The organism is Shewanella sp. KT0246 (assembly GCF_019654955.1).
Taxonomy (GTDB): domain Bacteria; phylum Pseudomonadota; class Gammaproteobacteria; order Enterobacterales; family Shewanellaceae; genus Shewanella; species Shewanella goraebulensis.
Genome location: NZ_BPEV01000020.1, coordinates 1 through 57,671, shown reverse-complemented (window position 1 = coordinate 57,671; position 57,671 = coordinate 1). Strand labels below are relative to the sequence as shown.

General features: G+C 41.2%; 45 protein-coding genes (1 of these 45 running past the window's edge). 9 read left to right on the top strand and 36 right to left on the bottom strand.

Annotation, left to right across the window (positions count from 1 at the left end):
• Together K5Q58_RS11635 and K5Q58_RS11630 are read left to right on the top strand one after the other, a co-directional pair.
• Positions 1 to 388 carry the 3' portion of a TonB-dependent siderophore receptor gene (locus K5Q58_RS11635; RefSeq protein WP_220754099.1) on the top strand. 1,760 nt of this gene lie to the left of the window's left edge, so the window shows 388 of its 2,148 coding nt (coding positions 1,761-2,148); its start codon lies off the left edge, out of view; its stop codon occupies positions 386 to 388.
• Between the two features lie 61 nt (positions 389 to 449).
• On the top strand, positions 450 to 1,568 hold the full coding sequence (locus K5Q58_RS11630) for a PepSY domain-containing protein (RefSeq protein WP_220754098.1): 1,119 nt from the start codon (positions 450 to 452) through the stop codon (positions 1,566 to 1,568).
• Between the two features lie 71 nt (positions 1,569 to 1,639).
• Here K5Q58_RS11630 and K5Q58_RS11625 read toward each other — a convergent pair whose 3' ends face one another.
• Both K5Q58_RS11625 and K5Q58_RS11620 read right to left on the bottom strand, forming a co-directional pair.
• The gene (locus K5Q58_RS11625; RefSeq protein WP_220754097.1) at positions 1,640 to 3,820 is read right to left on the bottom strand and encodes an ExeM/NucH family extracellular endonuclease; all 2,181 of its coding nucleotides are present in this window, start codon (positions 3,818 to 3,820) and stop codon (positions 1,640 to 1,642) included.
• A gap of 166 nt (positions 3,821 to 3,986) precedes the next feature.
• A complete protein-coding gene (locus K5Q58_RS11620) occupies positions 3,987 to 5,546 on the bottom strand; it encodes a S10 family peptidase (protein WP_220754096.1) in 1,560 nt (519 codons plus the stop codon).
• A 243-nt stretch (positions 5,547 to 5,789) separates the two neighbouring features.
• Between K5Q58_RS11620 and K5Q58_RS11615 the strand changes: the two genes are divergently transcribed.
• Both K5Q58_RS11615 and K5Q58_RS11610 read left to right on the top strand, forming a co-directional pair.
• The gene (locus tag K5Q58_RS11615; protein ID WP_220754095.1) at positions 5,790 to 6,809 is read left to right on the top strand and encodes a hypothetical protein; all 1,020 of its coding nucleotides are present in this window, start codon (positions 5,790 to 5,792) and stop codon (positions 6,807 to 6,809) included.
• 191 nt (positions 6,810 to 7,000) lie between these two features.
• On the top strand, positions 7,001 to 8,443 hold the full coding sequence (locus tag K5Q58_RS11610; protein WP_220754094.1) for a methyl-accepting chemotaxis protein: 1,443 nt from the start codon (positions 7,001 to 7,003) through the stop codon (positions 8,441 to 8,443).
• A gap of 124 nt (positions 8,444 to 8,567) precedes the next feature.
• Here K5Q58_RS11610 and K5Q58_RS11605 read toward each other — a convergent pair whose 3' ends face one another.
• Positions 8,568 to 9,932 carry a hypothetical protein gene (locus K5Q58_RS11605; protein WP_220754093.1) on the bottom strand — a complete coding sequence of 455 codons (1,365 nt, stop codon included), beginning with the start codon at positions 9,930 to 9,932 and terminating at the stop codon, positions 8,568 to 8,570.
• 177 nt (positions 9,933 to 10,109) lie between these two features.
• Positions 10,110 to 11,453: a metalloprotease PmbA gene (pmbA, locus tag K5Q58_RS11600; RefSeq protein WP_220754092.1), complete on the bottom strand. Its 1,344-nt coding sequence runs from the start codon at positions 11,451 to 11,453 to the stop codon at positions 10,110 to 10,112.
• A 248-nt stretch (positions 11,454 to 11,701) separates the two neighbouring features.
• Between pmbA and yjgA the strand changes: the two genes are divergently transcribed.
• From yjgA to K5Q58_RS11575, 5 genes are all read left to right on the top strand, one after another.
• Positions 11,702 to 12,241: a ribosome biogenesis factor YjgA gene (gene yjgA, locus K5Q58_RS11595; protein ID WP_220754091.1), complete on the top strand. Its 540-nt coding sequence runs from the start codon at positions 11,702 to 11,704 to the stop codon at positions 12,239 to 12,241.
• A 25-nt stretch (positions 12,242 to 12,266) separates the two neighbouring features.
• The gene (locus tag K5Q58_RS11590; protein ID WP_259651326.1) at positions 12,267 to 14,801 is read left to right on the top strand and encodes an Ig-like domain-containing protein; all 2,535 of its coding nucleotides are present in this window, start codon (positions 12,267 to 12,269) and stop codon (positions 14,799 to 14,801) included.
• A 193-nt stretch (positions 14,802 to 14,994) separates the two neighbouring features.
• A complete protein-coding gene (locus K5Q58_RS11585) occupies positions 14,995 to 15,393 on the top strand; it encodes a hypothetical protein (RefSeq protein WP_220754089.1) in 399 nt (132 codons plus the stop codon).
• Between the two features lie 231 nt (positions 15,394 to 15,624).
• Positions 15,625 to 16,518 (top strand): LysR family transcriptional regulator, encoded by an 894-nt coding sequence (locus tag K5Q58_RS11580; RefSeq protein WP_220754088.1) that lies wholly within the window; start codon positions 15,625 to 15,627, stop codon positions 16,516 to 16,518.
• Positions 16,519 to 16,642: 124 nt separating this feature from the next.
• On the top strand, positions 16,643 to 17,143 hold the full coding sequence (locus tag K5Q58_RS11575) for a hypothetical protein (protein ID WP_220754087.1): 501 nt from the start codon (positions 16,643 to 16,645) through the stop codon (positions 17,141 to 17,143).
• Positions 17,144 to 17,432: 289 nt separating this feature from the next.
• Here the strand turns inward: K5Q58_RS11575 and K5Q58_RS11570 are convergent, their stop codons facing one another.
• From K5Q58_RS11570 to K5Q58_RS11415, 32 genes are all read right to left on the bottom strand, one after another.
• Entirely contained in the window at positions 17,433 to 18,566 is a 1,134-nt protein-coding gene (locus K5Q58_RS11570; protein ID WP_220754086.1) for an ABC transporter permease, read from the bottom strand.
• On the bottom strand, positions 18,563 to 19,765 hold the full coding sequence (locus tag K5Q58_RS11565; protein ID WP_220754085.1) for an ABC transporter permease: 1,203 nt from the start codon (positions 19,763 to 19,765) through the stop codon (positions 18,563 to 18,565). The genes K5Q58_RS11570 and K5Q58_RS11565 overlap by 4 nt, the downstream gene beginning before the upstream one ends.
• A 34-nt stretch (positions 19,766 to 19,799) precedes the next feature.
• Positions 19,800 to 20,774 carry an HlyD family secretion protein gene (locus K5Q58_RS11560; protein WP_220754084.1) on the bottom strand — a complete coding sequence of 325 codons (975 nt, stop codon included), beginning with the start codon at positions 20,772 to 20,774 and terminating at the stop codon, positions 19,800 to 19,802.
• A complete protein-coding gene (locus K5Q58_RS11555; RefSeq protein ID WP_220754083.1) occupies positions 20,764 to 22,263 on the bottom strand; it encodes a TolC family protein in 1,500 nt (499 codons plus the stop codon). Before K5Q58_RS11555 ends, K5Q58_RS11560 begins: the two co-directional genes overlap by 11 nt.
• 136 nt (positions 22,264 to 22,399) lie before the next feature.
• Positions 22,400 to 23,848: a metalloprotease TldD gene (gene tldD / locus K5Q58_RS11550; RefSeq protein WP_220754082.1), complete on the bottom strand. Its 1,449-nt coding sequence runs from the start codon at positions 23,846 to 23,848 to the stop codon at positions 22,400 to 22,402.
• Positions 23,849 to 23,963: 115 nt separating this feature from the next.
• Positions 23,964 to 24,797 carry a carbon-nitrogen hydrolase family protein gene (locus K5Q58_RS11545; RefSeq protein WP_220754081.1) on the bottom strand — a complete coding sequence of 278 codons (834 nt, stop codon included), beginning with the start codon at positions 24,795 to 24,797 and terminating at the stop codon, positions 23,964 to 23,966.
• Positions 24,721 to 29,193, bottom strand: coding sequence for a YhdP family protein (locus K5Q58_RS21155; RefSeq protein WP_259651325.1), 4,473 nt, complete (start codon positions 29,191 to 29,193; stop codon positions 24,721 to 24,723). The genes K5Q58_RS11545 and K5Q58_RS21155 overlap by 77 nt, the downstream gene beginning before the upstream one ends.
• A complete protein-coding gene (rng, locus tag K5Q58_RS11535) occupies positions 29,193 to 30,683 on the bottom strand; it encodes a ribonuclease G (RefSeq protein ID WP_220754080.1) in 1,491 nt (496 codons plus the stop codon). The genes K5Q58_RS21155 and rng overlap by 1 nt, the downstream gene beginning before the upstream one ends.
• A 100-nt stretch (positions 30,684 to 30,783) precedes the next feature.
• Positions 30,784 to 31,377: a nucleoside triphosphate pyrophosphatase gene (locus tag K5Q58_RS11530; protein WP_220754079.1), complete on the bottom strand. Its 594-nt coding sequence runs from the start codon at positions 31,375 to 31,377 to the stop codon at positions 30,784 to 30,786.
• A 2-nt stretch (positions 31,378 to 31,379) separates the two neighbouring features.
• Positions 31,380 to 31,868, bottom strand: a complete 489-nt coding sequence (gene mreD, locus K5Q58_RS11525; protein WP_220754078.1) for a rod shape-determining protein MreD — start codon at positions 31,866 to 31,868, stop codon at positions 31,380 to 31,382.
• Positions 31,865 to 32,770, bottom strand: a complete 906-nt coding sequence (gene mreC / locus K5Q58_RS11520) for a rod shape-determining protein MreC (protein ID WP_220754077.1) — start codon at positions 32,768 to 32,770, stop codon at positions 31,865 to 31,867. Before mreC ends, mreD begins: the two co-directional genes overlap by 4 nt.
• Before the next feature lie 88 nt (positions 32,771 to 32,858).
• Positions 32,859 to 33,908: a rod shape-determining protein gene (locus K5Q58_RS11515; RefSeq protein ID WP_055022908.1), complete on the bottom strand. Its 1,050-nt coding sequence runs from the start codon at positions 33,906 to 33,908 to the stop codon at positions 32,859 to 32,861.
• Positions 33,909 to 34,197: 289 nt separating this feature from the next.
• On the bottom strand, positions 34,198 to 38,847 hold the full coding sequence (locus K5Q58_RS11510; RefSeq protein WP_220754076.1) for a DUF6701 domain-containing protein: 4,650 nt from the start codon (positions 38,845 to 38,847) through the stop codon (positions 34,198 to 34,200).
• The gene (locus K5Q58_RS11505; RefSeq protein ID WP_220754075.1) at positions 38,837 to 39,313 is read right to left on the bottom strand and encodes an MSHA biogenesis protein MshP; all 477 of its coding nucleotides are present in this window, start codon (positions 39,311 to 39,313) and stop codon (positions 38,837 to 38,839) included. The genes K5Q58_RS11510 and K5Q58_RS11505 overlap by 11 nt, the downstream gene beginning before the upstream one ends.
• Positions 39,303 to 40,148, bottom strand: coding sequence for a PilW family protein (locus tag K5Q58_RS11500; protein WP_374758501.1), 846 nt, complete (start codon positions 40,146 to 40,148; stop codon positions 39,303 to 39,305). Before K5Q58_RS11500 ends, K5Q58_RS11505 begins: the two co-directional genes overlap by 11 nt.
• Positions 40,148 to 40,705 (bottom strand): prepilin-type N-terminal cleavage/methylation domain-containing protein, encoded by a 558-nt coding sequence (locus K5Q58_RS11495; RefSeq protein ID WP_220754074.1) that lies wholly within the window; start codon positions 40,703 to 40,705, stop codon positions 40,148 to 40,150. Before K5Q58_RS11495 ends, K5Q58_RS11500 begins: the two co-directional genes overlap by 1 nt.
• Positions 40,695 to 41,192, bottom strand: coding sequence for a type II secretion system protein (locus tag K5Q58_RS11490; RefSeq protein ID WP_220754073.1), 498 nt, complete (start codon positions 41,190 to 41,192; stop codon positions 40,695 to 40,697). The genes K5Q58_RS11495 and K5Q58_RS11490 overlap by 11 nt, the downstream gene beginning before the upstream one ends.
• A 193-nt stretch (positions 41,193 to 41,385) precedes the next feature.
• On the bottom strand, positions 41,386 to 41,883 hold the full coding sequence (locus K5Q58_RS11485; RefSeq protein ID WP_220754072.1) for a prepilin-type N-terminal cleavage/methylation domain-containing protein: 498 nt from the start codon (positions 41,881 to 41,883) through the stop codon (positions 41,386 to 41,388).
• A gap of 191 nt (positions 41,884 to 42,074) precedes the next feature.
• Positions 42,075 to 42,581 (bottom strand): prepilin-type N-terminal cleavage/methylation domain-containing protein, encoded by a 507-nt coding sequence (locus K5Q58_RS11480; protein WP_220754071.1) that lies wholly within the window; start codon positions 42,579 to 42,581, stop codon positions 42,075 to 42,077.
• A gap of 141 nt (positions 42,582 to 42,722) precedes the next feature.
• Positions 42,723 to 43,328 (bottom strand): prepilin-type N-terminal cleavage/methylation domain-containing protein, encoded by a 606-nt coding sequence (locus K5Q58_RS11475; protein WP_220754070.1) that lies wholly within the window; start codon positions 43,326 to 43,328, stop codon positions 42,723 to 42,725.
• 136 nt (positions 43,329 to 43,464) lie between these two features.
• Complete coding sequence (locus K5Q58_RS11470) at positions 43,465 to 43,989, bottom strand: MSHA biogenesis protein MshF (protein ID WP_220754069.1); 525 nt, start codon at positions 43,987 to 43,989, stop codon at positions 43,465 to 43,467.
• A 78-nt stretch (positions 43,990 to 44,067) separates the two neighbouring features.
• The gene (locus K5Q58_RS11465) at positions 44,068 to 45,282 is read right to left on the bottom strand and encodes a type II secretion system F family protein (RefSeq protein WP_220754068.1); all 1,215 of its coding nucleotides are present in this window, start codon (positions 45,280 to 45,282) and stop codon (positions 44,068 to 44,070) included.
• Between the two features lie 2 nt (positions 45,283 to 45,284).
• Entirely contained in the window at positions 45,285 to 47,039 is a 1,755-nt protein-coding gene (locus K5Q58_RS11460; RefSeq protein ID WP_220754067.1) for a GspE/PulE family protein, read from the bottom strand.
• The gene (locus tag K5Q58_RS11455) at positions 47,036 to 48,472 is read right to left on the bottom strand and encodes a lipopolysaccharide assembly protein LapB (protein ID WP_220754066.1); all 1,437 of its coding nucleotides are present in this window, start codon (positions 48,470 to 48,472) and stop codon (positions 47,036 to 47,038) included. The genes K5Q58_RS11460 and K5Q58_RS11455 overlap by 4 nt, the downstream gene beginning before the upstream one ends.
• Positions 48,469 to 49,401, bottom strand: coding sequence for an ExeA family protein (locus K5Q58_RS11450; protein WP_220754065.1), 933 nt, complete (start codon positions 49,399 to 49,401; stop codon positions 48,469 to 48,471). Before K5Q58_RS11450 ends, K5Q58_RS11455 begins: the two co-directional genes overlap by 4 nt.
• 24 nt (positions 49,402 to 49,425) lie before the next feature.
• Positions 49,426 to 51,102 carry a pilus (MSHA type) biogenesis protein MshL gene (gene mshL / locus K5Q58_RS11445; protein ID WP_220754064.1) on the bottom strand — a complete coding sequence of 559 codons (1,677 nt, stop codon included), beginning with the start codon at positions 51,100 to 51,102 and terminating at the stop codon, positions 49,426 to 49,428.
• A gap of 13 nt (positions 51,103 to 51,115) precedes the next feature.
• Positions 51,116 to 51,436, bottom strand: coding sequence for an MSHA biogenesis protein MshK (locus K5Q58_RS11440; protein WP_374758499.1), 321 nt, complete (start codon positions 51,434 to 51,436; stop codon positions 51,116 to 51,118).
• Complete coding sequence (locus K5Q58_RS11435; RefSeq protein ID WP_220754063.1) at positions 51,423 to 52,073, bottom strand: MSHA biogenesis protein MshJ; 651 nt, start codon at positions 52,071 to 52,073, stop codon at positions 51,423 to 51,425. The genes K5Q58_RS11440 and K5Q58_RS11435 overlap by 14 nt, the downstream gene beginning before the upstream one ends.
• Positions 52,070 to 52,672, bottom strand: coding sequence for a fimbrial assembly protein (locus K5Q58_RS11430; RefSeq protein ID WP_220754062.1), 603 nt, complete (start codon positions 52,670 to 52,672; stop codon positions 52,070 to 52,072). Before K5Q58_RS11430 ends, K5Q58_RS11435 begins: the two co-directional genes overlap by 4 nt.
• Complete coding sequence (locus K5Q58_RS11425) at positions 52,669 to 53,598, bottom strand: biogenesis protein MshI (RefSeq protein WP_220754061.1); 930 nt, start codon at positions 53,596 to 53,598, stop codon at positions 52,669 to 52,671. Before K5Q58_RS11425 ends, K5Q58_RS11430 begins: the two co-directional genes overlap by 4 nt.
• Before the next feature lie 410 nt (positions 53,599 to 54,008).
• On the bottom strand, positions 54,009 to 55,895 hold the full coding sequence (gene csrD / locus K5Q58_RS11420) for an RNase E specificity factor CsrD (protein ID WP_220754060.1): 1,887 nt from the start codon (positions 55,893 to 55,895) through the stop codon (positions 54,009 to 54,011).
• A gap of 202 nt (positions 55,896 to 56,097) precedes the next feature.
• On the bottom strand, positions 56,098 to 57,345 hold the full coding sequence (locus K5Q58_RS11415; protein WP_220754059.1) for a malic enzyme-like NAD(P)-binding protein: 1,248 nt from the start codon (positions 57,343 to 57,345) through the stop codon (positions 56,098 to 56,100).
• Positions 57,346 to 57,671 lie beyond the last annotated feature (326 nt).

Genomic DNA, 57,671 nt, shown 5'->3' with positions numbered 1-57,671 from the left:
TATTGGTTACACAGATTTTGAAATTAAAGGCGATGATGTTGTTGCTGATTACACTCCAGAAAAACTATTAAAGCTAGCTGCAACTTACGAGTTTCAAAATATCGAAGGGCTATTCTTTGGTGTAAACATGCGCTGGCAAGATGATACTTCTCGTAAACAAGGCATCGTCGCAGATGGTTTCGATAATGCAGGACAAGAAATTATCACTGAACAAGAAGCCTATGCCATCGTTGATTTAATGGCTAAATATCAATTTACTGATGATATTCAATTAACTGTTAACGCCAACAATATAACCGATGAAAAATACATCACCAGCTTGTATTGGGCTCAAGGCTTTTATGGCGCTCCAGCAAATTACAGTGCAACATTAACCTGGAAACTTTAAGTTTCATTAAAGGCTTCTTGTCTCAAGGCAAGAAGCCTTTTTGTATTAATTAGAGTCAATTATGAGAAAAACATTATTTAAGTGGCACTCTTATGGAGCGCTAATTGCTATGCTGCCGTTATTGATCATTTCAATAACCGGCAGCATTTTGGTTTTTAAAGTCGAAATAGATAGCCTGTTGCGTCCTGCCCACATGGTGGTTGAGGCAGACAATACAACCGAACGTGTCAGCCTAGATACACTGATGCAAACCACACTCGATGCTAATCCAGAGTACGAACTGGGAGGTTGGGAACTATTTGATGATAAGCAGCGTTCTGATGCGGGTTATTTAATAAAGCGCGGTACAGAAGATTGGGAAAAGATTTACATTAACCAGTACACAGGAGAGCTATTGTCTCAATCTCAACCTATGGGACATTACATCACCGATTGGTTATTAGAGCTGCATTATACGTTTTTGCTTGAAGTTAAAGGGGCTTGGGTTGGTTTTGCTGCAGCGTTAATTATGCTGTTTTTAGGTATTAGTGGCATTATTTTATATCGACGCTTTTGGGCTAAATTATTCACCATGCGCATCAAAGCTGTGAGGCGTATTTTATTTAGTGATATCCATAAGTTTATCGGTATTTTAAGCTCGCCAATTTTACTTATCATGGCGTTCACTGGTGGTTATTGGAATATCGCTGGCATATTGCATGAAATCAATGAGCATGGCGACAGCGGACACGTCTATATTACCGCCCCACTTCATAGCCCAGATATTTCGTTTGAAACCTTAAGAATACAAAGCTCAAAAGAGATCCCCACCTATCAAGCAGGGTATCTTGCAATGCCCCATGAGCCTGACCGAAATATTACTTTCTATGGTGCTGTAGAGACCAACAACCCTCTCAATAGCGAATACTCAAGTATTGTCAGCTTTGATAAAACCAGTGGTGAATTAGTCCAAAAACAAGATATACGTGATGCGGGCTTTCTGATGGTATTTCTAGATAGCTTTCGTAAACTACATTTTGGTTACTTTGGCGGGCTGATTACTCGCATAATCTGGTGTTTTGTAGGCCTAATGCCTGTTATTTTAGGCTTCACCGGTCTGTATTTATATTGGAGTCGTCGCCAACAAAAAGTCATAGCCAAACGCACCAGAGTGGCCATAGACTCCCAGTCAGCGGCTTGAATCGATTCCCCCGAAAAAAGGAGCCTTAGGCTCCTTTTTTATTACTTTATTGCAATTAGTAATTTAGTAATTTAGTAATTAGTGATAAGTTGATTCACTCGCAGCGTAAACTTGCGACCAAGGCATAAGGCCAATAAAAGTAACAAGCCTAAATAACCTAAACTGCCACCAGCTTTTTCTTTAATTTCACCGTCTTTAGTCTCTGACGCTTGAGGGTATGCTAGGGCAATGAGTACTGGATCGTGATCAGATGAAGAGTAAACATTGTCAGACTTAGCTAGCTCTCCAGTATATTTACTGCTGTATTCGAACAAGTTAGATTCAACTGAATTGATATGCCAATCTTCAATAGCCACCAAACGTGCTGCTAAGCTACTATTACCTAAGGCATGATCTAAATTACCTAGCTCACCATTATAGCTATATGAGTACGTCGCTGCGCCATGTGCTTGAGCATTTAAATTAATCAGTCCAAACCCTTTATCAATCACCATGCCTTTTGGCTCATGAGCAAGTCCATTTAAGCGGGTGTGTGAGGCAGTTTTAATAACACGCTCGTTAAGATTTGCATCATAATCTGTTAGCACTGCTAATGGATCTTCTTTGCCATAGGCATTCAAATCACCTATAACCAGCACATCACCTTCTAAGTCTGTTATCGACTCACCGATAACCTTAGCGGCAGAGACTCGAAACGCATTACACTTGCCCTGTAAGTCCTCGGGTTCAGAATCTTCATTAAAGCTTAACCAGTCCTCTAAGCAACCTGAGCCTTTAGATTTAAAGTGATTCACCACAACTGTCAGTTTTTGAGCATTTACCAAAAAGCCTTGCATTAAGCTGTGACGTTGATATTTATGATAAGCAGGGTTGGTTTCCTTCACGCCATCATTGATACGTGTCACCACTCCCTCTTCGATGTGTTGTTCAGGCGTAACAATAACCTTTGCTATACCGTCTAAAGTGACAACTTCGGGTCTATATAACAGACCGACAGCAATGGCATCTGAGCCAACAAAGCCACCATTGTCAGTGACTTCAACAAATTGATAAGCAAGTTCAGCTGGCAGCTTTGCATTAAGTGCCTCAACTAAGTTCTGGATGGCACTTAACTCACCAAAGCCATTATTTTCAACTTCCATTATGCCAATAATGTCTGCATTCATTGCCGCCATTGCATTAACGATTTTTGTTCGCTGCAACAGCATTTCTGACTCAATCTTTGCACCTCGATTGTGACCTAATGGATTAGGATCACCGCCAAATTCACTATTAAAGAAATTCAGCACATTAAAACTGGCTACACGCAAGTCACCTTGATTAGTGATCGCTGGCTCCACGCTGCGGTCGTTATTACGAACAAAATCGCTGGCGCCAATCTCATTGATTGGCATAAAGCGATATTTATCATAGCTATAGCCAATAACACCCTCAATATTGGTCAAGGTATCACCAATACGAATATAACCATTATCGGCATTAAAGTTTGGAAAATACGGCACTTCGCCATGCTCAGCTTTATAATCAGATTCAACAACAAGCTGATTCGCTATATTGGCACTATGCAATGCGATTGCGTCGGTGGATAACGGTGAATAAACCTGAGTAGCTTTAATCAATGGCGCTTGATGTGACAACACCATGTTATTACGGTATGAGTCATAATCGAGGCTAAATGAACGCGTAACTTTCATTTCGCTCGCTGTTGTTAACACAACTTTCATGCCTTCAAGTCGCTCAAGAGCTTGCACTAAACTTTGGCCTTCTTGAACCTGTAAAGGCGTGGCAGCAAGCTCACCTAGATGGTTGCCGAGTGTAAATTTTTGCTGCTGTTCAATATTGATTTGAGTAAAGCCTGAATACTCTTGTACTTTACCTGTGACACAGATTTCCATCCCTGGGACGATTTTTGCTGGTGCTGAGTCTCCCCAATGCACAAAAATACCATCAGATGTCAAAGGTGAGCCGTCTCCTTGTGGGTCTTGGATAAAGAAACCTTTATACAACCTATCGGCTCGAGCTGTAACCACCCCTGTGGTGGTTACTTCATGTATGGATTCATTGCCACCCTCAGCACCTAATGGACTAGTAGAACCTGCTCCTTGGATCTCATAAATCGGCGTAATGGTTTTGCCTTCACACAAAACCTTCCCCGCAGTTGGCGCATTTGTTGTAACAACTTTGGCTAGTACCTGCATCGGCACAACCAGAATAGTAGCCAACGACATTACTGATAATATGCTCACTCTCATTTTTCATTCCAATTTTATTTTTATGCACATTGAAGCAATTTATTAACAGAATTTTTAAGCACTAATTCATTAAGCCAATACATTAAAAAGGAGCCGAAGCTCCTTTATAATTTATCATTCAATTACTATTGAATTATTACTGAATTCTAATAACAGACGTTAGCAATTAATATTTTGCAGCCTCATTTTCTTTTGGCATCGTCGCTTCAATAAACTCACGTAAATCTTGATTCGATTGCTTTAGATCTTCTGAACGCAAGTACATCATATGGCCACTACGGTAACCTTTAAAGCTTAAGCGGTCTTTCATTTTGCTACTTGGATCCAATTGCCACATGCTGTATTTAGCATCAAAGTAATTAGTTGCACCGTCATAATAACCCGCTTGTACCATGACATTTAAATAGGGATTTTGTGCCATTGCCTGACGTAGGTTTTCACCAGTTTTATTGTTCGTGCGATCCCAAGGGTGCACATTACCCAACATGTAATACTTGATGTCAGTTTTATAATTGAGTTCTTCACGCATGTATGCATTAATCGCAGGCGTGAATGAATGTAACCATGAGGTTAACTCTGCATTGTAATCAGGGCTATCGCCGACATCTTGTTTATCAATACCAAGATAACGAGAGTCTAAACGGCCAATAGTTTGCCCACGTTCACGCAATAACTCTTTCCAAAAAAATCGCGTTGATACATCAAGGTTTGACTTAAGTACCGCATCGACGCTCAAACCTGAGAAGTGAGCCACTTTTTCTGCAATTTTCTGTTTATGATCCGGTGCAATAAAGCCGCCCATCGCCAATGCTGGAATATATTCATTAATCGTGAAGGCTTCAACTTCAGGTAAGAACTCGGTTAAATCAGTCTGTTGTAAATCATCAGCTAATGCCTTGTGAAACCAAGCCGCTGCTGCAAAGTACGGTAAGCGGTTAGCAGACTTAACAGGACCTTTACGTTCAATACCGATATCCGTCGGTGACACAAGTACTACACCATTAAGGTACATCCACTGGCGGTTTTGTAGCTCTAATGCTAAGCCAGAGACTCGTGTAGTACCGTAACTTTCACCAATTAAATATTTAGGTGAGCGCCAGCGTTCGTTGCGGGTCACAAAAGTATTAAGCCACTCAGCAAGGTATTTTATGTCGGCGTTAACACCGAAAAACATCTCTTGTTGCTTATCTTTACTTGGCATCTCGCCATCAGCATTTGGCAACACTCTTGAATAACCAGTATTAACTGGGTTTACATAAACAATATCAGCAATATCCAAAATTGAATGAGGATTCGCTTTAACCCCGTATGGCTGCAACGGATAACCTTCATCATCCACATTGATTGCTCTTGGGCCTGTATAACCAATATCCATCCATACTGAAGCAGAACCTGGTCCACCATTAAATGAGATCAATAACGGTCTTTTAGCAGTGCTGCGGACATTTTCACGTTGATAATAGGTATAACTAAGGGTTGCTACAGCATCGCCATTGTCATTCCAAACTGGCTGAGTTCCCACAGTGGCGGTATAGGAAAAGCTATTACCATTGACTTTGGTTTTATGTTCCGTGACAACGGTTTGATCAACGGCAATTTTACGGCTGTATTCTGCTATCGATGCTGAATTCGATTTGTTTTTAGCTGTATTTTCGGCATATGCCGTTGCTGAAATTAGCATTGGAGAAATGCAAAGCAGCGTTGCTGCAAGAGTAATAGCCTTCATACCTGTTCTCATTTTTTATCAATCTTGGGTACTTGTGTGGGTATATTAAATGTCCAAATGTCTAATAGTGCAATCAAAGTGTTATCCTAAGTACTGCAACACGTTAACAAATAATAGTAAAATATTGATTTAAAGAATGTTTTAGATAGAACATTAATCGTAAGCAAACGTACATTCACATTTTTATAAAATGATCTTGTGAAAAATACACTTACAAAGGAAAGGGTTAGGGAAGAACCATTCATGAATTATAACGGCACCTTAAGTACAAAAGTACAAAGCTGGCAACAACCCAATTGGCCACAAAATGCTAAACATTGGACAGAGTATGAACTCAATAAAAAGCACTTCCGCTTAATTGGGGAACTGCAACAAGTTAAAGGTTGGACCCTAGGCTATGTTTTAAGGCAGACAACTTATTCTGGCGATGTATTTTTTAAAGCTACGGCTTTCCTGCCTTTATTCTCAAACGAAGCCAGTCTGTGCGCCAAGTTATACGAACTCTTTCCACAATATAGTGCTGAGGTCATCGCATTTGATGCCAGCCAACAATGGATGCTAACAGCAAGTTTTGGTGAAGCATTTGTTGATACTGTGCCCTTGAGCGATTGGGCAAAGCCATTCGCCGCTTTTGCAGACCTGCAGATATCATCTGTTAATTATATTAATGAGTTAGAAAGTGCTGGTTGTATCCGCCGCGATATCACAGCTATTCCTAAGCAACTTAGAAGCACATTTCAAAATGAAGCAATAACGTCTCGATTACCGCAAGAGCTTAACCTGTCGGCGGAAAACCTAAACCACGTCATTAACCACCTAATCACAGCAATTGCCGCCTTATCAGCATTTAAGATACCCAATACATTGGTTCACAGTGACTTACATATAGAAAATATTGCTCCTGCGAGCGCTCGCCACCAAGAGCTTAATTATGGCGATAATCAAAGGGACAAAGGGTTTGTTTTTTTTGATTGGAGCGATGGCTGCATTAGCCACCCTTTTATCGACGGTACCTATTTATTTAGAATGGATGATAGCGAAGATAAGCAATATGTTATTGATGCGTATTTATCCCGATGGAGCAAATATGGCTCACGCGATGAGCTGATACAAGCTTGGCAGCTCGCTGAGGTTATTTGTTATGCCCATCAAGCTATTTCGTATGCGGGGATGCTGCACATTCTGACTCAGGAAGAAACACCAGATTTAGTCATCGCCTTTGAAAATGCCTTTAAGCGGTTTTTAAGTAAAGCGATGAATTAATAGCAATATCAAACACTACAAATGAGCTTGTTTACCATGTAATACAATAAGCTCAAATTTGCTCGTATTGTCTGCTTACCTCCCATGTAACAAAAGCATTAAAAAAGCACGGAATTTGTCAAAAAATCGTATCAAATCCTGTTTACCTGCTCTAAAATTCGATTAATTTCCATCACTGAAGCATCGGCAATATGAAACAAGTTGAATTTCGTAATATTGATAAGCTGTTTATCAAAATGTCTATTAACGACAAGTTCTGGACGATATTTGGACTATTTTTACTGATTGTTAGCTGTATCTCGATTAACAGTTACTTCAACAGCATAAATCAAATAGAGCAAAGCTCAATGACAGTGCTCACTGAAAAGGTGACTGCTACGGTCAATACGCTTGAAGCAACTGGACAACTTGAGCAAGCGAGTGCTGCAGGGTTATCTGTATCTGATTTTAACCAACAAAGCGATCGTAATGGCAATAACGTTACAGCGGTAGTTCAAGCAAATGGACAATACTTTTCATTAACTGAATCAGTTCGTAACGTTGAAAGTGATGCCAAACAAGCGGCATTATATAGTTTATTACTGTCTTTTTTATGGGTACTGCCTTTTGCATTAGTGATCTACTGGAATGCGACCTTTATTGGTGGTGCATTATGGGTGCTTTGGGACACCACTGCTAAAATCGGTAAAGGTGACTTAACTTCTCGCTTAGGTTTTCACCCAGGTCGTGATGAATTTGGCACCATTGGCTGCGCATTAGATCAAGCAATGGATACATTAACCGAGTTGGTTGTCACTGTTAAAAAGAGTGCCGACACCTTACACACTACATCAAGCTCATTTGCCGATGAGACTCAGCAAAGCGCAGAACAAATCGATCAACAATATATTTCATTGGACTCTGTTGCTACGGCTATGGAAGAAATGACAGCTTCATCTTTAGAAGTATCCAATATAGCTAAAAATACCACGCAACAGGTTGAGCAAGACTCTGAATACACTAAGCAAAGCTACAACCGTGTAAAACGTGCTATTGAAGAAATTCAGCAGTTATCGACTTACATCGAAAAAACTTCAGATTCGGTTGGTAGCTTAAAAGAAAATGCCACCAAAATTAATGAAGTTATCACCACCATTAATGCCATTTCTGAGCAAACAAACTTGCTGGCATTAAACGCCGCTATTGAAGCTGCAAGAGCAGGTGAAATGGGTCGTGGATTTGCCGTAGTTGCCGATGAAGTACGTACTCTTGCCAGCCGAACTCAATCTGCGACAGTTGAAATTCAGACTATGATTGAGCAACTCCAGTCTGAAACTCAAAACATCGATAGCATTACGCAAGATACTGTTAAGCAAGCACAAAGCAGTAGCGACCTTATCACCAATATTGGTACTGATGTTAACGCCATTGCTGAGTCTTCTCGCTCAATCATGGACATGAGTTTCCACATATCAACATCATCAGAAGAGCAAAGCGCTGTGGCCAATGACATTGCCAAAGAGCTAACAGAAATTAGGGTTAAGTCGAATACTATCCGTGATCTTGCTAATCAATCTTCAAATGGTGTAGTTGATTTATCTGAAGCTTCAGCTAATTTAGGCCGAATTTTAAGTAACTACCAAACCGCCAAATAGAGACGCTGATAAAAAACCAATAAAATGCCGATAATGATTATCGGCATTTTTGTCTTTGAACTTAGCTAATAGGTATTATCCGCTAATTCATTAATCATTCTCGCTACAACGATTGCCAGCAAGTTTATAGCTGATGAAGGGTGTAACCAAACTGACTTTGGCTATCTTTAGTTAATACAAAGCTGTAATTGGTATCACCGTCAAAGCTGATTAATTCAGATTGGTAAAGCAAGGTTTGAGTGCCGTTATCAGACTCATAAACCACATTAATTTCATAATCATCTTGTGGCATGACGAGGCTTTCTTGCTCTGCAAAATCGATATCTTCAATGGTATATTCTGCGGACTCAATGGTTTCAGAACTATTAACAAAGTAAACGGTTAAGTCATCGTAATCTTGCGATAAATTAACGATATCAACATTGTATTCGTAAGCTCTTGGGCGCATATCATGCTCAATAACCATCCCTTTAACGCTGTCATCTTGGTATAACAACAAAGTTCGAATATCGTCCTGATTAAAGGTCACTAGCACATTGTCTAGAATAACCTCAGAACTTTCGGCGTTTGTCACCGTCACCCCGTAGTCATTAAAGCCCGTTTGTTGGAAATCACTCACAGTAAACGGTGTAATATCGTGAAGGTAATGAGATTCTAATTTACTGTCCACATCCACATCTAAGGTGATGTCTTCAAGGCCGTTAAAGACTCTAAAGTCAGCTGTTGAGTCAATATTGGTATATGACACTGGTGTAGAAGTAGAATCAACGCTGTCTAAGGTAATCTTTAAATCCCCAGAACCAAAGCTATTACGAAGTACAAATTTATAAACAGTTTCGGTGGTTAAGCTCATACTGTTAGTGGTATACACCACATTATCAGTACCTTGCTCAGTCAAGTAAATAACATACTCGTCGGTGTCTAACATTAACTCGGTGGTGTAACCACGATAATCGATGCTGCCCAGCATAGTGGCGTCTTGATATTCATCGCTATCAAGCGAAATATAGGCATCATACGCCATGTCTTCAGACGTCACATTAGCAACCAACACCTGCATTTTGCTGTAATCTTCATCGTCATCATCATTCATATCATCCATGTCACTGCGATCGTAGCTGATATCTAATAACTCAGGTGACTGGTAGTCGCCATAGAGCACAAATAAATGATTTTCTTCACTACTGAAGCTCATATCCTCACTATAAATCGTCACTGTGTCTTCATTTTCGTCCTGACCATAAATCTCCATCTCGACGCTACCAGTGTCGTAGCCATAACGTGGCATTGAATCCCCAAACTCAATATCACTGTACTCATAGTCGTCTAAAACAAGGGATGTGGCAGTACTATTGGCTGAGGCATTATAATACTGAATATAGGCCGAACTATCTGAGCTCTCGTCACTGTCATCACTTGAGTCGCATCCAACAAGAGCTACACTTCCTGCGCAAAATATCATCAAGCTGAACACATTTTTATTAAACATATCTACTCCGTTAACTATTTAATTACATTCTCAAGAGATAGGACAAAGCAGGGATGTAAGTGACTGTAAATAAGTGTAAAGATAAGAAATCCAGCGTAAAGACTTAACAATGACAAAATATGGATACAAAAAAGCACTGCCAGTGCAGTGCTTTTGACGATAAAAATACCGAAGGAATTAACTACCCGCGATTTTCATTTCACTCAGTAAAATACCACCGGTACGAATTGAAGAGCGCAAGTCTTGATCTTTAGCGACCCCTTGGATCCCCATAAACATGTCTTTTAAATTACCTGCTATGGTGATTTCTTCAACTGGATACTGGATCACGCCATTTTCAACGTAAAAACCTGCAGCGCCACGAGAATAATCACCCGTGACCATATTCACGCCTTGACCCATAACTTCTGTAACAATAAGGCCAGTACCCATCTCTTTAACTAACTCGTCAAAGGTTTGCCCTGTATTGCTTAAGGTCCAGTTATAAATACCACCAGCATGACCGGTATTCGGTAGTTCAAGCTTACGAGCCGAATAACTGGTTAGTAGATAAGTTTCTAGTTGGCCACGATCAATGATTTGACGCTGCTGAGTCGCAACGCCTTCACTGTCGTAGTTTGCACTTGCCAGTGCGCCGATAAGATGCGGGTCTTCTTCAATGCTGAACCAATCAGGAAAGAGTTGAGTATTGATTGAATCTTGTAAAAAGCTCGATTTACGATACAAACTGCTACCGCTAATTGCGCCAATCAAGTGACCAATCAAACCTGTAGCAATTTCAGGCGAAAACAAAACCGGTAAATTCGAAGTTGGAATTTTACGAGCGTCAAGACGATTTAAAGTCTTATTTGCCGCTAATAATCCAACTGATTCAGGCGTCATTAACTCATTATATTTACGCGCAATCGTATAATCATAATCGCGTTGCATGTTGCCATCAGCTTCTTCGCCAATCACAACACAACTTAAGCTGTAACGTGAGCTGCAATAACCGTTTAAAAAGCCGTGGCTGTTACCGTAAACTTTGGCTGCAGTGTGAGCATTCGCGGTCGCACCATCTGAGTGCTGCACACGCTTATCAACCGATAAACTCGCTTCTTCAGCACGGATAGCTAATTGAGCTAACTCATCTGGAGTAACATCTTGCGGGTGATATAAGTCTAAATCACGAATGGTTTGGGCCATCAGCTCTTTATCCGCTAAACCACTAAAAGGATCTGACGACGTATATTTTGCAATGTCATCAGCAGCTTTTACTGCAACAGCAATTGCTTCAGGGCTCAAATCTGACGTTGATGAGCTACCTTTGCAACCGTCACGATATACGGTAATGCCTAATGCGCCGTCTTTATTAAATTCAACGGTTTCAACTTCTTTTTCACGGGTTGAAACCGATAATCCTTGTTGTTTACTAATGGCGACTTCAGCAGCGCTCGTGCCTAGTTTTTTTGCATGTTCTAATGCTACAGCAACGGCATTTTTTAACGCCGCTAATTCAGTATCAATATTTTGGGTAGACACAAACTTACTCTTTAGTTTCCATTGTTGCGCCTAGCATATCAAATTCAAAACTGTATTGATAACCATCAAAACAAGGATTTAGGCGCACAAATAGGCTTAAATAAACTAACCTATAGGTATCATGTTGAATTATCACTTAATGCATGTGAATTAGTTTTAAAGTAAATCGTCGACTTAACGTATATTCAGTGGCCGCAATAGCCTCTGAAGTGTTATTATTCGCCGATATTTATTAGAGGTTATTTACTATGAAAATTGTCGGCGATTCAGATCACTTCCACCAGCCATATGACAATGACGATGATTACGTCAGCAGAACAGAATTCAAAAAAGAAAGCGAAGATGCGCAAGAACTAGGCATGCGCCTAATTGCGTTGAGTAAGTCACAGCTAGACAAAATTGGCTTAGATGAATTCTTGTATGATGCTGTACTAAAAACAAAGAGCATTAAACCTAAAACTGAGGCGTACCGTCGCCACCTTCAGTATATTGGTAAACTGATGCGTGGTTTTGAACACGAACCGATTATTACAGCCCTGAATAATGTGCTGAATAAAAACAATAATGAAACTGCTCAAGTTCAGATTATTGAAAAACTTCGTGCGCGTTTACTTGAAAATCCAAATGAAGAAGTGGAAGCACTATTAGCTGACAATCCGGCATTTGAACGTCAAAAACTACGTCAACTTATTCGCCAGGCCACCAAAGAATTGGCAAAAAGTCCTGATACTGAGTCAAAATCTCATAAAGAATTATTTAAATATTTACGCGCGGGTTTAGCCGACTAAAACTACATTTACAAGGATGTTGCTGATGCTACTAAAAAAAATAAAATACGCACTGCCTTTATCAATAGCTTCACTTGGTTTACTCGGGTTACTTACTGGTTGTAATGGCCCGTCTGATGACAATGACAATGGTGGAGGCGAAGATGGTAGTTATAGTATCAGCGTCAGCTATCAAACCGTTGTTGATGGTCAATGTGATGCTGATACAGACTCACTGACATTTGATATTAACGAAAGCTTTTGTGCTGTTGCTCAGCTAAAGCTATCAAATAGTAATGTTAGCGGCGCCATTGTCAATTTTGTTCCTGATTTTGGCAACGCCAGTGCTGACAGTAAATTAACTGACAGTGATGGCCTTGCCAGCGTCTTCATCAGCTCAACGGACAGTGCGGTTGGCGCAGGCACCCTAACGGTGACATACAATCCTGACGATGCTGATACAGATAGTGTCAGTGCCAGCAAAAACTATCAATTTGAAGATAGCAATACCATCCCCACTCCTGACTCAATCTCAGTGACTGCCAGTATTACTCAATCAGGTCAAACTGTTACCAGTTTCAAAATCGACCAGCCTGTACTGCTGACTGCCAATGTCCTTGATGGCACCAACCAGCCAATTGCGGATCAGCTAGTTACTTTCCAAGCAGGTAATGCAAGCTTATCGCCAAATACTGCGCTGACTTCTGCAGACGGTATTGCGACGGTAAGTTATACCGCAACTAGTAGCGATCTTGGTGCATACACTTTAGTGACCAGCACTGACTATAATGGAACAACGATTACGGGCACTAGTGCATATCAAGTATTAGCCAGTGATGAAGTCATCCCTGATGGCACACTCAAATTTGGTTATATCGACAGTGACAACACTTTCCATGAAAATGAACTTGGTTCAACCTTAGTTGCAAACACTGATGGTGAATACGTTATTGGAGCAGGTGCTAGCTTTGGCGTTATTGCTGATATCATCGTCGAAGCTGATGATGGAAGTTTCACCCCACTACAAACACCAACGAGTGTTTCATTCACTTCCGATTGTGTTGTTAATGCTGATGCCAGCATTGACTCACCAGTGACGTCATCAGCGGGCCAAGCACGTTCGACGTATCAAGATACTAGTTGTAGTGGTAATAGTTTGCGTAGTGAGCAAATCGTGGCATCCGCTGTCGTTGGTAGTGAAACATTCAGTGCCACGTTTGATTTCTCTTTAGAACGTCAAACATTAGGCAGCTTAAGCTTTATTTCTGCAGAACCAACGCAAATTCGCATTAAAGGCGCAGGCGGAACAGGGTCAACAGAAACATCATTGGTGACCTTTTTAGTTAGCAGTGCCAGTGGCCAACCAGCGGCTCAGCAAGCAGTAAACTTTAGCTTAGATACTATCGTTGGCGGCTTGAGTTTCGCCAATGGTGAAACCACCAGCGAAGCTACCAGTAATTCTGAAGGCCTAGTCACAGTGACAGTTCAATCTGGCACCATTCCAACTCCTGTTCGAGTGCTTGCCTCTGCAACAGACTCAGACTCTGGCGATACAATTACTACCCAGTCAGAACAGTTAACTGTGAATACTGGTTTGCCACAACAACTAGGCTTTAGCCTCTCACCATCATTATTTAATCCTGAAGCAGGAAGTATTGATGGCACTGAAGTGACAATGACAGTGTTTGCCTCTGACAGTTTTGGTAACCCCGCACCTGATGACACAACGGTAAATTTCACGACTGAAGGCGGCCAAATACAACCATCTTGTTCAACTGTAAACGGAACATGCTCAGTGATTTGGACATCTGCTGATCCTCGCCCGACTGATCATCGCGTGACGGTACTAGCCTATGCATTAGGTCATGAAACCTTCTTCGATACCAATGGTAACAACATATTTGATGATGCCGACGGCGGTGTGATTTTAAATGCATGCCTAGACAGTGCTGATAATGCAATTGCCTGTACCGGTAACGGCATGGATAGAGAAACCTATCATCAAGGTGGCTTCAGCGACATAGGCGATGCCTATAGAGATGATGATGAAATAGGAGCCTACGTTCCAGGTAAACCATTCTTCAGTGCACAAGGTAATAGCAGTTACTCAGGTCCTGATGGCAAGTTTAATGGCCCACAATGTGAAGGTAGTCAGTGCGGTGAAGACCAAGCGAATAAAACCTATATCCGCTCAGCTACAGTACTCACCATGGCTGGCTCAGTTGCGAGTATCATTCCAACAGATATTGATGGTGGATTATTAACTAGCCTAACATTAGCACCAGAAGAAATGACCACGGTATTAATTGAACTATATGATAGTGCACGACAAGTTATGCCAGCAGGTTCTACGCTAACTATCGCAGCCATTAACGGCGCAGTTAACTTTAATGGTTATACCGTGCCAAACGCTACTTGCTTCACATACTCTGATGGGGACTTAACCCACGCCTGTGATCAGGTGGCAACTAAGTTTATTTATACAGCTGCCGATGAAGTTGGTGAAGATATCATCACCTTCACAGTGACAACCCCTGCAGGATTAATAACGAACTCAGATATCAGTGTCACAGTTCAATAAGTAACAACATTATCGAATTCAAATAGTAGATATTAATTTGGTTCATTTTAAAGCTCGCTTCGGCGAGCTTTTTATTTGTTTGTTGAAAAATCAGTTCACTAAGATATACTCGCTCACGATTTAAGAAGACAGGGTTCGTTTTCTTACGATTTAAGTATTCAATTTAAATCTACTCGCTTAAAAGGATCTTTACATGCGTTTTTCCGCTATTTTAGCCACTCTTGCAGGCTGCGCTTTACTGACAGCTTGTGCATCAAAACCTATTATCGCTCAAAACAAAACCGTTGAATATGACGGTCAAACACTGGTATTTTCTGGGATTTACGATACCGATAAAAACAAAATTGAGCTTTCTGTTAATGGCGATCCATTAATGAAAGGCCGTTTCCCTCCATATACACCAACTCAAAACTTAAAGAGTAAATATGGTGACCTTAAGATTGAAGGCAAATGTTACTTTGGCTCTGTATTAGGTGATCAAGGTGGAGCATTCGGTGCTGTAGCTGGGATTATCCAATCTTCCAAATCAAGCACTGGCGATAAATGTGAAATGTTCGTCAATAACAAACCAATGGAAAACCTTTACTTCTAAAAGGTGACCACTACATCGTAGAAAACGAGCCCTAGCCTATTTCAAGCCATTTCTATGGCTTGATCTCAAGTACCTAAAACCTAGTTTTTACCCAAGGTTTGCACTAGTTTGGTGCCAATGAGCAACTGCAGTGATTGCTACGTGAGTTTAAGCTAGCAAAACCGCTTAACTGCAGCCATTCTAGTTGGCTCGGCAATTGCTTCATGAGTTATTTAGTTATACGAGATACCCATGTTACCTTTACATACCTCACTTAGAGGTTTGCGTTGTTTTTGCGTAGCGGCTGAATGCCTCAGCTTCAAAGAAACCGCTAATAGATTATTTCTAACTCCTTCAGCAGTCAGTCATCAGATAAAACAGCTAGAAAAAACACTGCAACAAAGCTTATTTAAACGTCAAACTCGGGCAGTTTTGTTGACAGAAGCTGGTGAACGATTTTATCAGCAAGTGGCTCCAATCATGGTGCAGCTGTCAGAAACCGTTAATAACTTCACTCAATCAACGACAAAGCTTGAAGTCAGTATTTCTATGCCTGAATTTTTTGCCAGCGAACTGTTTGTTCCACAATTAGTTGGTTGGTCGACAGAGTATCCACACATCAACTTAAAGCTAGACACAGTTAAAACCCGCGCAGCTCAAACAAGTCAAACCGATCTTTCTATCGTACTTTCAGGCTCGCGTCGTAATGATGAAAATTGCTATGAGTTGTTTCCCCTCAGATATATTCCCGCATGCAGCCCTGCGCGATACGAACAACTTAAATCTGCTGGCTTAGCTGCGCTTTCCCAATTGCCTTTAATCGTCCATCAGGCAAGACCACACTCATGGGAACAATGGGCGGAGTCGGTCAATATAAGCTCTTTTTCGCCAAAACAGGTCATTCAATTAGACAGCATGTTTAGTGTTGCACGCGCAGCTGAGCAAGGCATTGGTATCGCCTTAATCCCCTTACCCATAAGCCAAGCTTGGTTCGACAATCAAAGCTTAGTCGCTTTGTATTCCGAAACACTTAACAGCCATGATAAGTATTACCTACTCAATCATGGCGGTACTCAGGACAAGCATAAAGCTGCTCCAGAAGTGCAACAATTAATAAATTGGATCTTAAGCCGATTCAATTTTTAATACTCAGCATCGATAAGTGAAAAAAACTCACTTATCGATGCGAATTTTCTCGTTTGTCAGTTAGATATGTTTTGCCTAAATTAGCCATGTAGCAACTCGCTACTACCTATAAAGGAATATAAACATGAAAAACACTAAACTTGCTTCATTGATAACTGCAAGCCTACTACTTGCTTGTTCTGGTAATGTATTTGCCGCAGCAGTTGAGACAACCAGTTATAAAATGGTGTTAATTGAAGATATGCCTGGCGTTGATGCGATTCAGTCAGGCGACTTAGTTGAAGGTATTGAATTAACTAAATCCGCCAAGAACTCAGCCATCGACACTTATACTCGTAACCTCAATTTGTGCGTTGGTTACACTAAAATGTCAAAGTTTGAAATTGCAGAAACCGTCTGCTCTGAAGCAGTAAAAATGGCAGTCAACGCAGACAAATTACCGTCAATGCAAATGCGCGCATACGCATACAATAATCGCGGCGTGATGAAAGTGCTGGCCAATGACAATGTTGGCGCATTGGAAGACTTCAAAAAAGCAGCTAAAGCAACCCATGAGCCAATCTATAAGCAGAATTTAATTCGCTTAGAAACAGCACTGAATAACACTGAAACGGGAACATTATAATTTGGAAGAGGATAAACAGCGACAGCGAAAATTAACGCTGCAAACTCATAATTTAGAGATACCGATAGACATTGAGCTAAAGCAGTCAATGTCTATTTTTTATTTCCCTAAATCGCCACTAAAGATTTAAAGTTGAAGGTTTATGGCTAAAAATTTATGACTAAAGGTTTATAACTAAAGGGTTTATGGCTAAAATTTTATGATTAAGATTTATAACTAAAGCATTGATAGATAAATATTAAGGTACAAACTGCAACTATCAGCGCATAGCCAATAAGCAGATTCGACTCTAATTCGCTTCTAGCCTTCGTTTTACACCGATGAAAGCCAGTAACATGAACAAAGCAAACAATGCCCACATTTGCAGCCACTGCGGAAGAACAGTTACCCAATCAGCTCCCATTTGGTTTAACTCCAACATACCTAAAATAGCTGGCACTGCAGGGATAACCTGAGAGACTTGCACTAATAAATCTGGGATCAAGGCCAACGGCCACACAAATCCCGATACAAAGAGTATTGGCATAGACACTAACAATAACACTTGAGTGGGCAGCTCTCGTTTAACGAACAAACTACTCAATGCAATTCCGCAAGCTGTTGTGGATAATAAGAATGGCAACATGAATAAACTGACTTGCCCCAATGTCGCCTGAACGCTGACATCGTACCAATAGAAGCAATAACCTAAATAAAAACTAGAGAACAAGGCATAGATAAGGCCAAAAACAGTCAGTCGAGCCCCTATTAATGCGATAGGTGACACTTGATTCCAATAGCCCTTTTTACGCCATTGTCCCGCGCCTAATATCCCTGTACCAATCAGCAAAGTTTGATGCAATATAAGTAAGAATAGTCCCGGTACAACATAAGGGGTGTAACCTAAACTTGGATTAAATGCTGGCACACTATTAATATTGACTGAGTTTAAGCTTTGCTGAGCCTGCTTAGGATTTTGTCCCCGTGCTAATAAACCCACCATTTGAATTTGTTTACCTGCATCCATGCCTGCGCTGATTAAACCTTCTGCAATAGCAGAGTATATGAGGAAGTAACTCGCATCGCCGCCGTAACTTAATGTAGCGCCTTTACCCAGTAACAAGTTGCGCCTAAAGCCCTCGGGTATAACCAACAAACCATGAGCTTTAGATTCAGAGATCCATTGCTGTGCTTCATTTATACTGCCAAGTTGCGCCACAATATTAATTTTGGGGCTAGCGTCAGCATGTCTGAGTAATTGCCGACTTAATGAGGAATTATCGTGATCGACCACGACCACCATTTGCTCTGTGGGTACTTGATTTAAATAAGGCAATGGGTACAAGACTGAATAAAATAGCACTCCGCCAAACATGGTCACCACAATGGCTTTATCCGCTAAAATAGCCTTTAGTTCAGCAAGCAATAATTGTAGCCAACTCATAAGCTCGCCTCTTTATTGGCTTGCTCTTTATTCACTCGTCCTGAAATTAGCGAGTCAGCTTGTTGATCCACACTCTGCTTACCATAGACGACTCTGTATAAACCCCACGCCAGAGCAAGGACAATCAAAAAATACCAGTAAGATAAAAATTGCGTTAGTACCTGTTGGAAACCAGCCCCATAACTGATCACACTGATATGAGAATCGATATAGTGGCTTGAAGGCATGATTAAGCGCCACCACTGAGCTAATAACGGCATATCATTGACCGGAAATGTCACTCCCATAAACGCAAATGCTGGAGCAAATAACGCAGTACAAAAACTAACACTACGAGCAGGCTCTCGCATCAATAAAAATACTAAAATCACTAGGGTCCATAATGCCAGTAGCATCATGACCAATGCCACCACTAATAAGCTCATAGAGCCTGCAATCGGCAAACTCAAATAACCATATAACCACACCAGAATAAAGCTGCCATGAAGCGCCATAATAGGCGTGTAGAAAAGCACTTTGCAGCCAACTTGACGCCAGAAGTCATCGGGTAAAAGGTAGGCATCATTTTTGCTGATTAACGAATCATTAAGCGAATTAACGAACGTCATCATAGCGAGTAATTGCAGCAGCGCAATCAGCACGGGCGGCACTAAAAAACCAACATAGTTGTTGTTGCGATTAAACAATGCCGTAGTTTGGCTAGTCACAGGGCTTAAATTTACCGCCACCGAGGCACTATTCACTCCATTTAGCAGTTGCTTTAATCCAGCAACTTCCATTAAGCCTGCGCCTAAACTCAGTTGTAACTGGCTAGATAGCAACTTACCAACCAATAAAAACTGGCTGTTATAACGAATATCTACTGTTGGAGTGCCACTGGTTAATAGTGACTTTTTAAATTCATAAGGAAACAAAACAATGGCATAAACTTCAGCTTGTTTCATCGCCGCTTCAGCATCAGCTAATTGGGTATAAGCTATCGGTTTGATTACTGAGTTGGCTGTTAAGTTACGAATTAGCGTACGGGTTAACTGACTATTGTCTTGATCAACCACAGCTACAGGTAGTTGCCTTGGTAAGCCTGCGCTAAATAACCACCATAGGCACAAAATACTGATAAGCGGTATGTAAGTCACCAAGGCAAGCTGCCAAGGAGAGCTCCATAAACGCTTAAGTTCTTGTTTTAGTAAAACCCGCATTTTCGCACCTTAATCTTTCGCCTTACTGATAATGCTATTTTGCACTTAGCAGCACAGACATACCCACTCTTAAATCAGCAATAGGTCTATTTGGACGAAGTTCTACTTCAAAGGTTCGCATATCGAAGTCATGACCGCTTTCTGTAGAACGCCAAGTAGCAAAACTGCCCATCACACTAATATGAGCAATGGTAAACTCTTCCGTTACCTTTAAAGCTGGAATGGTCAGCGATACGGTTTGACCTTGCTTGAAATCAGCTAATTGATCTTCACGCAGTTGCATCACCGCCCAAGCATCTGAAATATCAATCAAGCTCACAACAGGGAAACCACTTGGTGCTAACTCGCCAGCTTGTAGTAACACTTCGCTGACTTCGGCCACCTTAGGCGAGCGCATTTGGCTGTCGGCTAAAATAGCGTTAACTTCTTTTACTGCACCTTCTGCCATACGGGCATTACCGGCAGCTGCGGCTTTCGTTTCTACTCGTGCACCTTCATCAGCCATTTGATACATAGCTAATGCCGCTTGTTCGGTGTATTGCGCCGCTTTCCATTGGGTGAATGCTTCGTCGCGCTTTTGTCTGGCCACTACGCCTTCATCAAATAAGTTTTCTACTCTTTGATAAGTCGTCTCCATTAAGTCTGTTGCGGCTTTAGCTTTTAACCATTGCTCTTTTGAGGCGGTGACTTGCTGTTGACGCGCACCATTATCCGCCTCTTGCTGCATGGCTTTGGCTGCATCTCTTCCGCCCTCAGCTTGCATCAGTTTTGCATCTAACTCAGGGCTGTTAATCGCAAATAATAAATCACCCACCGCAACCTTATCACCACGGCGAACCATGACTTGTTCAACTCGGCCGGGCACCTTGGATGAGATGTTATATTCACGAGCTTCTATTTGCCCCTGTAAAATGGTCTGTTTCGGCTCAAACGCTAACTTTAGTCCGTAGGCTAATATTCCTAGCAGAAAAATAATTGCGATTACGGCAATAATTCGATTAGCCCGCATGTTGCTGCTCCTGTAATTGGGTTCGACCAATAAATTCATCTAGTTGACCACTAATAGCCATTAATCTTGCATAAGCTTGTACATAACGATATTGCGCCCCGAGTTGCTGTGTTTTAACGGCACTCAGTTTGAGCTCAGCATCCACTCTATCAATTGATGTCGATAGCCCTTGATTGAATGCTAATTCACGTAAACGTAGATTCTCTTTCGCGAGGGCAAGTGAGGTATTTAGCGCTTTTACTTCTTCATCAGCTTGCTGTAATTGACGATAACTTTGATCAACCAATAAGCTTAAATCTTGTTGAGTTTGGGCTTTGGTGTATTTAGCTTGAAGCAATGCACTTTGGGCAGCCTCTACCTTGCCACTACGACCATCTCGGGCAAATAACGGAACATTTACCCCAACACCAACCATCCAATCTGGTTCTATTTGCGAGAACAAACTGTCGTCCTCATACAAGGTGTAATTACCGTATAAAAACACCGTCGGGTGATAACGCCCCTTTTCTAATTGAATAAGACCATTGGCTTGCGCTTCCTTTGCTTCAAGCAATTTCAACGCAGGATGCTGTGTTAACGTTAATTGGCTTAAACGGGGAAGCGATGGCGAGTGAGCTAGGCTGAATAACCCGGAGGTTGGACTCACATCGGTAAGTTGCAACATTCTAGATAGCGCAATTTGTGCCATTTCATTTTGACGCTTAGAACTGCCTAGATTTACCTTGGCATTTTCTAATGCAACTTGAGCATTTAAGCGTTCAACTTTGGCTATCTGCCCCTCACGTTCCAACTTTTGCGCATGGGACTCATGCTCAGCCAACGAATCAACCAATTGTTGATTGGTATTCACTAAGGTTTGGGTAACGGCCACGGCAAAATAACGGTCGACTAACTGGGTAAATAAGTCACGAGAAGTCAGAGCATATTCATGCTTTTTCTCTTCAACATGTGCGGCATGAATACCTTGGGCAGCAGTAATTTTACCCCCCGTATAGATTGGCCACATCGCTTGTAAGCTAGCACGAAAAATATCTTGTTCAGTAAATGGGGTGACAAATAATGAGCCTGGGATAGCTGCTAATGCTTCACCTAATGCAGGAGGCAAGCCTGATGGGTCAATTGCCGCTAATGGATTAAGGTCGCGTAAATCAAGTTCAATTGGTTTTTCTAAACGAGTATAACTACCAGCAAGGTTTAACGAAGGTAAATTCATATCTTCGCCTGCACGCTCTTCTGCTTCAGCGCGGCTAACTTCTTGGGATTGAGCTTTAAGCTTATCGCTAACAGTTAATAATTGCTGCCAAGCGCTGTTAAAGGCGAGGGGCTCTGCCTGAGCAGGAAGGACGAACGAACATAACGCCAGCAAGGATGACAGCAACCATTTACGCTTCTTGAAAACTGTTGAGTCATTAGCTCTTAAACAATATGCTTTTGTAATCCAAAAGCTTGAGCACAACAAACTCGAACTGAAAACTGCTAAATGCCTCATTAACCTTATCCTTTAAGTAGAGCAATTACTCTATTGATGGCGAATTATAACTAGTTTTACTTTTCACATCTACAACAGTGGTTTACCTATTTCACATTAATAAAAAAGGTGCCATGACGACACCTTTAGCACTTGATTAAGCAGTTCCGCCTACCGTTAAACTATCGAGTTTCAAGGTCGGTTGACCAACCCCAACAGGGACACTTTGGCCATCTTTACCACACACGCCGACACCTTTATCTAGGGCTAAGTCATTACCCACCATCGAAATTTGACTCATGGCTTCAGGGCCATTACCAATCAATGTCGCTCCCTTGATGGCCTCAGTCACTTCACCATTTTCAATTAAATATGCTTCTGATGCTGAGAACACAAACTTACCCGAAGTGATATCAACCTGGCCGCCACCAAAGTTTGGTGCATAAATGCCTTTTTTAACAGATTTAATCATCTCTTCAGGTGTTGAAGTACCCGCTTCCATGTACGTATTGGTCATACGTGGCATAGGTAAATGAGCATAAGACTCACGACGACCATTACCAGTTGTCGTTTCACCCATCAAGCGAGCATTCAGTTTATCTTGCATGTAACCTTTCAAAATACCGTTTTCAATTAAGGTCGTTTTTTGAGTCGGTACACCTTCATCATCGATGCTAAGTGAACCACGGCGATCTGCAATCGTGCCATCATCTACTACTGTTACTAACTTAGAAGCAACTTGCTGACCCACTTTCCCGCTAAATGCACTGCTGCCTTTACGGTTGAAGTCACCTTCTAAGCCATGACCAACAGCTTCATGGAGCAGTACACCAGGCCAGCCATTACCTAATACCACTGGCATTTCACCTGCAGGGGCATCAATCGCGTTCACATTAACCTGAGCTTGACGAACCGCTTCACGGGCAAACTCAAAACACACCGGCAATCCTGCATCGTCAGTAGCAAGGAATACACTGTAATCATGACGGCCTCCGCCACCTGCACTACCACGCTCACGTTTACCGTTATCTTCTAAAATCACGCTACAGTTAAAGCGCACTAAAGGACGAATATCAGCAGCCAATGTGCCATCGCTAGCGGCGACTAAAATCTCTTCATGTACGCCAGAAAGGCTAACAACTACCTGAATAATGCGACTATCAAGGCTTCGTATGTATGCATCAGTTTGTTTTAACAAGTTAATTTTTGGCGCTTCTTCCATTGCAGCAATAGGATCCGCACTGTTATATAAACTGTTAGTTTGATGGCGTTTGAAGGCATGAACCTTATGTTGCTGACCAGCTAATGCTATACCTCTGGCGGCTTCAGCAGCTGATTGCAGCGCCGCAGGAGTAATTTCATCTGCGTAAGCAAAACCGGTTTTTTCACCAGTGATAGCTCTTACCCCCACACCGCGTTCGATATGGAAGCTACCTTCTTTGATAATGCCATCTTCAAGCGCCCAAGTTTCGTGACGGCTTCCTTGAAAGTACAAGTCTGAAAAATCAATATTATGTTGGTGGATGACCTTTAGATAATCTTGCAGACCATCTAAGGTTAATCCATCTTGTAATAAACTTTGTTCTACTTGAGCTAGAAATGGCATTAATTCTCTCTTTAAGCCTTTTGGGCTTCTAAAATGATGCTAATCAATTACAAGCTTAATGTTGTAATTGTCGATAATCTGTATTTATAACTGTCAGCGCTAACCTAATGTCATTTCAACTTAGCAACTGTGGTGTATCGAATCGGTTATGTTGAGCCACTGGAATTTGTCGTCTGATTTTAGCAAGTTCAGATAAATCGACTTTACTTTGAACCCAGCCTAAACCCGTTTGCCGTTGTGCAACAATTCGTCCCCAAGGGTCAACAATCATGCTTTGCCCCCAAGTTTCACGGCTACCTTGATTATGTTGCCCCCACTGATCGGCAGCTAACAAATAGCACTGACTTTCAATCGCACGCGCCTGAACTAAGGTTTGCCAATGTGCTTCACCTGTCACTTTGGTAAATGCTGATGGTAAGGCTATAACGTCAGCTCCAGCAAGTCTTAAAGCCCGAAAGAGATCAGGGAACCGAATATCGTAACAAATGGCTAAGCCGATATTTCCAAACGGGGTCTTTACCACCGTGATACGTTCGCCAGGGCAAAAAGTATCACTTTCCTTATACGACTTGGTACTGTCAGCAACTTCAACATCGAACAAGTGTAACTTATCATAGCTACCTAAGGTATCACCCGCATCATCAAATAGATAACTGCGGCTATAGACGCGTCCATCTTCAGCTGAAATGGGTATAGTACCCGCCACCATATAAACTTGATGCAACTTGGCTAGACCTGCTAAGGAATTTTTAAGCTCACTGGTTTGGTCATCACCCGCAATGGCTAACTGCTGTTGCTCACGACCACCAAACATTAAGCAGCATTCAGGTAAAACCACTAACTGTGGTTCTGCTTTCTCTCGAGGGAGACTCTTAAGCTGCGAGTCGATAAACGCCAGATTGGCTGCTACATCTTTGCTGCTCTGACATTGCAGTAAACTGATTTGCATCCTTGCCTCCTTGGCTTGCCTTTTGCGCGATAATGCGTCGTTTATAATCAATTAAGGATAGCGTATTGCTGTTGGTATCTACATTGGTATTGGTACTTGATTCAGTATTAGCGTCGGAGTTACCTTCCTCACTAGATTGTGAACCCGTACTGTTCGATGATTCTATAACTTCAGGAGACTCGGTAATTGTAGAACTCACTGAAGGTTCTAGTTCTGGCTTTGGTTCTGTACCGTCTGCTGGCTGAGCTTTACGCGGTAAAATTGATTCAGGGATTTCGATTTCTTTACTTTTACGCTCTAATTCATCTAATTGCGGCTCTGTCATTGTACCGCCTAAACGGAAGCGTATTTCAGAGATAACCTCAATGACAGGTTCCAACACTTTTGTTAATGCAAATGCACCTAACCCTAGTGTCCACGCACTGGTACTCAGTAATACCACTGTCGGCACACTAGATGCCAATTGCGGAATAAAACGAATATCGTAGTTTAAGCTTTGAGTCGTTAAGTCAGTATACCCGCGCACTTTCATGTTGCCTGCAATCGCATCCATTTCAGTATCAGTTGTTTTAACAACGCCATTATCAATATCTAAAGAGCCACCAAAAGAGTCAAAATAGAGCCCTTTACCAAACACATCTGAGAAATCTAACGACAGTTTTCTCACCAGAGAATCTAAACTAAACAATGAAAATATACGTGCGCCTTTATCACTAACTTCTGAAAGGTAACCTTTACCTAAATCAAACCTTAACTTACCGTTCAAGGTGTCAAGTGAGAAAGCGTAAGGTGCGCCTTCCCAAGAAAACTCCCCTACCATGTTCACTGGCGCGTCTTTAAGGCCTGGGTTAATACCAAGCGCTTCTGATAACGCATCAAATTTACTCGCCTTTATATCGACATCAAATTTGGTCAGACTTTTACCATCTGCAAAGGTCCAATCACCTGAAGCCTGCATACTGACTATTGGACGAGTTAAGGTTAAGGTCTGAAAGCGGTAACCATTTTCGTAGGGAATACCTTGTAGTACTAGATGGCCAAGTTTTGCGTTATATAACCCAAAATCATCCACATCGACAGCTAACGGTGGTAAGTTATCCAGTAAGTTGTCCGGCGTATATTCCGCCTCTTCTGGAGATTTTACCTCTGGCGATAAATGCAATTTACTGGCAACAATTTTAAGCCCTTGTTCGCGCCAGCTTGGATAAAAATCAATATGACCATCAAGTTGCTCTGACTGAATATCAAAACGCCATACATGCTTTAATGGTTTTGCTGCAAAAGTTAAGTTATCGAACTTTTGGCTTAAAATATTCAAACTGCCGATACGTGCATCAATCAGGGTTAATGGCGGGAAAAAGCTCACTCTATCATTTTGTCCTGCAACATCATCAATAACGAACCCCTTGTCATAGTCGCTTACTTGAGTTTCTGACAATTGGTCACTTGATTTTGAGGCGCTAGCTAATTGATTATTCACAATCGTCTTATCAACAACCGAGTTTGCTTCATTCTCATTTTCTGGCTCATTAACTGATGAACCATTCGTACTTGATACTTGCTGTCCTGACGCTAGGATGATTTCTGTCGGCGCAATTGATTGAGTGTGAACAATCGTGTCAGCCAATGCTGTGATAGTTTTATCAGAAGTTAATTCATTAGATATTGGGTTCTCAGGAAGCGCATCAATAGATGAATTAACCTTATCGGTGAACTTGCTGATAATAGGTAACCATTGCGTTAGCTCGGCTTCAGGTAAGTCGATTTGAATATGCCCTTCACTTTTCGCGAGCTTGTCACCCAACTTAAAATGACGACCTAACAGCAAATCGTAGTGAGCAAGGTAGTCACCACTTTGTTCGTTAAACCCGCCCCAAAATTCAGCGTCTTTGTCTAACTTAATGCTTAACGATGATTGTTTGTTATCACCTACTAACTCTGCACGTAGTGATTTTGCTTGCTGGGCGTCTTTATTAAACGGCGCGGGCAATGACAACGTAGTGCCCACTAAGTCTGAATTAACCTGCACTTGCAATCGATAACCTATAGGGTCGAAAATCATTGTGACCGCACCATCCCAAGCCATAGTCCCTGAATAATATTCACTTAATGGGTTATCGATATAATCAGGCAAGGTATCTAAGTTCCATTCGCCATCTAAATCAACTGTTAATGCGAGATCGCCTGTATTCGTTGGTTCTGTGGCAAAATCGAACATCAAGGGTTGTTCAAACAAATTGGCACTAATTTGCTGTCCGCTCACTTCAGCATTGTTAAACTCGACATTACCCGTCACTTGTTCAAGAGTTAAACCTGGAGTGGTAACATATACAGTGTTGTCATTAAATTTAATCACACCTTTATTGTCAGCTTTAGCGCCATCATAAAGCGGAATAGTCAAATCTAACTCACTGACGATATCACCAGATATTTGCACCACATTTAACGTAGGGCTAATTGAATTTTTTAACGGTGAATTATCAATAACAGCTTTGGCTGCATCGGCATCGGCGCCAACTTTTGCTTCCACTCTTAAGGTCGTTTTGTCACCCATATGTGGAATATAAACATGGGCGCCATCAGCAGGAACATCCAGTAAATTACCCTGATTAACAATGATGTCCATCGCCGCATTTTCAAATAAGGCATATAAACTTAACTCATCAACAGCTGGCCAATCAGGCTGAAATAAAAACGCACCATCGTTGAGGTTAAATCCGGCTTGAAAAATCCCTGAATTATCTTGATATGGGAATTGATTGAGTTGCCCATGCCATATAATTTTAGCGTCCGGAATATCGCCTGCCAGCAAGGAATTATTTAAATAATTGACTAAGTTGTCACTCATAGTATGCAGCGGGAAATAGCGCCCTGCATTATCTACATCAGCAATCGCCACATTGGCACTTAAGGCTAAATCTGCTTCTTGTGCCATATCCAATTGCATTGATGCTCCGATATCAATATCTGGATTTGAAAAATGCACTTTTGGCAAGGTTAAGCGTGATTGTTCAACATTATATTGAACCTGAAATTCGTCACCTTTAAGTGCTAAAGGTGCTTCAAAGCCATCTTTAAAGTCGAGTAAGTAATCTTGTGCAGGAAATTCGGCATTTAATAAGCCATTACCCCATGAGAGATTGAAATCAATTGGGCCAGTGCCTGGAATACTGTCATATGCGAGCCACTCAAGTTGTGTCACTTCAGTTTTTAATAAAATCGGTTTACCCGGTTCTTTTAAAAGCTGTAATGGTCCTATGGCACCTTTAGGTGATAATGCACGCCACTTTTGCACTCCCTTCTCGCCCATTTTAGGAATAAGCGGTAACAAAGGGGTTAATACTTCTGGTGCTATCTCATTTATGCTTACCGATAAATCACTGTAATTTGTTTGTAGTGATAAATTGAGTTCAGGCCAAGGTTCTCCATTGGTGGAGAAATCTAAATCATGGCTTGTAACTTGCCAACCATTATCCTTGGGCTGCCACTTCAGTGCGCCGCCATTTATTGCGAACTTTTCCTGTTTTTCGGCACTAACCCACTGCAGCCAGCTCGGTTCAAACATCAATAAACCTGTATTGATGGTCCGATATTCAATACCTAGCCAAGCTTTAAGATTGACCACACCTTCGAACTCAATATTGTCAAGCTTAAGTAATGGGTCATGCTGTCTTGACGCCCACTCTCCTAGGTCTAATGATTCAGCCGACAGATAAATTTGCCCAACCAGCTCATCTGGGCTATACCCACTGCCATTTAAATCCACTCGTAAAGCCAATAACTCTTTCGCAGAGGCTTCTGGGTCAAGGTGCATAAACCCTTTACCTTGATGCAAGCTAGGGCGGTTATGCCAAATAAAATTACTGATAAAAATCGGTCTGTAATCGTGATGATGACTTAACAGCTGCAGTGTCCCGTCACTGATAGAAAAGTACTCTAACTGCTCTAACAATAATGCATATAACCAATCTAAATTTGTATTACTGACAGGCTGCGAACTTTTTCTAGATAACTCATCCACATTAAGTGCTACATGAATACCGTCAAATTTTACCGTTTCTATTTTCGGTGATAGGGTTAGCAAGGTTTGCCAAAAGTCGAGTTTAAAATGTACCTTGTTGGCGATTAAGGTCACAGGTAAGGTTTGCTGAGGTGGAATAACCAGATTATTAACGGTTAAAGCAGGTCCAAAAGCCTGCCATTCGGCAGACAATTTGCCTATTTGTACTTCAACTTGATATTGCTCCTGCAAGTAATTAATAACTTCGTAGCGAGCTTCAGGAAGTTGTGGCAACAAACCACGGATGAGACTAACCGCTAGCGCAAATAGTACTAATACTACGGCTACGGTTTGGAATAGAAAACGACAAGCTTTAACGGTTTTACTTTTGGGCACTACACCATCACCACATCATACTTATTTTGGGTATATAACGTTTCGTTTTGTAGGCGAATTTGCTTACCGATATAAACCTCTAACTCTGCCAATAAATGGCCTTCTTCAGTACTTAAACTCTTATAAACTGCAGGTGAGCAATACAATAAAAACTCATCAGCTGCATAAGCACGGTTTAAGCGAATAATTTCTCTAAATATCTCATATGAAACCGTCTCTACGGTTTTCATTGAGCCGGTGCCATTACAAGCAGGGCACTCTCCACAAACAACATGCTCGAGGCTTTCACGGGTGCGTTTACGGGTCATTTCAACTAACCCTAAACCTGAAAAACCACTGACACTGGTTTTAACTCTGTCGGTGGCTAAAGCGGAGGTTAAACTATCTAAAACTCGTTTTTTATGGTCTTCATTCATCATATCGATAAAGTCGATAATGATTATGCCGCCCAAGTTGCGCAATCTAAGTTGTCTGGCAATGGCTTGAGTCGCTTCCAAGTTGGTATTAAAAATAGTTTCGGCTAGATTACGATGGCCGACAAAAGCACCTGTATTAATATCAACAGTTGTCATGGCTTCAGTTTGATCAATAATCAAATAACCACCAGACTTAAGCTCTACCTTACGCCCTAACGCACGCTGAATTTCATTCTCAACATCGTAAAGTTCAAAAATTGGTGATGGACCAGCATAGTGCTCAATCTTTTCGGCAATTTCAGGCATAAATTCCTGAGCAAAGCCTTCAATTTCGTCAAACGTGCGGCGAGAGTCAACTTGGATATGATCGAGTTCAGTACCCACAAAATCGCGAATAATTCGCACTTGCAGCGCCAAATCTTGATACAACAGGGTAGCGCCTTTACGCTTTCTTCGTTCGCTAACTTTGGCCCATACTCGTCGTAAAAATGCGGCATCTTGAGCTAGCTCATCATCCCCAACACCTTCAGCGGCGGTGCGAATAATAAAGCCGCCATCTTCATCGACATAAGGTTCGGTGATTTTTTTTAAGCGGCTTCGCTCTGACTCTTCTTCAATACGCTGAGATACGCCCACATGGCTCGAACCAGGCATGAATACAAGATAACGGGATGGTAAGGTGATATCAGTCGTTAAGCGGGCGCCTTTGGTGCCAAGAGGGTCTTTAACCACTTGCACCATAATGTCTTGTCCTTGGCGAACAAGTTCAGCTATATCGCGAACAACAAAGTTGCCTTTCTCGACATCTGCTACACATTCAGTGTGAGGCACAATGTCTGACGCATGTAAAAATGCGGCTTTTTCTAGACCAATATCGACAAATGCAGCTTGCATGCCCGGAAGCACACGGCTAATTTTGCCTTTATAAATATTACCCACAAGACCGCGCTTCATGCGGCGCTCAATATGGACTTCTTGTAACACACCATGTTCAACAAGTGCGACCCTTGCTTCAGTTGGCGTGACGTTAATCAGTAATTCAGATCCTTTTTTACGCTGTGCTTTAGTTTGCATAAGCCACCTGTTTAACGCCCCGCTGCAAGGATAATGTATTACTAACGCATATATTTTCTATACTAAGTGCAGTAAAATTCACATGCTTGCGAACGAAAGATTAAGTTAATTCAATATGATTCATTTCATGTAGTAATTCGCGCGTCTCAACAAGAGGCAATCCGACTACCGCTGAATAACTACCCTTTATCGATTTTACAAAGCAGCCACCTAAACCCTGAATGCCATAGGCTCCAGCTTTATCCATAGGCTCTTGTGTTTCGATATAGGCATTAATTGTTGCTAGTGTCATTTGACAAAATGTCACTTGTGTCTGGCACAATCTGGTAAGCGTTGTGGTGCCATTTGTTACAGCCACTGCTGTCATCACCTGATGAGTTTGACCAGATAAATCAGATAAAATTCTTTGTGCATCTTGTTTATCTGTGGGTTTTCCTAAAATTTGCTCGCCTAACACTACAATGGTGTCCGAACCAAGCACTTTAGGATTAGCTTCATCAGTGCACAAGGTGAGCCCTACTTGAGCTTTTTCTATGGCTAAACGAACAACGAAATCAGCAGCTGGTTCACCTAACTGATGCGACTCATCAATATCAGGCGCAACCTGCTTAAATGAGAAATTTGCTTCGGAGAAACCCACTTGAGTAAATAACTCTTTGCGTCTTGGAGAAGTAGAAGCGAGAACCCAGCCCATAGTTAACGTACCTTATAGCTTCGGCGAATATTTCTAAGCACCCAGAATACCCACCACCACATAAAAATACTGGATATTGCAGGTAAAAACATTGACCAATCAAAGGCCACACCGTTTACAACAAATTCAACCCAATAAATAATAAAGTGATAAAAGCAAACAAATATGGCCACTAAAATCGACTGCTGCCAACGGGTAAAGTTACGCAATCGCTGTGATTGCATCACAATCACATAAATCACAATCGAAAATGCTAAGGAGCGAATGCCTAAAGTTGCCCCCAGTAATACATCCAACAGCACCCCTAAAACCCAAGCTGTTAAAATACTATAACGATGAGGTAATGCCATCGCCCAGTAAATCATTACCATTAACAACCAGTCAGGTCGCCAAGCTTCAACGATTTTAGGCAACGGCATGATTTGAAACATCATGCCTATAAAAATTGTCACTAATACGACAAAGCGGCCATTGGCAATATGCGCACTCATTGGCTTACCCCGTCTTGTGATTCAGTTTGACTTGTCTCACCTTCAACTTCAGGAATTTCAGTGATATTAGAGGCAGGCAAATCATCTACTCCATCATCAGGCCAAATCAATAATACATAGCGAATGCGATCTAGAGCAGCGAGAGGCTGGGCGGAAATGACTGAATAAGCTTGCCCTGCATCGCGAGAGATTTTCATTACGCGAGCAACGGGATAGCCTTCAGGGAAGCGCTGGCCTAAACCTGATGTAACCAATAAATCGCCAACAACAATATCCGTACTTTTGGCCACATGACGTAATTCAATTTCGTCTATATCGCCTGTACCTTGCGCCATAGCGCGAACATCATTTCGAGTAATACGAACAGGAATACCATGAGTTGGGTCGGTAACCAATAGTACGCGACTGGTGAGTTCACTCACTTCAACAACTTGACCAACCACCCCTTGTGCATCCACAACGGACTGACCGACAAACACCCCAGTTCTCGCACCGTGGTTAAGAACCACATAATGCCTAAATGGATCACTTGCGACTTCCATGACTTCAGCAACAACCTTACGGGCATCCATATGAACAGGTGAGCCTAATAATGCTCTTAAGCGTTCGTTCTCTTGTCGTAAGTGTTCAAAGCGTTGCAGCCTTTCTGACATCAATAATTGTTGACGAAGCAACTCTTTATTTTGCATAGCAAGCATGTTGCGGGTCGCAATAGAGTCTGCGGACCAATCCAGTAATAAACCTGGCACATTAGCTAAATATTGTAAGGGGCTTAAAACAGAGGAAATAGACTGACGAATAGGATCGAGGCGATCATTAGCGATAAGCAATACCACCGACAAAAAAATTGCCAGTGTTAATCTAAATTGTTGCGATATACCACGAACAAAAATGGGTTTCATAATTTATAGGCGATGACATTCTAAAAATCGTTAAAAACTATTTCATTAAAACAATTTCTTTAGAATCTACACCGCCATTTTTCGCTCTTTAGTTCTCTTCAGAGAATAAGTCGCCACCATGCATGTCTATCATCTCAAGGGCTTTACCGCCGCCTCGAGCAACACATGTTAATGGATCATCTGCAACCATAACCGGAATACCGGTTTCTTGCATTAGTAAGCGGTCTAAATCACGAAGTAATGCACCACCACCGGTTAATACCATGCCTCGTTCAGAAATATCAGAAGCAAGCTCAGGTGGAGACTGCTCTAACGCAACCATCACGGCACTTACAATGCCAGATAGTGGCTCTTGTAAGGCTTCAAGAATTTCATTACTGTTAAGCGTAAAGCTTCTTGGAACACCTTCGGCAAGATTACGACCACGGACCTCAATTTCAAGTACTTCGTCGCCAGGATAAGCTGTACCAATAGTATGCTTGATACGTTCAGCTGTTGCTTCACCGATTAAGCTACCGTAGTTACGACGTACGTAGTTAATGATGGCATCATCAAACTTATCACCACCAATACGCACAGATGATGAATACACGACACCATTCAATGAAATAATCGCGACCTCAGTAGTACCACCACCGATATCAACAACCATAGAACCGGTTGCTTCTGACACAGGTAAACCTGCACCAATCGCCGCAGCCATTGGTTCTTCAATTAAGTAAACTTCACGAGCACCTGCACCCATGGCTGATTCTCGAATCGCACGACGTTCTACTTGCGTTGCACCTACTGGCACACACACTAAAACCCGTGGACTTGGACGGAAAAAGCTATTGTTATGCACTTGCTTAATGAAGTGTTGTAGCATTTTTTCGGTCACATAGAAGTCGGCAATAACGCCGTCTTTCATCGGGCGAATCGCTTGAATATTACCAGGAGTACGACCCAGCATTTGCTTGGCGTCTGTACCCACAGCAGCTACTGATTTTTGCCCGCTGCTGCCACGTTCGCCACGAATAGCTACAACTGATGGTTCGTTAAGCACGATACCTTCGTCACGAACATAAATTAATGTATTTGCCGTACCTAAATCTATCGATAGGTCGTTTGAAAAAACTCCACGCAGCTTTTTGAACATGTTCTAGCCTGTATTCTGTAACGTCAGAAGAAAGAAAAATCAGGTAACTTTATCAACGCAGCTCAGTTTCCACAAGACCGAACGGGTTAACAATCGCTAATCTTGACGATTTTTTTACATAATTGCTCATTTAAATCATCAGCGCATAAAAACAACAAAAAATCGAATAAAAAAACAACATAGATTGACTAAATAAACCCGTCAAAAAGTTGCTGCATGAACATAATTTGACGTTCTGAAATAAATGAATCATTCCAACTTCAAACAATATTCTATTCTTTTGCTTAGATCATCGTTTCTCGCGCCAATAGATTACTCGGTCGTGACCGCGATAGCGCCCAAAATAAGCGCTCGCTCTAGGATCATATAAGGTGGTTGACGAGATATTATCCCAGTTCCAATACCATTGCAGCCAATCAGGGACAATTAATGGCGCAGTAACCTGACCACGATAATCCTCTGCAGAACCTGTAATAATCGCATTCCACAACAAGGTAAATTCACCATTTGTAAAGCTAGCGGTTTGCCCTGTACGCTCAATTACTTGCCCAGTCGTTAATGCTGGCTCAAATTGGTACCCCAAGACAACATCATCCACTTGACTGACAAGTGCTGGCGTCACTACAGAGCAACTATCATCGATATTTAGCACCCAAGCAGAACCATTCCAATATTCAGATCGAGTCGGCATTTGAAGGGTATCATTCTCTGCACCATAGGTATTATCCATTACCACTCGCCCATGACGAAAACGTTGGGTTGAAATTTGTTTCGCATCGCAATTAGAACCACAAGAACCTGCTGTAGCCGCATTCATATCAGGATCAGCTACAAAGCTATAGCCCTGAGGATTAAGCGCATCACCATCGTTATCAACAACTATCACCCCAATATCAAAATCTTCAAAGGGTCCATCCTGGCTGGGTGCAACAGCACGGCTTAAGCGTGCCATATAGCTGCTATCGATAGTGGCTACACCAGCAGACCATGAACCAGCAGACACAGGTAATGCGCTCATTCGATTACGCTTATCATCACCGTCATCGGCATTTTCCCCAACCAATAAAGCCGTGGCATAAGCAAAGCTATCTTGATAGTTTTTAGTGATTTCAGAACCGATATTAAAAGCGCTAATATTCATCGCCATAGAAAAAGGCTGATCCATATAATTAAAAATGCCACAAGCGGGTAAAACACTAACGCCACTAATAACGAATCTATCAGGAATAAAACGACCAATATTACCTGAGCTAGCCAGTGGAATATCGTAAAAACTGGAGCCTAAATAACTCGAAGGGGCCTTCGTGGTAAACTCAAAAACACCCACTTCACTGATGGTCTGGGTAAGGTTATTAACATTATCACTGGCAGCGACATGATCATAAGCCGAGAGCCCTAGCATTCCCTCTACTCCGCCCGAAGGCGCAACTAAGTTACTTCCTAAAGTGATACCAGCATGAGCATAGTTTGGCGTGCTAGGGTTGTCACAATAATCAGTATCAGTATCCGACTCCCAAGCCATGCCTTTAACAATCAGTTCAAATTCTTCGCCCGCTTTTTTATAAACAGGACAGGTACTATTGCCGGCCGAGCAGCTAGCATTAGCATCTATAGGTTCTACACATAGTCCAACAGGAAAGCTAACAAAAGGATCGGCGCCAACCATCACTAACCCAGCTTCGTCTCCTGTACCATCGTATTGTGCATTCAGTTGTACTTCTCCAGCATCAGGATAATTCACTTCAATTTCTGCGATACCGTTACTGTTAAAATCCAAATTAATCGGTGTTCTTGCTGTTTGAGTCGTACCGATATTGGTAGCAGCCCCTGCACCAGTGACAGATACATTCTGTCCCGATATCACTGCACTCTCATCTGGAGAGACATAATCACTCCAAAAACCAACACTCTTAGTGACATCAGCAAATTGAGGAACGCATTCGAGAGTTTCACTATCTTTTTCCACTGCAGCAATGGAAATAACACCACTGGGTTTATTCGCTAACTTATCAGGGACATCAAAAATAAAACCACTGTCAGCAAAGTTAAAAGTACACTGCGCCGCTGTAGGCGTGTTTCCAGCAACACTACATAAGGTAGTACTGAATGGTTTTGCTCCAGGTGTTGAGCCCGTTACATCGACAGTTACCGATCCTGCAGTATTATTTCTAAGTTCTAAATTGGTGCTACCACCGCTAAAGCTGACCACATTACCGCCGACCCAACCACCGCCAGCTGCAATTGTGGCAGGGCTTAATGTCGCAGTCACAAAATCTGGGACTGTTTGACTACAATCAGCATTGGCACAAGCTTTTAACGTCATTGGCTCAGCGTTACAAGTTAATGCTGCACCAGTATGGGTGAACTCAAAATGGTCAATAACAACACCAATTGGGTTGGAGTCAAGCGCACAAATTTCAACATTATCAATTTCATGATTGTTCGTCGCACCACCGGTAGAGCCAGTAAGTGAAAGTAAAAAATCTGTCGGAACATTTGACTGGTTAGCTTCGGCTGCTGCATCGAAAGGAGCAATCAAGGTCACAAAGCCTGAACCAGTGTCACGTTCAACACTGACCATTGATTGCCCAGCGACTTGAGAATCAACGGTTATACGGTAACGATGGTTTGCATTTTCATTATTATCGACCGTAGGCGTCAAACAATCTCCATTAGGGTTATCTTGACCATTATTACAAGTGCCGCGTAGATAATCATAACCACTAGTGCCCGAACCTGAACCACGAACGGCTACAGATTGCTGCCTTCTACCTGGTCCTCCAGGGCCTCCCTCAGTGGAAAAGTTACCGTATTCATCAATACCAAAACCTAACCAGCCACCAGCAAAGCCATCATCATTCGAACGAGCACCATATCCAAGCGGGCCACCATAAGAACCGGGTTGAGGAGTGATTGATGCATCTGACAGCACAAAGGCAATACCGTCAGCACCACTGCCACCATAAGCGTAATGATCAAACTCAATTACCACTAGGTTATCTGCTGCAGGGAATAGCCGTTGATATGTTGACGATGTCGCCTGATTTCCAGCGGCTTGTGTTATCCGTAGTCGATTATTGACAATCGCAGGTATAAAGCCACCTCGGCTTTCTGACACCACCCAATCATCACCTACATCACTGCGTTGAAAGTCATCATTAAAACACTCTAAAACCGGCTCCGTTTTCTCAAGTGCAATAAAACTATAGTTTTCCCAAATATGACTTCGGTCGTTATCACGATAGGTATCTTCATCTACAGCTATGCTTACGATAGAGTTCGTCAATTGACAACGCCTTAACCAACCACCATCGCCGCCACGTCGACTATTTTTACCAGCCACAAAAATAGGCGGATTAGTAAACCCTTCAAGATCTGAAGTATAATTACATTGATAAGCCAAATTTTGAATATTACCATTGGTAAATGTTTGTGCTTCCCCAAAATGAAAATTAAGGTTTTCGCTATTCAGCACCATCGAACCACTGCCAGACTCCACACTAAGATAAGCAACTGTTTCTGATTGGATCTCATTATTATTTAAATTACCTGGCTGACACCTAGTGTTATTTGACCTTACTTCAGAGGTATCCATAGCTAAACCAATACCTGCATTGTTAAACTGAGAAAGACTGGTAAACCAGCAATCATTCACTTGGGTCTGTAATTGATTGAGCACTACATTTTGCGTACTTGGCAGGGCAACATTGACATACTGACTATTCGAGCCAATTAATGCGTTATCTAGTTCAACTGTCCCTGCAATAAGCTCTGTACCATTAGGTAGTTCATGGGTACCTTCAGTCACAGCGATCCAGTGCACTTCTGTCATGTCTTCTGACTGAACATAACGGTTTCCTTGTGATTCTGGCTCTTGCTGTGTCCAATTAAATCCATTTGTTGTTGGCGTTCCCGTTAAAAATACTGACGCAGGTCCATCATTATTGGTATTGGTTTGCTCAATAGTTGGCATTAAGAAAACAAGTGGTGTAACCCCATCTGGGAATGCAGTGTCAAATACCACGCTGCCTGAAGTCGCTTTACCATATTGGATATGAAAAGTATCTGGTGGTGTTGCTATATCACAGTTTGGAGTCACTGAGATTTGATCGGATTGACCGTCGAAGGTTAGTGATGAACTTCCTTCCAAATATATATTGTTGGCCGTCACGGCACCAACTAGTTCAGAAGATCCATCAAGTGTTGCATTTCCTTCAGCAACGACATATGCGCCTAAACTAGTTCCACCATTTAAAGTAAAATCACCATACGTATAAATAAGTAACCTTTCAGGGTCTGCAGTAAATGACTTATTAGAATGGGTATAGTCAGACTTGATAAATAAAGTCACTGTGCCATCTGTAGGAAACGTTACGTTTACGCCATTATTAATGAATAGTGATTCAATCCAATACTGACCTGGAGCAAAAATAATATTTCCAGAGTTAGCGCTCAAATCCTTTATTTTATAGATTCCCTCGGCATTATTCGAAGTAAACTGAACAGTCCTATCACTGCCTCCGTCAACAATTATATTTTGATATTCACCCTCAGGGATCTCAATGGTTTTTTCTTCCCATGATGGAGGGCCAAAATCATCAGTACTATCAGATTCACATTGAGAGAAATCTAGTCTATCAACAGGCAATGAAGCATTAAAATCTCCAGGTTTACAATCTTTAGCATTATTATTTGAAGGCACACACAGCTTGGCCGATGCATTCCCCCCTTGCACGTAATTAAAAGTAGGTAATTGTCCATTAGTGGGCGCGTTATAAATAAAAGAAGTATTTAAGTTGATACTACCTTGATCATTTATGTTATTTACGCCTTCAATGAAGGTATTACTCCAATCTGCTTTCACATGAGTGAATGGAGTAATTAATAACAAACCTAACGCTATTAGTTTGATAGTTGACTGTATTGAATTAATCCCCACGAGCTTCTACCTCCACTTGGCGATTAACTCTTAAACAACTAGTTGTCGCTGCATTACCTGCACAGTCGCCGGTCTCGCATACGGCATTACTGGTGATTTGATACTGAGTTATTCCGTCAACAGTTATCGCATTACACGTTACAGCAACACTGCAACCATGAAAGCCGACAGAACTTGGCGGTGTCCAAGTCGAATTGGCACTGCATACACCCACAGCACCTGATAGCGGAAATAGCTTGGCTAATTCTGCATCCGCTGCACTATTAGCACTAAATAACGCTCTTGCGCCCCACACTTCAACATTGACGGATTCATCTCCATCTTCGAGCATACGAATCAAGGTACCAGCCAGTAGAAACATGACAATTAACACAAACACTGCAATCACAAGCGCGCTGCCTTGTTGCTTATGTAATCCCATAACTTTCATTTGGGTATTTTGAGAAGGCTGATGATTAAGGAACATTGGTCACCTGCACTTGATGCTGATACTTGAATGTTTCACCATTCACACTAAAACGAGGCTCCAGATGTACGATAGAATTCGTCATCAAGTTTTGCTCTGTTACTTTAATAGCAGGTTCCAATAATAAATTATTAGTAATATTTTCAGCCATTAATACGCCACTACCCATAGTTAATGGCACTGGCTGACTGACAATATAGCCATAGTTTGAATAGCGATTTAAAATAATTTCAGCTGAGCCAGCTATACTCTCGAAGCAATAACTCACTGGCTGTGCTGCGAAATATATCCTCTTAATAGGCGACTGCTCTGCAAACTGAACAGAGCCGCCAAAAGTGAGTGTAATGATATTTGCTGATGAAGAAGCCGATTGCACCGCGAAACGCTTATTTCGAGAAGCTTGGTAAACGTCATTTACACCGGTAATGCTTTCATTCGCTAAGGGGTACACAATGGCAAATAACCCATTACCTACGCTAATATTGTTATCTACAATTGTGCCAGTTAATGCTGAAGCACTGGGATAAATTGGTAGCGTTAAATAACTACTGCTTGCTTCTATCGGAAGTAATTCAATACATTGAAAATTGCCACTATTGTCAGTGCGAATTCGAACACTATTAGGCACAGAGTTACGAATATCGCGGGTCATGCGCTCCACTGCAAATCGACTTTGACCAAGTACTTGATCAATTGAACTGGATTCGACAAAAATACGGGTGCCGAAAATAACAAAGCTACTTACGCCAACCACTAAAATACCCAGTATTAGAATAACGGTTACCATTTCAACTAAGGTAAATCCAACTTGCCTCGAACTGTGTTTAAGCTGTATCAATAGTTACTCCTCACCGCTTGGTAAGTGATAACTTCACCCGAAGGTGTAGTAACATCCACAGTGATTAACTTTTCGGCTTGGCCGTTTCGGTATTCAACGGCGACCTGCATTTGATAACCTAAATACACATCGACATAGGTTTGAGTTGAATCAAGCATGTTACTGTTGATATTAAGACCATGATAATCATCAACATCATTAAAGTCGTTTCGCCCTTCACCATTTGGACCTAAGACCGTTGAGCAATTTATTCCGGGGTTACTAGGCGCTGTTGAATTACAAGCTGGAATGCCACCATTAGAATTAGTGTTTTCATCAAAGCGTTTACCCCAAATTTCATTCATTACAGAGTGAGCCAACTCAGCAGAACGAACTCGAGATAACGTTTCTACAGCACGATCCGCTTGAGGAAGTAACATAGAGGTGAGCATGACAATCGCAATACTTAACACCAGCATACCGATAACGAGTTCGATTAACGTAAAACCGAATTGTGATGCTTTAATTGCTGATTTATTGAGTTTAAACTGTGGTAGTTGAGAACTACAAAGCATGGACATACCCCTCAGACTCCATAGCGATATTAAGTGTTTCCCCTGCTATTACAACAAAACAATTACCACTACAATTCAAAGTAGTACGACCTAAGTTATCAAAGTCCATGCTAAAGCTGGTACTGGAATTACTTGCAAGTTCAATATAAGCGCCGCCATTAAATGTTTGTTTTAGATCTGTTCGAATTAGCTGACTATCAATACAACCTGTAAATGCACTACTAACATTATGACGATATGTCGTCAGCTGATAACCATCAGAAACAACACTAATCCGATAACAGCGGTCGCTATTATTTAAGGCTTTTATTTGAACTTGTCGAAGCTCACTGATGAATTCATTTCTGAGGGTGTAAGCGCTATAACTCGATTCAGGCAACAGCTTAGGCAGTACAAACACAGCAATAATTCCTACGATTAGAATCGTAGTTACCAGTTCAATTAACGAAAAACCTGAACAATGCCGTATAAGCCGAGTTTGAAACATCTGAATGATGAGCGCCTTTTGTTACATTTTCCTATACACAGTATGGCAAAATATAACACAAACGTCTTGATATCCTTTATTAAAAATACAATCAGGCATATATCAATTAAGGTTACATTTTTGTAGCTATCTTTCTAAACCCTAAGCAATAAAAAAGGCCTGCAAGCAGGCCTTTAAAACAGACTAAGATAAATTAGCACTCAGAAGCTGTTGGCATTGTTAAAGAGTTGCCATCACCATCTTCAGCATCACTAGTGAATATTGGCAATGCTCCCTCTGACTGTGATTCAGTATAAATAATATTACACCCTGCAGGCGCACCTACTTGTTGAATAGTCACAACACCGCCAGTTCCAGTAATACTCCAATCATCTGTAGACATATCAACAGCATTAATAACATCTGCAGCACTGCCTGCGGTATAACCATAAACTACATTCAGAACTGTACCTGTTCCAATGTCTACAGTTGCTTTACCGTCTGCATCACCTTTTTCAACACCAGCAAGAGCCGACTTTGAGTAAACTAAACTATTGGCACTTTGAATTGCAGCTTTTACACCTTGTAATGTCGATACACGAGCATCGCCTTGAAGGTTAATAAACTTAGGCGCAGCGGTTACCGCTAAAATACCTAGAATAATAATAACAACCACTAATTCGATTAAAGTAAAACCTTGTTGTTTTTGCATGTTGAAAACCTTGTTCTATATTGAATAACTTCAACTCATGAGCAAGCTGCTCATGAGTTTATCCCTTTATATTTACAATTTTATCACTAACAGTTAATCACAGAGTGTTATCAAGGGCACAAAAGGCTTTAATAACTGATATTTAGGCATAAAAAAACCCGCAAAAAAGCGGGTTTAATTAGAGAATAGCATTAACAATCAGTTGTTTTTACTTCGTAAGTTGGTAATTCTCCAATAGCATCTGCTGGAGTATACTCTAGGTGGCAGTCAGCTGCTGCATTTGATCCTGTTCCATCATCATAAGGGGAACTTGTTTGATACAATACTGTTGCATCAGTTAAAGAGGCACCCGCAACGATAGTCCAATCATTAGTCGTATCTAGCTCTAATGCATCTCCCAGAGAAGTCGCATCATTTTGCAAATATCCGTAAGCAATTTTTACAGTATCAGCAGCAGTAGCTCCAATTTGCACAGTAGAATCATCTGCTTTTTCTTCCCCTGCAATAGCAGATTTAGAATAAACAAGCGTATTAGCACCTTGAAGTGACGCCTTTAATCCATCAAGTGTTGATGCATATGCATCACCTTGAAGGTTAATAAATTTAGGTGCTGCAGTTACCGCTAAAATACCTAAAATAATGATGACCACAACTAACTCGATTAATGTGAAACCTTGTTGCTTTTGTTTGATACGCATAATGTAGACCCTTTATTTAAATCAAATATGTGAATGTTGTACATCTGTTCATTTGTGAAATGCCCACTCAATATTCCATATTTTGTGGTTATTCTTTAACGCTTACTACTGCTATATTGCAGTTTTTACTTCTACTCGTGTTTAGTCGTTACTAAAACTAAGCACTTGTCCTGTGCCAGGGTTGTAAGTCACCCCCTTGGCACCAGCTGTTGATAAATCTGGAGATGGAGATGGAACACCTGTGCTCTGATTTAATGTTAACGATGCCACTTGATGATAAACACACAAATCAATACCTGTCACTTGTGTACCGTCAATGGCAGTTGTATCGCCACCAACGCCTTCTAACATTCTGACGGTGTATCTTTGATCTCTCGCATCTTCATTAAACAATACATTTCTTGGCGCGCTTTGCAGTACATTATCAAAAACCTGCTGACACGATTGATTTGTCATAGATGTTGCATCACTGTTTGAACTACCAGTAGGAAAGCCAAAACGCGTATCTAATGACACTTGAGTACCATCTAGAATAACTGAAGTGTTACGACGACCATCGACTTCCCATTGTGCTCGAACAAACCCTACAGCAGTAGCAAGCCCACCAGCAACCCCATCAACACTGGCATTTTGTGCATCTTCAGTGACATTCAAAAAGCGTGGTATTGCTGTCGCAGCTAATAAGCCAAGAATAACGATAACAATCACTAATTCGATTAACGAAAAGCCCTGTTGTTTTAATTTCATAATAAATTACCTATATTGCGACTTACACTTGTCCGACTTTAATTGCAGCTGTAAGGCCATTGTTACTCAACCAAAGCTATCGTGTAAATAAATTTTAGCACCATTTAAACATTTAAACATTTGTATTGATTAAATATTAGCTATTGTTATCAAAAAATATCACTCTACCTGTTGATGTTTGATAACTAATGCTGCCACTTTGCTCAGTTGCAAAACGACAAATTTTTGTCTCATTTTGATATATCACCTCAGCTTTTATGTCATGCAAATCACTTGCCATCAGCTGATGCCATAACTCTTTACAACCTTCGACCGAGTCCCTTTTTAACAACGGCCAACCTTCATCTGACATTTGGACGATACTTTTACTGGCGTTGATATTATCAGCTTCAAGTTGTTTACTTGCTGCCCCGCGCCCTGTATCTGCCCAGCTTAACTTGAGCGAATCAGGCCTACCTTGACTAAGCCACTGACTTTTTACCATAGCTAACACATACAACAATCTACTGTGCTCTAGTTCTAAACTTTTGGTGCCGATATTATCAACACTTGAAAAGTGCTTAGTCCCAATTATCGCCATGACCACTGATACGAGTATCAAAGTAATTATACGTGCATAGGTCTTGAGTAGATCGCTTTCTGATTTCTGTTGCTTTCGCATTATGCAATCAACTCATCACTAGTCATTGCTATATGCTGCTTGGGCAAGAACATGATTAACCTCTTCAATCGGAGTCCCTTAGCCTTTAACAACATTGAGCATGTCCCACATAGGTAAATAAATACCCAATGCTAAGATGAGAACAATACAAGCGACAAAGCCAATTAAAATAGGCTCTAACTTAGCGGTTAAGTTTTTTAAATCGTAATCAACTTCACCTTCATAAAAGTCTGCTGCGTCATTGAGTAATTGATCGATTTGGCCTGTTTCTTCACCAACTGCGACCATTTGCAACACTAATGGCGTGAACAAAGCACTTTGATTCGATACCCTAAGCATCGACTCTCCCGATTCAATTCCCCGCCTCATTGCGACAATACGATCATGCATGTAACTATTATCAACAGCGTCAGCAACCAAACTTAATGCTTGAGTCATGGGGACTCCAGCGCCAAGCATCATAGAAAAGCTGCGGCAATAGCGTGACAATGTTGAACGTTCGATAATAGAACCTACAGCTGGTATATGTAGCTTCCACTTATCCCATTGCCGCTCACCTTTTTCGGTGTGATGCCAATAACGTACGCCAACAATTGCAGCAACCAGCGATACCAACATCACATGCCAATAATTCACAAATAAGCTAGAAGTCGCCATCAATATTTTTGTTGCCCATGGCAAGTCAGCGCCAAAGCGGGAAAACATATCAGCGAATTTGGGGATGACCATGATATTCAATATCACCATCGCAATAGTAATCGCAATTAGAACGAAAATGGGATAGCGCATCGCAGACTTAATACGGCGACGAGTTTCTTGCTCACGTTCTATATAGCCAGACAACTGAATAAAAGCATCTTCTAATTTACCGGTGTTTTCTCCCACATGAATCATTGAAATAAACAAAGAATCAAATACATCTTGATGTTGATTCATAGCTGAAGAAAGCGGTCGACCTGAAGTTAATTGCTCCGAAATATCATTCAAAGCATCTTTCATTCGTTGAGAATGCGTCGTTTCAGCCAGCCCAGCAATGGCTCTTAAAATCGGAATGCCTGAGCGTGTTAACGAATACATTTGCCGAGTGAAAATTTGTAACTCTTCTAGCGATACTTTGCTTGCGAAAATACTGCCCAAATTAAAAGGTTGCGATTGCTTCACTTCACGCAGTTCGAGAGGAATAATACCGCGAGACATCAATGCATCAGCAGCACTGCTTTCATTGGCAGATTCAATAAACGCTTCAACCGCAGCGCCTTGATTATTTCGACCTCGATACTGGTAAGTCGGCATAATTACCCCCCTGTCGCTATATCAGTAGACATAACTTCAGCACTAGGCAGCTCACTCACATCTTCAACTAATTTAGCCACTTCCTCAATCGTAGTCATACCGTTATATAAATACTCAAAGGCTGAATCAGCTAAGGGAACAAATGTGGGGCTTTGCTGAGCAGCATGAGCAAAATCTTGCGGGTTGCCGGTTCGCATAGCATCAACCATGGCATCGTCCAGCTCTAAGATTTCAAAAATACCAATACGACCACGATACCCCGAACCATTACAACTTTGACAACCTGTACCTATTTTATAAGTTGCAGCGGCAAAATCTTTTTTAGCGATAGAATTAATCCAAGCGAGTTCCGATGAAGTAGGTTGATGATTCGTCATGCAATTTGGGCATACCCGGCGCACGAGTCGCTGAGCAATAATAACCCGCAGTGCACTCGCGACAAGGTAACTTGCTGCGCCCATATCAAGTAAACGCAACGCACTGGTAATGGCATCGTTGGTATGTAGAGTTGATAATACAAAGTGACCAGTTAGTGCGCCTCGAAGACCGATTTCAACGGTCTCTTGGTCACGCATCTCACCAACCATGATGATATCGGGATCTTGTCGTAATGTCGTTCTCAGTACATTAGAGAAATTCAAGCCAATCTTATGGTTAACTTGTACTTGGTTAATACGAGGTAATTGATATTCAACCGGATCTTCAACGGTGATAATTTTAGTGTCTGGTTTATTAAGCTCACTTAAAATGCCGTATAAGGTTGTGGTTTTACCGCTACCAGTTGGCCCTGTGACTAATAGCATTCCATGTGGTCGCCTGATCTGCTTACGGATCCTTTGTAAAATATGATCTGGCATACCGGTTTCATTCAGCGTTAACAAACCCGCTGACTGATCCAGCAAACGCATTACCACAGACTCACCATGATAAATTGGCATGGTCGACATACGGATATCAATCTTATGACCTTTAATTTCAATATGGAAACGGCCATCTTGAGGCATACGCTTTTCAGAAATATCCAGTCCTGCCATCAGCTTTAAACGTAATACTAACGCCGAGGCAATGTTCACTTCATCAAGAGTATTTTCATGCAACTGGCCATCAATACGCTGACGTATCCTTAATACTTTTTCACCCGGTTCAATGTGAATATCCGATGCCCGCATTTGCACTGCATCTTCAAAAATAGATTGCAGTAACTTAACAACAGTTGTTTCATTATCGCTATCACTGTCAGTAATACTCGCCAAATCAAACATATCATCAGCTGCGTATTCTTCTTCTAACTCCCCAGCAATTTTGGCTATTTCACCAGTACGGCGATACAAATTATCGAACGCATCTAATAACTGCTGCTCTGGTGTTACCGCAATGGTGATTTTTTTAGGTGCAATAAAGACTTCTAAATTATCGATGGCCTGCAAGTCAGCAGGGTCACTCATTGCTAAAGTAACAGTATCAGCAGTAGCCTCTACGACAAGGGCGCGATAACGCCTAGCCTGAACCTCAGGGATTAAATTAACCACTTCTGATGGGATCGACAGGCGACTAATATCTAAGTAAGGTAAATTAAGCTGCTGGGATAAAAACTTAAGTAACTGATCTTCAGTAATGCAATGTAAATCAATTAATGTACGTCCCAGTTTTTTACCTGAGTTTCGCTGTTCAGATAATGCTTGGGTTAATTGGTCGTCAGTAATAATGAGTTCTTGAACGAGAAGATCGCCTAAACGCATTTTCAATTTTGGTTTCATTGGCTACCTCCAAGTTGAATCAATCGTTGTTCTATATAAGTCATAGCGCCAGTTGATAATCCCCGATAAGACAAAGCTTTACGATACGCATCTGCAGCTTGTGGATATTGCTGTTGTGAATCTAGTGCATAAGCTAAGCCCATCCACCAACGCGCTTGCGAAGGCTCTACGGTGATTAGCGAACGATAGGCTGATTCCGCAAGTTCAAAGCGACCATTCTTTTGCGCAATATCACTTTGTAAAATCCATTTATCTCTTGCCCAATCGCTGCTATCACTAACTCCATCAAGAGTCGTCAGGGCTTTAATCGGACTAAATGATGCATTCTCAACTTTGGCTTTTAAAATGGCTAATTCAACTTCTTCAGGAAATTGAGCCACTCCTTGGGCTAATATTTGCTCAGCTCGACCTAAATTGTTCAAAGCATAATATAAAGAAGCTAATTGCTTTCGCGCTTTGTGCATTGCAGGATCGAGCATTAATGCTTCATAGTAATATTTCACTGCTTTATCAATTTTTTGTTGTTGCTCAGCAACCTCAGCAATTTCAAATTTCTTTTGAGCAAGTTCTGCATCAGTCAAAACCACTTCTTTCACTGCCATAGCACCTTTTGTGCTTTTAATGGCGCCTGACTCAGAACTCTTTATTACACTGTTTTGCGATTCAGTTTTCACTTCCGACTTCACGTCATCCACAATCGTTGATGTACGAGTATTTTGCGAAAACCTAACTTGCACCGTAGAAGAATCATTACTTGCCGTTGAAGGTTTCAATGCAGTAGATTCAGTGATTGCAGCCATTTTTGAGTCAACTTTAAGGAATCGTGGCTGTGATTGAGCTTTTGGCTCTGCTGCAGTTAACTCCGTTCCTTTAATCTCGGATACCTGAGTCAGTTCATTTTGTTCACTTAATGGCTTATCAGTTAGGGCTATGTTGCTCGCCTCAGGACTCGTTACATCGCTAATAGATTCACTTTCTAAACGATTATTTGAATTACTAGCTGAATCACTAAACGTCACAGCTTCAGGACTGTCTGCATTAACTTCAAGCTGCAAAGATTCTGCATTGTTATCTAGACTCAAATCAGTATTACTCGTTTGAACAACATTAGAGTCAATAGGTTTAACGTTGACGGCTTTAGCTTGCTTAGTTTCCGCTAAAGGTTGTAGCTTCTTAAGCTGTAAACCTTGGCGATAAAACATCACAGCAAAAACAGCAACCGCGATAAGCATAGCTATCGAGATATAAATACCTTTACGAGAGTGCTCATCTGATGAATCCGACTGCACTTGGCTGATAAACTGCACTTCAGGCTTAACAAACCCAGTTTCAGCAGATGAATCAGTATTAGCTTTTGAAGCTGAGCCGCTATCTTGCGTCGTCGCACTCTTCTGCTTATCAAGGTCTTTTAATACTTTATTAATCACGCTCATATTGACTCTCTTAACTTCAATAACCAGTCAACATCGATAACCAATAGCATTACCAGTGAAGCGCCGATGATAAATAAAACGGTTAACCATCCTATGTTTTGATCTTTAATGTGTATTTGGTCGGCATCTTCAGTATCGACGATGGCCGCTTTACAATGTTTCGTAAGTACTTTCTTACCACCTTCAGCAAAACATAATAAAAGGGCTTTATTGGCAATAACATTAACCAAACGAGGTATACCTCTAGCCGCTTTTGATACTAACTGAATGTCTTTATCACTAAATAAGGACTCACCTTGATAACCAGCAATACCCAAGCGATAATCAATATAGGCTTGAATTTCATCCCACAATAAAGGACGTAAACTGTAGCTAAAAGTTATCCGCTGCTTTAATTGTCTTAATTTTCTATCTTGTAGTCGGTTATCAAGTTCCGGCTGACCAAATAACACAACTTGAATTAATTTAGTACTTTCAGTTTCTAAATTAGTAAATAGTCTTAATGTTTCTAAGCTCTCGTTCGGTAAAGCTTGCGCCTCATCCAGCACTAGAATGACTTTTAACCCTTGAGTATTGAGTTCCAATAAACGGTTCTGAATCAGAACTGTCAGCTGTTGCTGATTAAGTTTATCTTCTAATGCTAGACCTAACTCTGTAGCTAAAGCCCAACGTAATTCTTCTGGGGTAAGATACGGGTTGGGAACATAAGCACATTGGTAATTATCAGGTAATTCATTTAACAATTTACGACAAATAAGTGTCTTGCCAGTTCCTACTTCACCAGTAACCTTAATGAAGCCTTCGCCATTTTCGATGGCAGTTTGCAATACCTGAAGCGCCTCAACATGAGGGGTTAACCCAAAAAAGAATTTCGTATTTGGGGTTAACGTAAAGGGTAATTGCTCTAGCCCAAAATGTTGCTGATACATGGCATTAATTAACGGTGTAAACCGTTACTCCTGCTCAGGGTACCAACGATCTAATAAGTCTTTAGAACGTTGCAGTTCATTAGTCCAAGTATCAGCGCCTACTACAGTAGGTTTTAGCATAATGATAAGCTCAGTCTTAACTGTCGATTTGCTGCGATTAGTAAAGGCCTCACCTAAGAAAGGAATATCACCCAGTAACGGGACTTTCGAGATTGCTTCAATGTTCTCACTCTTCATCAAACCACCAATCACAACGACGTCGCCTGAAGACGCTTTAATGACAGTATCTGATTCGCGGATCTCACTCTGCGCTAATGGTAATTCAAGGCTAGAACCACTCACTTTAATTTCTTTAACTTGCTCTGAAACATCAATAACTGACGGATGCACGTGCAATAACACATTACCTTCTGCATCAATTTGAGGCGTCACATCCAATGCAATACCAGAGAAAAATGGCGTTAGTTCCACTTGTGGGGTTGTTACTGGCGTTGTACCTGCAACAGTTGTCGAAGACACATCAGTAACAAAGTACTCATCATTACCCACTTTAATCACTGCTTTTTGGTTATTTGATGCTGTAACACGCGGGCTAGAAAGCACGTCTACGTCGCCTTGAGTATCCAATAAGCTAATCATGGTACTAAAGTCGGTACCTGTTAAGCTGATTGAAGTCACCCCACCAATCACATTTGTAATTGGATCACTTAACCCTGAACCTGGAGATGTTCCAAAGTTAATGTCTGTGCTACCTGCATGACCTAACACATTATCCCACTGAATACCTTGCTGATAACCGTCAGAAAGTGTCACTTCAAGAATCTTAGCTTCTAAAATAACTTGGCGTTGTAAATGAGTTTCCGCTTTAGTCAAAAAGGTACTGACTTGGCGTAACTCATCAGGATAAGCACGCACTGTTACCAAACCAGCTTGTGGTGTAATAACCACCTGACGACCTCCGCCAGTATTACCAATAATGGACACTAAGGTTTTTTCTAACTCACCCCAAAAATTGGTTTTGGTTGTTGAGCGGATAAATGTGCCATTAGTATTATCGGTGTTATCGCTATTATTGCTGTTACTGGAATTATTATTGCTATTAGAGCTGCTATTACTCGAAGAGTTGTTATTTGAATTCGAATTGGAGTTATCGTTACCATCAGAAATACGACCGGAACTGACAGAAGTAAGCGACAAGCCTTCGCGCTCCATATAGAGATAATTCAGCGGATAAGTTTCGGTGCGCATGCCCGATGGGAAAATACGTAAAATACGCCCTTCTCGGCTCACTTCGTAACCATAGATATCTTCTACAACTTTAATCACTTCCGAAAGCGTTACCCCATTCAAAGAGATTGAGATTGTGCCCGTTACATCCGGATGTACTGCCACACTTAACGGTGTACCTTGGACTAAACTTGGAAAAAACACTTTTGCTTCGACATCATTTGCTGACACATCAAAGCGGCGCTCTTTTGGTAGAACAGGACTTGCACTGCCTAATAAACTTGACCCGTTTAACTCACGCAGCACTTCTTCAGGCATTTGCGCTGGCGGCGGTACCACAGTTTGAGCAGTTTGTGCTTCAGCTAAAGACTGAGTCAATTCAGCTTTTGATGTCGTAGGATCTGGTCTATCTGTGGTTTGACAACCAAGCAAACAAAGAGATAGCAGAGGGGTCATATATTTTATTAAATTCATTATTATTCTTGTCCTATCGCTCTGTTATCGATTGAAATAACTTAAGTTTTCGTCCATCTGACAAATTAACGTAGCTTTTTCCGATATATTCAATTCTTATCCCATCAATACGATCGCCAACGAATAAGATTTTGTTATTAATGACAGCATGTGGCTTAGCGCTGTTTACAATACTATTAAGTACTAATGAATCAGCTCGTTCAGCGTTCCCTGACACGGTGACATAGCCTTGACCTGGTAAAGTTGGGTCTCTTAATGCTTTGCTATGGCTTAAGAAGCTCGCCCCTAGCAAGCTCAATGATATGAGTATAAAAATCGGTTTATTCTGCAACACTGATAAACTCCTTATTAATACTCAAGGTATAAAGCTCTAATTCAACCGTCGCATTAGGGTGTTTATCAACATGATAATTAAGCCGTTTCCAGTATAATTTATCTGGCATCGCTTCTATTGACTCAACAAATTTAAGAATGGAAAAGTAGCTACCTTCAAGGGTCAATTTAATCCCGTGGCTGTATAGGTTCATTTTATGTTCTTCACCCACCTGTAAGAGTGGCGTCGGGGCGATAGAGCCAAAAGAAAGCAACTTAACCCCTTGCACATTACCAAGTAAATTAGTCAACACTGTCGGCATATAACTGGCGGGCACCATAGACACCATCTGCGCATCTAAGTCAGCATCAATTAATTGTGTTTGTTGCTCGATATGGGTCAAACGATTTCGGTAGTCCGTATTAGGATCCATTGCTAAGCGCTGCTGATAAAGATCAATTTGTTGGCTTGATACATTATTTTCAGTTTCAATTTGAACCAACTGTCTTGACAGTTTCTGCCTCTCTTTGAAAACACTTTCAACAGGCAGATAAACCACCATGCCAATAACCACTAGTGCTGCCACACAAATTAAAACTCGCTCTCGCTGGCTAAGAACATTAAATTTGGATTCTAACTGGTGCCAAAACTGTTTCATTGCTTAGCCTCCACTTCTGGAGCACTCGATAGTTTAAAAGCCAGTGGTTGCGATTCACCACGGTCCATCGTCATTGTTGCAAAGGCATAACCTTTTAATGTGTCAGTGTGCTTTAATGCTTCGACCCATTTAGGAATGCTCTGCGGTTTCGCGCCAAAACCTTCAAACTCAAAACGTTGTTCGTTAACAGCAATTCGGCTAAGCCAAACAGAGCCATCTGATACGCTGGCTAAATCAGTTAATAAATTTGAATAACCGCGACTAATCACATTATCCCGTTGGTTTAATTCCGTTGATAACAGCTTCTTTAACTCTAAACGTTGCTGCTCTAGTTCTACCCTTGTAACCAGTTCAGGATCAGGTGCGCGATTAGCGATTTGTTGTTCAAGCTGTTGTTTTTGAATATCTAACTGTGATTTTTCAGCCGACACTTTCGCCATATCCGCTTCAAGACTAGAAACCAGCCAATAGCCAATCGACCAACTCAAAATACTGATTAATACTAATCCTCCAACCATCAACATCAATGTTTGAAATGACAGACGCAGCTTTGCAGGTAATAAGTCAGCGCTAAAGAGGTTAACTGTGGTTTTTATCATGCTTCACCTCCAGTTAATTGTTTGAAAGCCATAAATGCTAGGTGTTCAGTCACTGAATCATGCTCTGTGGTAATGACTTTTTGATTAAAATTTTGCGAAACTAACGGGACTAATGTTTCTGATTCACCATCTAAAAATAAGTCAATCGAGCCAACGGGTGCTTGTCGCAATTGGCTTTCGAAATAATCCATTGATCTTTGTATTTCTAAGCTCAAGTTATCCGCTATTCCATATTGAATATCTGCAGCAGTCGCTTTGTCGATTTGAGCAAACCCCCTCACTCGACGTTGCATCAGCAATTCACCTTGTTTCACTACCGTCAGAAGTAAGTCATGTTCTGGCACATGGCTAACAACCATGTGCGTTGCAGCATCATCGAATAACAGCGGCATAGCTAACTCTTCAACACTGATCCCTTCAATGGTAAAGCCTTGTTGTTCACAGGCTTGAGCCAAGGCAGAGAGCTGCATTTTATTGGCAACCACTACATTGATTTTGCCAGTATTGGTCAGCGACGATTCAAAGTAATCCAATTGAATATTAGTAACAGGTTCAGTGGCTAAATCTTTCACTGACCACAACAAGGCTTGGTTAAGCTCGTTTGCTTCGACATTAGGTTTATCAGCAACAATGAGTTGATAAAATGACTCACCCAATACAATTTGTAGTTTTGCATTGCCGAAAATACCTTTTATCTCAGCAAATGCTTCTAGCCAATCCTCACCGTTAAAAGCAATTTTTTTAGTTACCCCAGAAAACTCAGACTTTATGTGGCTTTGGAGTGCAGAATCAGAAACTTGTTTACTGCTGTCTTGTATTTCACCTTGATATACATAAATTGAATCTGCACTGATATATAACCCAAGTTCACTAGATGCTTGAGTTTGGCGCCAGAATGCTAACTTACTTAAAAAACCATTATTCATTCAAAAACCTGTGCCTTGATATTCAGCGAAGAAACAATACATATGAGACGATACAAATGACAAAATCAGGTGACAACCACTTAACAATACAACCTATGATAAAACAGCCAGCCCCAACAAACATGTAACATAAGGAACAGTTAACATCAAAAAGCATGTCAAAAAAACATCATATGACATATTAACCGCTAATCACTTAATTTTATAGAAAAATAACATCAAAAAAAGTGTATACACTTAAGATAGAATGTTATTTATTTATTCTCAAGATTCACACCCATAACAAATTTGCAATTTACTAACGTAGTTGGTTATTAAATTGTATAAAGTTGACGTGTTAGAAAAAGAATACAAAACTCGTACCAAGTTAATAGCGTCGTTGTATTTAGAGATAGAATGGTATGGAGCCGCTACTGATTGAAAAAATCACCTTGAGCTGCGCTCACCCCTAAAATTTTCAGGGTTTGCCACTCTTCAAAACTCGTCACGCCTTCAGCAAAGACCTGAACTTCAGCTCGATATAGCCCGCCAATCAAACTTCGAATAAACAGCTGATTCTCAGATTTAAGATGGATTTGATGGATGATTGAACGATGTAATTTCACCAAATCAAAATGACACTCTTGTATGTAATGAGTGCCAACAACTTGCAACCCAACATGATCGACACATAACCTAGCTCCTATTTTGCGAAGCAGATTCAAATTTTCGACCAATGCTTGTTGGTGCTTAACAACAATATCTTCTGAGACTTCAAAAATAAGCCGAGATGCCAGCGGACGGTGTTCCATTAAAGTGGTTCTTAACCAACGCATAAAGGCGCGACTAGTCAGTGAGTCATAACTTAAATTGATACTAAAGCTTTCTTGATTATTCGCCATCAGCTCAAATAACACAGTCTCAATCAGTTGCCTTTCAACTTGAGGCATTAAGCCACACTTGTTTGCCATGGGAATAAACAAAGTCGCTCTGATTTCATTGCCTTGATTATCAATGGCTCGACTAAAAGCTTCTTTGTGGCAAGCATGCCCATCACTGTCGATAACATTTTCTGTGATCGCCACAAAACGACGATTAACGAGAGTATTTTCTAAGAAGCTTCTCCAACGAACGGAGCCCTTGGCAATCTCTTTATCGACCGCGCCTTTATCGTACATAAACCAATTATTGGTGCGCTGCAGTTGAGCCGCTTTCAGTGCCATTTCAACTTCTTCGAGCACTTGCTCCTGCATATCTCCCGCTTTGTAAAAAGCTGCGCCAAGGTGCACATAGTTATCTTGAGTATCTGATTGATTCTTTAATTGGCTAATCCCTAGTTTAAGCAATTTGTTGGCTAAACTATCTGCTTCAGCCAGTGATGATTGCGGCACAACAATCGCGAATTGATTAAAATCGTAACGAGCAAAAACTGCATCCTCATAGGGTTGCAGTAACTTAGTGATGGCTTGCACTAGATCATTTAATTGCTCATTGATAACTTCATCACCCTCTTGCTGTTGTAGTAGATCTAAATCATCAAAATTAATCAGCATAACTGCGCCATGGGCAATCATGCTGTGATGATGAGTTAACGCTTCAAGACGGTTTTCAAAGAAAATGCGATTACCAATACGAGTGCTGGGATCTAAAAAGGTTTTTGAACGAATAAACTGATCGAAACGACCACGTTCCTTTTGCGCATCTTGTAATTGCTCTAACAGTCTTGTCATCGCACGATTAATCAATCGCGGCCTGCCGGAACCGGGAGAGTTCAATGCTTCTGTATGTTCGCCTTCAAGTACCAGTTTACTGCGCAGGGCAATTTGTTCGATACCATCAAGCTCATGGGTAAACCACCTCAAGCCATAGCGAACAAATAACACTATAGCGATGAGCGATACCAACAAGATCAAATATTCATACCAGCCCAATTGATGCAATAAATACGGTTGCGGCAATTTAAGCTCAATTGCAATATCTGTTTTAGTATCTATGGTGTGTTTATATAGGGTGGGATTGTTTTGTGGTGTAGGTGAATAATATTCAAATACTATTTCGTCACCTTGAGTAAGTTTGAATGAATTAGCATTGTAAGCAATCAAAATGGGTGGCAACCATGCGTGCAAATCCCAATGGCTATCTGATTGATAATGTTCCACCAACATGGACTCTAACTGAGTGACTTTTTGCTGCTGAAATTTGTATGTCAGTTGCACAAAACTCACTAAAGCGCCGATAAAAAAGATAGCGCCAACCGCTGTCAGCGACAATAACCAAAAACTGGTCAATTTTTTTGTCAAAATTTTGGTTAATTTCATTATCAGCGTCCTGCTAAAACACAATGCGGTTTATCATTTTTTAAACGATTGGCTAGCGATAACATCCACTTAACTGAACTCGATTATTCAGTAGCAACCAACAAAACGCAAACTCTATCTGCGTTGTTTTTATTTTAGATACAAAAAAAGGGCTAATGCCCTTTTTTTCAACAATATCCAGCTGTTTAGCTTCAATAATCGTTTATAGCTTATATTCTGTCGGCACAGCCTTAAGTACAGCAACACCAGAATCAATGGCCGCTTGAGATACCGCACTAGCGATATTTTTCAATAAACGAGGGTCCATTGGTTTAGGCAGTACATATTCAGGGCCAAAACTCATTGATTTAACGTCTGGGTACGCTGCTAATACTTCAGCTGGAACTGGCTCTTTTGCAATCGCAGCTAATGCATTAACCGCTGCAATTTTCATTTCATCGTTGATTTCAGAAGCACGTACATCTAATGCACCTCTAAAGATAAACGGGAAACAAAGTACGTTGTTGACTTGGTTAGGGTAGTCACTGCGACCTGTGCCCATGATCAAATCACTACGGGTTGCATGAGCAAGCTCAGGCTTAATTTCTGGATCTGGGTTTGAACAAGCAAAAATAACTGGGTTTGGCGCCATTAATGCAATATCTTCAGCTGTTAATAAGTCAGCACCCGATAAACCTAAGAATGCATCTGCATCTTTAATCACATCTTGTAATGTGCGCTTATCAGTATTGTTTGCAAACAAAGCTTTATATTCATTAATGTCCTCACGACGGGTATGAATAACGCCTTGCCTATCTAGCATGTATACGTTTTCACGCTGTGCGCCGCACTTAACCATCATAGTCATACAAGCAATAGCCGCTGCACCTGCGCCAAGACAAACAAAGACAGCATCTTCAATTTTCTTACCTTGGATTTCTAAAGCGTTGATCATGCCTGCCGTTGTTACAATCGCAGTACCATGCTGATCATCATGAAATACCGGCACATTACAACGAGCGATCAGTTCACGCTCAATTTCAAAACACTCTGGCGCTTTGATGTCTTCAAGGTTAATACCGCCAAACGTATCAGCGATTGACTCAACAGTATTAATAAAATCAGCGGTGGTTCTGTGCTTTACTTCAATATCTGTTGAATCGATATTAGCAAAACGCTTAAACAATAACGCTTTACCTTCCATCACAGGTTTTGATGCTAACGGACCTAAGTTACCCAAACCTAAAATAGCAGTACCATTTGATATTACCGCAACCGTATTACCTTTATTAGTATAACGGTAAGCATCATCTGGATTGGCCGCGATCTCTCTTACAGGCTCAGCAACACCAGGACTATAGGCCAGCGACAAGTCATGACTCGTTTGAGCAGGTTTAGTAAGGCTAACTGCAGTTTTACCTGCAATTGGAAATTCATGATAATCGAGAGCTTGCTGGCGGAAATCAGACATTTTATGTTCCTGAATGAGGCAATTTATACGGCGAAATAAAGTTAAATTCAGTCAAAACACACAATAATTCAAATTGCTGAATAAATATCAGAGTGAGCTGTTATGCGCTTTGGCAGGCAGTATAAATGAAAATTTAACAAAAGTTATCTTTAATCATCATAATTTGATCAAGTTACAATTTATCGCGCTTAAATAAATCATCACAATAAGAATCAAAGACTTAAAACTGTAGAAAAATAACAAGATTTGACATAAAAAAGCGGAAATTGCTTCATAAAGTTACAAATAGTTTGCCTAAATAACAATATTATTAACCTAAGCAGTAA

Coding starts and splice junctions, on each gene's coding strand:
- K5Q58_RS11630 (WP_220754098.1), top strand. CDS start 450: ATGAGAAAAACATTATTTAAGTGGCACTCTTATGGAGCGCTAATTGCT.
- K5Q58_RS11625 (WP_220754097.1), bottom strand. CDS start 3,820: ATGAGAGTGAGCATATTATCAGTAATGTCGTTGGCTACTATTCTGGTT.
- K5Q58_RS11620 (WP_220754096.1), bottom strand. CDS start 5,546: ATGAAGGCTATTACTCTTGCAGCAACGCTGCTTTGCATTTCTCCAATG.
- K5Q58_RS11615 (WP_220754095.1), top strand. CDS start 5,790: ATGAATTATAACGGCACCTTAAGTACAAAAGTACAAAGCTGGCAACAA.
- K5Q58_RS11610 (WP_220754094.1), top strand. CDS start 7,001: ATGAAACAAGTTGAATTTCGTAATATTGATAAGCTGTTTATCAAAATG.
- K5Q58_RS11605 (WP_220754093.1), bottom strand. CDS start 9,932: ATGTTTAATAAAAATGTGTTCAGCTTGATGATATTTTGCGCAGGAAGT.
- yjgA (WP_220754091.1), top strand. CDS start 11,702: ATGAAAATTGTCGGCGATTCAGATCACTTCCACCAGCCATATGACAAT.
- K5Q58_RS11590 (WP_259651326.1), top strand. CDS start 12,267: ATGCTACTAAAAAAAATAAAATACGCACTGCCTTTATCAATAGCTTCA.
- K5Q58_RS11585 (WP_220754089.1), top strand. CDS start 14,995: ATGCGTTTTTCCGCTATTTTAGCCACTCTTGCAGGCTGCGCTTTACTG.
- K5Q58_RS11580 (WP_220754088.1), top strand. CDS start 15,625: ATGTTACCTTTACATACCTCACTTAGAGGTTTGCGTTGTTTTTGCGTA.
- K5Q58_RS11575 (WP_220754087.1), top strand. CDS start 16,643: ATGAAAAACACTAAACTTGCTTCATTGATAACTGCAAGCCTACTACTT.
- K5Q58_RS11570 (WP_220754086.1), bottom strand. CDS start 18,566: ATGAGTTGGCTACAATTATTGCTTGCTGAACTAAAGGCTATTTTAGCG.
- K5Q58_RS11565 (WP_220754085.1), bottom strand. CDS start 19,765: ATGCGGGTTTTACTAAAACAAGAACTTAAGCGTTTATGGAGCTCTCCT.
- K5Q58_RS11560 (WP_220754084.1), bottom strand. CDS start 20,774: ATGCGGGCTAATCGAATTATTGCCGTAATCGCAATTATTTTTCTGCTA.
- K5Q58_RS11555 (WP_220754083.1), bottom strand. CDS start 22,263: ATGAGGCATTTAGCAGTTTTCAGTTCGAGTTTGTTGTGCTCAAGCTTT.
- tldD (WP_220754082.1), bottom strand. CDS start 23,848: ATGCCATTTCTAGCTCAAGTAGAACAAAGTTTATTACAAGATGGATTA.
- K5Q58_RS11545 (WP_220754081.1), bottom strand. CDS start 24,797: ATGCAAATCAGTTTACTGCAATGTCAGAGCAGCAAAGATGTAGCAGCC.
- rng (WP_220754080.1), bottom strand. CDS start 30,683: ATGCAAACTAAAGCACAGCGTAAAAAAGGATCTGAATTACTGATTAAC.
- K5Q58_RS11530 (WP_220754079.1), bottom strand. CDS start 31,377: ATGGGCTGGGTTCTCGCTTCTACTTCTCCAAGACGCAAAGAGTTATTT.
- mreD (WP_220754078.1), bottom strand. CDS start 31,868: ATGAGTGCGCATATTGCCAATGGCCGCTTTGTCGTATTAGTGACAATT.
- mreC (WP_220754077.1), bottom strand. CDS start 32,770: ATGAAACCCATTTTTGTTCGTGGTATATCGCAACAATTTAGATTAACA.
- K5Q58_RS11515 (WP_055022908.1), bottom strand. CDS start 33,908: ATGTTCAAAAAGCTGCGTGGAGTTTTTTCAAACGACCTATCGATAGAT.
- K5Q58_RS11505 (WP_220754075.1), bottom strand. CDS start 39,313: ATGTTCCTTAATCATCAGCCTTCTCAAAATACCCAAATGAAAGTTATG.
- K5Q58_RS11495 (WP_220754074.1), bottom strand. CDS start 40,705: ATGCTTTGTAGTTCTCAACTACCACAGTTTAAACTCAATAAATCAGCA.
- K5Q58_RS11490 (WP_220754073.1), bottom strand. CDS start 41,192: ATGTTTCAAACTCGGCTTATACGGCATTGTTCAGGTTTTTCGTTAATT.
- K5Q58_RS11485 (WP_220754072.1), bottom strand. CDS start 41,883: ATGCAAAAACAACAAGGTTTTACTTTAATCGAATTAGTGGTTGTTATT.
- K5Q58_RS11480 (WP_220754071.1), bottom strand. CDS start 42,581: ATGCGTATCAAACAAAAGCAACAAGGTTTCACATTAATCGAGTTAGTT.
- K5Q58_RS11475 (WP_220754070.1), bottom strand. CDS start 43,328: ATGAAATTAAAACAACAGGGCTTTTCGTTAATCGAATTAGTGATTGTT.
- K5Q58_RS11470 (WP_220754069.1), bottom strand. CDS start 43,989: ATGCGAAAGCAACAGAAATCAGAAAGCGATCTACTCAAGACCTATGCA.
- K5Q58_RS11465 (WP_220754068.1), bottom strand. CDS start 45,282: ATGCCGACTTACCAGTATCGAGGTCGAAATAATCAAGGCGCTGCGGTT.
- K5Q58_RS11460 (WP_220754067.1), bottom strand. CDS start 47,039: ATGAAACCAAAATTGAAAATGCGTTTAGGCGATCTTCTCGTTCAAGAA.
- K5Q58_RS11455 (WP_220754066.1), bottom strand. CDS start 48,472: ATGAGCGTGATTAATAAAGTATTAAAAGACCTTGATAAGCAGAAGAGT.
- K5Q58_RS11450 (WP_220754065.1), bottom strand. CDS start 49,401: ATGTATCAGCAACATTTTGGGCTAGAGCAATTACCCTTTACGTTAACC.
- mshL (WP_220754064.1), bottom strand. CDS start 51,102: ATGAATTTAATAAAATATATGACCCCTCTGCTATCTCTTTGTTTGCTT.
- K5Q58_RS11435 (WP_220754063.1), bottom strand. CDS start 52,073: ATGAAACAGTTTTGGCACCAGTTAGAATCCAAATTTAATGTTCTTAGC.
- K5Q58_RS11430 (WP_220754062.1), bottom strand. CDS start 52,672: ATGATAAAAACCACAGTTAACCTCTTTAGCGCTGACTTATTACCTGCA.
- K5Q58_RS11425 (WP_220754061.1), bottom strand. CDS start 53,598: ATGAATAATGGTTTTTTAAGTAAGTTAGCATTCTGGCGCCAAACTCAA.
- csrD (WP_220754060.1), bottom strand. CDS start 55,895: ATGAAATTAACCAAAATTTTGACAAAAAAATTGACCAGTTTTTGGTTA.
- K5Q58_RS11415 (WP_220754059.1), bottom strand. CDS start 57,345: ATGTCTGATTTCCGCCAGCAAGCTCTCGATTATCATGAATTTCCAATT.